Source organism: Microlunatus kandeliicorticis, from assembly GCF_014137855.1.
In the GTDB taxonomy this organism is placed as follows: Bacteria; Actinomycetota; Actinomycetes; order Propionibacteriales; family Propionibacteriaceae; genus Microlunatus; species Microlunatus kandeliicorticis.
On record NZ_JACGWT010000002.1, the window covers coordinates 630,027 to 685,067 of the forward strand.

Genomic DNA, 55,041 nt, shown 5'->3' on the forward strand with positions numbered 1-55,041 from the left:
ACGCCGTCCTCGACCTGGTGGAGGAGGCGCGGGCGCTCGAGCTGGGGGAGCGGGTCCGGTCCGGGCGTCGCGGCTGCTTCTCGCCGGCGGAGCTGCTCGCCGCGCTCACCCGGCACCAGGCCATCGGGTGGCCTGACGCCGGGCGGATCGCGGTCGGCGCGCGCGCCGACCTGGTGGCCGTGCGGACCGACACCGTGCGAACCGCGGGCGCCCGGCCCGAGCAGATCGTCTTCGCCGCCACCGCTGCCGACGTCGACACCGTGATCGTCGACGGGGAACCGGTCGTGCGCGACGGGCGGCACCGGCTCGGCGACGTCGGCGCCCTGCTCGCCGAGGTGATCGCCGCCTGTCAGGACGTCGCCGAGGGAGGTCCGCGATGAGTGCCGTGCTGGTCACCGGGATCGGTGAGCTGGTCACCAACGGCCCCGGGCAGGGCGACGGTCTGCTCGGGCTGCGGCACGGCGCCGCGGTGGTCTGCGAGGACGGCCGGGTGCGCTGGGTCGGGTCGGCCACCGAGGCCCCGGCGGCCGACCGGGTCGTCGACGTCGGTGGGCGCGCGGTGCTGCCGGGGTTCGTCGACGCGCACACCCACCTGGTCTTCGCCGGCGACCGGGCCGCCGAGTTCGCCGCCCGGATGGCCGGCGAGCGCTACGACGGCGGCGGGATCGCGAGCACCGTGGCCGCGACCCGGGCGAGCGACGACGACACCCTGCGCGCCCTGCTGGCCGACCGGATCGCCGAGCTGCGGAGCCAGGGGACGACTACGGTGGAGATCAAGTCCGGCTACGGGCTGACCACCGCCGACGAGCTGCGGGCGCTCCGGCTGGCCGCCGAGGTCACCACCGAGACCACCTTCCTCGGGGCGCACGTGGTGCCGCCCGACCATGATCACGACAGCTATCTGCGGCTGGTGCTCGGCGAGATGATCCCGGCCTGCGCGGGCGCGGCGCGGTGGCTCGACGTGTTCTGCGAGCCGGCCAGCGCGCACGCGTTCGACGGCGACCAGAGCCGGGCGGTGCTCGAGGCCGGCCGGGACGCCGGCTTCGCGCTCCGGGTGCACGGCAACCAGCTGGGTCCGGGCCCGGGCGTCCGGCTGGCCGTCGAGCTCGGCGCGGCCAGCGTCGACCACTGCACCTTCCTCGACGACGCGGACGTCGACGCGCTGGCCGCCGGCGACACGGTGGCCACGCTGCTGCCCGGCGTCGAGTTCGCCACCCGCTCGCCCTACCCGGACGCCCGACGGCTGCTCGACGCCGGCGTCACGGTCGCGCTCGCCACCGACTGCAACCCGGGAACCTGTTACACCACGTCGATGCCGCTGATCATCGCGCTGGCCGTCCGGGAGATGGGGATGACGCCGGCCGAGGCTGTCCGGGCCGCGACCGCCGGTGCGGCGCGGTCGTTGTGGCGCGACGACGTCGGGAGCATCACGGTCGGCTCGCGCGCCGACCTGGCGGTGCTCGACGCGCCCAGCCACCTGCACCTCGCCTACCGGCCCGGGGTCCCGCTGGCCCGCGCACTCGACGTCGGCTGAGCCCGTGCCGACGACCAAAATCATCCCGTGCTGACCGGCCGACCCCAGCCCGGCCTGTCGGTGGCGCGGCTGGTCGAGCACTACCCGCGGCTCTACCACGCCTCGGCGGCCGGGAGCTGGCCCAGCCTGCAGCGCCACGGTCTGCTGCCCACCACCCACCTGGTCGAGACCGCGGAGCTGCCCGCCGAGCGCCGGCACGAGCTGCTGACCCGACGCCGGACCGCGACGGTCGAGCTCGACCACCCGCGCTACGGACGGGTCGTGCTGCGCGACCAGCTGCCGCTCCGGCCCGAGCTGCTGAGCCCCAAGCTCGTCGGGGTGACCTTCGAGCAGTGGCTGGGGCTGCTCAACGAACGGGTGTTCTTCTGGCTGCACCCGCGCCGGCTGGCCGGCCTGCTGTCGGCCCGGATCTGCCGTGACCGCCCGTTCGACGTGCTGACCCTCGACACCGCCTCGCTGGTCGCCGCCCACCGGGAGCGGGTGCGGCTGTCGCCGATCAACTCGGGCTCGGCGCTGTACCCGAACGCCGCCGTCCGCGGCCCGGGGACCTTCGCCCGGATCGAGGACTATCCCTGGGCGGAACGCCGCCGGACCCGCCCGGTGGCCGACGCGGTCGCCGAGCTCGCGGTGATCGGGGGCGTCCCCGACCTGACCGAGCACGTGATCGCCGTCGACCGCTACCTCGGTCCGGCGCTGACCGGGCGGCTCTGGCCGGAGGGGTCCTTGCCCGCGGACCCGGCGATCGGTTGACTGCACGGGTGTCGAGCCCCGTCCCGCCGCCCGCGATCGACGTCCCCGAGTCGTTCCGGGCGATGCCGCGCTGGTGGCACGACACCCGCGGCCGGGCCTGGCTGGACGAGCTGCCGGCGTTGGTCGCCCGGCAGTGTGCGAGCTGGCGCCTCACCGTCGACGGTCCGGTGCTGCACGGCTCGAACGCGTTGGTGGTGCCGGTCCGGCGGGACGACGAGGTCTGCGTGCTGCGGCTGTCGCCGCCGGGTGACCGGGTCGACCGCGAGGCGGCGGCGCTGCGGTGGTGGGACGGCCGGGGCGCGGTCCGGCTGCTCGACGCCGACGAAGAGCGCCGGACGCTGCTGCTCGAACGACTCGACGTCACCCGCACCCTGCACGACGCCCCGCTCGACGAGGCGATGTCGGTGGTGGCGCAGCTGGTCAGCACGCTCGCCGTCCCGGCGCCGGTGGGGGCCCCGACCACGGCCGAGCTGGCCGCCGAGCAGCAGCACGCCATGGGCCGCGACTGGCTGGCGCTCGGCGCACCGACGTCGCGGGACCAGCTCGCGGTGGCCCAGCGGCTGGCCGGCGAGCGTGCCGCGGCACCGGTCGAGGACGTCTGCGTCGACGGTGATCTGCACTGTCGGCAGGTGTTGGCGGGGCAGCGGGCGCCCTGGCTGGTGGTCGATCCGGTGCTGCTCCGCGGCGACCGCGAGTACGACCTCGCCCGGGTGCTCTGGGAGCGGCTCGACGAGTTCGGCTCCGACGCCGCGGTGCGCGCCGCCTTCGACCGGTTCGTCCGCGAGGCCGACGTGCCCGAGGACCGGGCGCGGAGCTGGGTGGTGCTCCGCGCGATGTCCTATCTGCTCTGGGGCCTGGCCCGCGGCCTCACCCTCGACCCGCCGAAGTGCCGACGGCTGCTCGACGTCTTCGTCTGAGCTGCGTTCCTGTCAGTCCTCGTAGCCGACGAGCCAGCGCAGCCCGTACCGGTCGGTGACCTGGCCGTCGTGAGCGCCCCAGGGGCGCTGCTGGAGCGGGTCGACGTCCGTCCCGCCCTCGCAGAGCCGGTCGAACCAGGTCTGCAGGGTGGCCGGGTCGGCCGTGCCGAGCAGCGCGAACAGCACGCCCTCGACTCGTACCGTGGGTTCGTCCCCGGCGGCGTCGGACGCCGAGACGGCGACCGGGCCGCGCAGCTCACCGTGGGCGATCGCCTCGGCCGGTCCGTCCTCGCGGTTGAACTGGGCGTAGGTGAACAGGGCCAGCTCGCCGCCGAAGACGTCGCGATAGAAGGTCAGCGCCTCGCGCGCGGTGCCGGGGAGCTGCAGGTAGGGCGTGGGTCCGGGCATGCGGTTCAGGGTAGGGACACGCGCGTGACCTCGCGCACCCGGCTCAGTCGCGGTGCCGGACGATGTTGATCACGTTCCCGTCCGGTGCCCGGACGAAGAACCGACGGACACCCCAGTCCTCGTCCTGCGGTGGGTGCACGATCTCGTAGCCGCGGCGCTGCGCCTCGGCGTAGGCGGCGTCGACGTCGTCGACCTTGATCGACACCGCCGGCGCGACCGGGGCGCTCGCGTCGTGGGTGACGACCTGCACGCTCCGACCGGTCTCCGGCGAGGTGAACCGGGCCACCCAGCCGAGATTGAACTCCTCGGTCGCGAGGCCGAGGTAGGCGGCGTAGAAGGACCGTGCCGCGTCGATGTCGGGCACCGTCAGGTCGGTGATGATCTCGGTGATCCGCACCTGGACTCCTCTCCGTCGTCGGTGGCACGGGACCCAGCATCGCCGTTCTCAGGGTGTCCCGCCAGCGTCCCGGCCGGGTACCCGGAGCGGGAGTCCCGCGTGCCGGAGGATCGCGTCGACGACCTCGGTCACCGGCACCGAGGTGTCGATCACCACGCCGGTGCGCGGGGTGTCCTCACCGGTGCGGTGCAGACGGAGCACCAGCTCCCGGTCCTCGGGTTCGGCGCCGAACTCGCCGGCCGGCCGGCGTTCGAGCCGGCTCAGCAGCGCGGCATCGTCGACGTCGAGCACGAAGACGCCGTCGAACCGGTCGACGAAACGGTGGACGTTGCGCGACCCGCCGCAGAGGAAGGTGGCCTCGACGGTGCGGTCACGCAGCAGGGCCTCGACGAGGTCGAGCCGCCAGAGGTGGTTCTCGTGCCGCGCGGTGTCGGTCGGCTCGCCGGTGACCGGATCGCCCTGGTAGGCGAGGACGCGGTCGCCGTGGACGCCCTGATGGCCGCGCCGGAGCAGCTCGTCGCAGACGGTGGTCTTGCCGCTGCCCGAGACGCCCTCGACCAGGAAGTTGCGCCGCCCCATCAGCCGGACCCCGTCAGCTGCCCCGGACGCGGTCGAAGCGCTCGGGCTGGGCCACGAACCCGGCCGAACGGTAGGTGGCGACCGCGCCGGTCAGCCCGCTCGGCGTGCAGACCTCGGCGACCGTGCAGCCGCGACGACGCAACGCCTCCGCCGCGGCCAGGCAGAGGGCGCGGCCGTAGCCGTGGTGGCGGTGGTCGGCGTGCACGCCCAGCGGTTCGATCAGTCCGGTGCGGCCCGGTCCGGCCGACCAGGCGGTGATGGCCCCGACCACCGTGCATGCCGCGTCGTAGCCGATCAGGTGGTCGGCGGTGGTCGACGGCGACCCCGCGGCCAGGTCGCGCCAGCGCTCGAGGGTGAAGCGGGTCGAGCCGAAGGCGGACCGGATCACCTCCACGTAGCCGGCGGCGCCGACCTCGTCCACCGCGGCGATCCGCAGCCCCAGGCCCTCCTCGGTCACGACCTCCGGGCCCAGGTCGCGCCGCAGCGGCGTCCAGCCGTCGCCCGGAGACCAGCCGCGCCCGTCGAGCGCTGCCTGCAGCCGGATGCCGTTGGGGGTCTCGACGGTCACCGGGCCCGCGGGCAGGACCCCGCGGGCGGTCTCGGTGAGGTCGTCCGCGAGCCGATCGGCCAGGCCGGGGTCGTCGCGGAGCTCGGGCGCGACGGTGAGCCGCAGGACGTCGGGGCCGTCGAGGAGAGCGACCGCGCAGACCTTCTGCCCGTCACGCCAGACCCGGACCGCCGCGGCGGTCGCCTCGGCGCCGTTCCGGGCGAACCAGCCGAGGTCCCCGGGATGGAGCTGGAGGGTCAGGTCACCCGACTGCCAGCCGGCGAGCGTCTCGACGACCTCGCCCAGCCCGATCGCGTCCGGCGTGGTCACGGTGACGGTCACAGCGCGATCCAACCCCACCCGGTCGGCGCGTGCAGCCGCTTTTCCGCGAACCGCTAGCGTGCCGGGCGTGCCCGACGACCCGAACCAGCCCCGGACGGCCCTCGACCGGCGGGCGGCGCGTGTGCTGCCGGTCAACCACCGCGACGAGGTGCTGCTGCTCCGCGGGTTCGAGCCGGCCCATCCGGACGACCTGTTCTGGTTCAGCGTCGGCGGGGGTCTGGACGAGGGCGAGGACGACCGGCAGGCGGCGGTCCGCGAGCTGTGGGAGGAGACCCGGATCCGGGCGACGACCGCCGCGCTGGTCGGCCCGCTGCTCAGCGAGACGGTCGGATTCAGCTGGGGCCGTTACGACATCACCCAGCAGCAGACCTGGTGGGCGGTCCGGGTCGGGGACGTGCCGGTGAGCTTCGAGGGTCTCGACGAGGTGGAGCGGGCGACGACGGTCGAGCACCGTTGGTGGTCGGCGACCGACCTCGACGCCTCCGACCAGACCGCGGCGCCGGGACTGGTCGAGCAGATCCGGATGGCCGTCGCCGCCTGCTGACCGGTGAGCGCGGTCGGTCACCCACCGCTCGCACGGGAGACAAGCTCAGCGCACGGAAACCCCGACCAGCGCACAGGGCCCCACCACGGTGCCCTGAGCCTGTCGAAGGGCCGCAGCGCGCTTCGACAGACTCAGCGCACGATCTCGGCGTGCACCGCCGCGGTGGTCCTCAGGTGCCGGTCGAGCAGCTGGGAGCTCTCCGGATCGTCGCCGTCGGCCGCCAGGCTGACCAACCAGGGCACGGTCTCCAGCACCCCGACGAAACGGGTGACCCGGAGCTCGGCCTCCGCCTGAGGTGTCGTTCCCGGGTCGACGCCGAGCCGGTGCAGGCGGCCGAGGTAGTCGTCCAGCAGCGTCTGCTCGGACCGACCGGCGAGATCGGCGAGCACGCCGATGATCGCGGCGAGGTCGAAGAACCGCGGCCGCCGGCCGACGGTGGCCAGATCGAACACCACGAGTCTTCCCTGGTCGGTGCGGCCGAACTGGTGCGCGGCGAGCTCGCCGTGGCTGAGTGCGGTCGGCAGCGCCCGGTACTCGGGGAGCAGTCTCCGGTAGGTCGCCAGCCACCGGGTCGTCCCCGACCCCGGCTGTTCGCGGTCGATCCGAGCGAGCGCTGCGGCGAGCGAAACCTCGAACGTCGCCTGGTCGCTGCCGGCGGGCGGAGGTGCGAGCTCGGCCGGGGCGTCCTGCCGGGAGGCCAGCCGGGCGAGCAGCCCGAGCGCGGGATCGACGTCGTCGCGCTCGAGGCCGACCACCGGCAGCTCGTCGAGCACCAGCACCTCAGCACCGCCGCGGTCGACGGCGGCGTGAAGACGCGGGACCGGGACGCCCGCCTCAGCGAGCAGCCGATAGCGCGGCGCCTCCGGGCGGTCCGCGTTCTGCTTGACGAACAGCCTGACCTCGGCGACGCCAGACGCCGTCGGACAGCGCACCCGCACGCTGGCCGACGGGTGCCCGCCGTGGTGCCTGCCCTGGGGGCGGTGGATCACCTCGGCCGTGACGGGACCGCTCGTCCCGGGCAGGGCAGGGGCGAGGTCGGCCCAGGCGAGACCGAACGGAAGCGACGCCGAACCGGCGGCGACGGCTCGGCTCATCCGACGTCCGTGGTCGGCGGCTCGAGCACGCAGAGCTCGTTGCCGTCGGGGTCGGCGAGGACGTGCCAGCGCCAGCCGTCCTCGATCACCGGCTCGGCGGTCAGCAGCGTGGCGCCGAGGTCGACCAGCCGGGCCGTCTCCGTCTCGAGGTCGGGCGTGCGGAGATCGAGGTGCATCCAGTTCTTCTCGTGCTTGACGTCGGTCGTCCGCTGCAGCAGCACGTCCAGTCCGCCGTGCGCCCCAGGGACGAGCTGCAGATAGGGGTCCACGGCCGGGACCGGGGTGCGGTAGCCGAGCGCCGCACACCAGAACGCGGCGGCCCGCTCCAGATCCGCACAGTCGAGCACGAGGACGACGCTGCCGTGGTCGTAGGTCTGCACGCGACGAGCGTGCCACCTACCGTTCCCGTCGTCAGCCGGTCCCCGACCGCTCGAGGTGGTCGAGGTGATCGCGCAGCCGGTCGTAGGCCTGGTCGAAGTCGTCGACGCTGCGGTGTTCGGCCCACCAGGCGAGGTTGTTGTAGCCGACGGCGACCAGACAGGTGAGGAAGACCGCCGGGCCGGCGACCTCGACGGCGGCCCGGCGGAGCAGGTCGAGCGCGACGGGATCGGTGCCGGGCTGGACGACGCCCTGGCGGTGGAGGTCGGCGAGGTCGCGGACCCGCGTCCCGCGCCCGACGGTCTCGCAGTCGACGAAGGCGATCCCGGTGTCGGTGATGATCATGTTCGCGCTGCTGTAGTCGCCGTGCACCAGGTCGGTGACGGGTAACGCGACCGGTCCGAGCGTCCTGATCATCGCGCTGCCGCGTTCGACCAGCGCCGCACCTCGTGGCGACCGTGACGCCACGACCTCCCGCCAGGGATGATCGCCGCGGGTCACCGCGACGAGCTGGGCGGAGTCGTCGAACGCGTCCGGGTGGCCGAGCCCGGCCTGGGTGGCGTTGGCGGTGATCACCGCTCTCACGGTCCCCACGTTCAACCGCTCGACCGGAGAGCCCACCAGGTGCTGCTGCAGCACGAACGCGGTGCCGTCGTCGAGCACACCCCAGTGCCGCCAGGCGGCGGTCGGCCAACCGCCGCTCACCGCAGCCGTGATCACCGGACCGGCGCGCAGTACGGCCTGGGCCTTGACGGGGTCCGGTTGGACCTTGAGGACGAGGAACTCCCCGTCGGTGGACTGCACCAGCCAGGCGCCGCCCTGCTCGCCACCGGTGAGCGGGGCGACCCACGACAGCGCGATTCCGGTGCGCTCGGCCACCTCGGCGACGCAGGGATCCACGTGGGGGACTCTAGTGGCGCCGTCGCGCGGATCAGGAGTGGTCGGTCCCGAACCGGGCGCGGAGTTCGGCGAGCTCGGCGCGGAGGCGTTCGACTTCGCCGGGACGCTCGTCCTGGCTGGCGGTCTCCGCGCCGAGGCGGACGCGCTGCACCAGCCACGAGGCGAGCGAGGCGGTGACCACGCCGAGCAGGGCCACGCCGGCGATCATCAGGGCAGCAGCGACCAGTCGACCCTGAGTGGTGACCGGGTAGTGATCGCCGTAGCCGACGGTGGTGATCGTGGTGATCGCCCACCACAACGACGTCCCGAAGGTGTGGATGTTCGATCCGTGCGCGTGGCGTTCGGCCTCCAGCTCGGCCAGCGAGCCGGTGTAGAGCACGAGGGCGGTGGACAGGGCGACGTAGACCGCGACCCGGCCCTGCAACGAGTGCGCGACGCGGCGCTCGATGAAGCGCAGCAGCGTGATCAGCCGCAGCACCCGCAGCGGTCGCAGCAGCGGGAGCACGACGATGAGCAGGTCGACGAGGTGGTGCCGGACGTAGGACCAGCGGCGCTCGGCCAGCACGACCCGACCGACGTAGTCGACGGTGAAGACCAGCCAGGTGGCGTAGTCCACGAGCTCGAGGGCGAAGCGCAGCTCACGCGGCAGGTCGGGGACGAGGACGGTCCAGGAATAGCTGATCAGGAAGACGACGGCGGCAATGGCGAGCGGCAGCTCGGCACGTCGTTGCCAGGTGGCCAGGGTCATGCGGACACTATGGCTGCTGCCGTCGTCGCGCCTGGCGATCCCGCAGCGGCAGCGTAGATCGCGAGGCCAGCAATTCGTAAGATCTTCGCGCGCCGATCACCGCGAGACTGGGAGCCATGCGCCTCCCTTCCGCGGCCACGCGACCACGCCGGTGGCCGCACTTCGACAGCCCGGTGCGGTCGACCGCGCTGACCGCCCGGCTGGGTGCGGCGCTCGGGATCGCCATCGTGGTGCTGTTCGTCACCGGGCTGCTCAGTCATTACCAGTACCAACCGTGGCGCTGGCTGCCCGAACCGGCCTCGCCGGTCTGGGGCTACCGGGTGACCCAGGGGGTGCACGTGCTGACCGGGACCGCCTGCATCCCGCTGACCATGATCAAACTCTGGTCGGTCTATCCCAACCTGTTCCGCTGGCCACCGGCCCGGACGGTGCGCAAGGCGCTCGAGCGGTTGTCGATCTTCGTGCTGGTCGCCGCGACGCTGGTGCAGCTGGCCACCGGCTTCATGAACGTGCTCAACTGGTACGCCTTCCCCTGGTTCTTCACGAAGATGCACTACCGGCTGGCCTGGGTGGTGATCGGTGCCGTGCTGCTGCACGTCGCCGTCAAGCTCCCCGACATCGCCTACGGGCTCCGTGCCCGGCTGCGGACCGCGGACGTCCTGACCGAGGTGCCCTGGGAGGACAACCCGGACGCGCACAGCAACGCCGGCGAGGTGGAACCGCCGACGCCGGAGGCGATCGGCCGCCGCGGGGTGCTGGCGGCCGCCTCGGTGGGGATCGGCGTGGTCGTGCTGACCGCCGCGGGCCAGACCGTCACCGCCCTCGAACCGATCGGGCTGCTGGCCACCCGCCGCTACCCGGACGGCCCGCAGCGCGTCCCGGTCAATCGGACGGCCGAACAGGCCGACGTCAGGGCGCTGGCCACCGACCCCGACTGGACGCTCCGGGTGGACGGCCCACGACCCTTCACGGTCCCGTTGGACGCGCTCGAGGACGCCGGGCAGCTCCGGATCAGCGAGGCCCGGCTCCCGATCGCCTGCGTCGAGGGTTGGAGCGTCGGGGCGCTCTGGCGCGGGCCGACGCTGCTCGATCTCGTGCTCCGCGCCGGTGGGGCCGCCTCCTCGACCGTGCGGCTGCACTCGCTGGAGAAGGTGGGCTACAACGTGTCCGAGATCTTCGGGCCGCAGCTGTCCGCGGCGCTGCTGGCCACCCACCTGAACGGTGCCCGGCTCGACCTTGACCACGGCTACCCGTTGCGGTTGATCTCCCCGAACCGGGCCGGGGTGCTCAACACCAAGTGGTTGAGCCGGATCGAGGTGCTGTGAGCGCGGGGCCGCGAGGGCGGGTGGACCGGATGAGGCTGGCCAGGATCACCTCCGCGGTGATCGGCATCGCGCTCCTGGTCTGGGGCGTCCGGCTGCTGCTGAACTATCCGTGGCCGGTGCTGATCTCGCTGGGGACCTGGCTGGTCGCCGCGGTCCTCATCCAGGACGGGCTGCTCTCGCCCCTCGTGCTGCTGATCGCCGCCGGTCTGCGCCGACTGCCTGCCCGGCCCCGCCGGTTCGTGCAGTTCGGGCTGGTCGCCGCGTTCCCGGCGGTGGTGATCACGGTGCCGATGGCGCTGGTGCCGCACCTCGCCGACCCCCGGGACTTCCCGCGGGTCAAGGCGCTGCTGGTGCAGCCCTATCCGTGGCACCTGGTGCTGATCATCGGGCTGCTCGCCCTCGGCTGCCTGGTCGGTTGGGCCGTCCGGGTCGCGCGCGACCGGTCGACCGGACGCGAGCCGGTCGGTCCGCCGACGTCCTGACCGGCTATCGGCACGGCCAGCGGTCGGACGGTTCGAGCTCGGCCTGCCAGCGCGGGCCGGACGCCCCGGTGACCTGCCACAGCGCCCGCACCCCGAGACCGGCCGCGGCCGCCACGGAGGTCAGGGCGTCGGCCCCGAGCCAGGCCCAGGCGAACCAGGCGCTCGTCCGCTCCCCGTCGACCAACCGGACGCTTCCCGCACGCAGCCCGGTGCCCGGCGGTTCGACGTCGAGCAGGACCGACCCGCCCGGATCCAGCAGGTCGCGGCAGCGCCACAGCATCCGGATCGGGTCCCCGCCGATCCCGACGTTGCCGTCGGCGAGCAGCACGTGCCGCCAGCGGTGCTCGCCGAGCATCCGTCCGAAGACGTCACGCCGCAACGCCGTCCCTCCTCGGGCGCGGGTCAGCGCCACCGCGACCGCGGAGATGTCGACCCCGAGGGCCGGAGTCCCGCGGCGACCGAGATCGGCGGTCAGCCGGCCCGGGCCGCACCCGACGTCGAGGGTCGGGCCCAAGCAGCGGTCGAGCAGTCCCCGGTCACCGTCGTCGGGTTCCGAGCTCCACGCGCGGATCGGGAGGGCCCAGCGCGCTCCGGTCGCGGTCTCCATCGCCCCGGACCCGGTGCAGAGCCCGGTCTCGTAGAGCTCCAGCGGGTCGATCACGCCGGGGTCCCGCCGTCCGGGGCCACGAGCGGGTCGAGCACCCGGACGAGCTCGGCGAACCGGGTGGCGGGTGCGGTGGCGGCGACCGGGGCAAGATCGGTGACCTCGTCGACGTCGGTGAGCGTCTCGGTGAGCTCGATCCGCAGGCCGGCGCTCCGGAGCGCGGCCAGGGTCCGCGCACCGGTGTCGTCACGGGACATCGGCACCCCCACCAGGTGCTGCGCGTCGCGGGCCCGCCGCAGCCCGAGCAGCCACCAACCGCCGTCGACCGCCGGCCCGAGGACGGCGTCCGGTCCGAGGGGGTCGCTGAGCCGGAGGGCGACCGACCGCAGCACCGCCGGATCGACCTGCGGCGTGTCCATCCCGATCTGCACCACCGCGCCCTCGGGACCGGCCGCGTCGAGGTGCGCGTTCGCCAGCCGTTCTGCGAACTGGTCACCGCGCTGAGCGATGATCACCGTCGTCGCCAGCGCCGCGCGCAGCGCACCCGGGGCCGCCGCGCCGTCGACGTCGCCCGTCAACGCGATCACTGGCGCGGGGCCGCCCTCGGCGGCCGCCCGGACGGCATCCAGCGTGTCGAGCAGCGCCGCTGCCGCCAGGGCCGCGGCCTGGTGGTCACTGAGGGTCGGCGTCAGCCGGGTCTTCACCTGGCCCGGCACCGGCGCCTTGGCCACGACCAGGTGGACGACGTCGGGTGCGGGTCCGGTCACGGCCGCTCCGTCTGCTGCGCGGGCGGGCCGCTGGTGGCGGGACCGCGCCGGCGTGGTCGGCGCGCGGCGACCAGCACGGCGGCGAAGTCGCGCGCGACGGTCACGGTGCCCCGGACGGTCCCGCTGATCTTCGACCGGCTGCCGACCGCGCGAGCCCGGTAGCTGACGTCGACCTCAACGATCCGCCACCCGGCACGGGCGGCGGCCAGGATCGTCTCCAGCGGATAGCCGCAGCGCCGGTCGCGCAGGTCGAGGGCGAGCAGCGCCTCGCGGCGGGCGACCCGGACCGGGGCGATGTCGTGCACGGGAACGCCCGAACCGACCCGGATCAGCCCGGCCAGGAAGAGCGTGCCGAGCCGGGCGTGCCAGGGCCAGACGCGACGGGCGACGGGTCGCCGCCGTCCGCAGACCAGGTCCGCGCGGCCGTCGACGATCATCCGCACCGGCTCGACCAGCTCGGCCGGATCGAGCGAGCCGTCACCGTCGATCACGGCGACGATGTCGGCGGTGGCCGAGGCGATGCCCGCGTGGACCGCCGCGCCGTACCCCGCGCGGCCCTCGGCGATCACCCGCGCCCCGCCCCCGCGCGCCACCGCGGCGGTGTCGTCGGTCGAGTTGTTGTCGACCACCAGCACCCGCCAACCGGCCGGCACGTCCGCCAGCAGGCCGGGCAACGCGAGAGCCTCGTCCAGACAGGGCAGCACGACCTCGACCGAGCGGGCGGCGGGGTCGTCGACCACGGAGCGCGGGGACGGTGCCGGAGGGGGAGCGCCTGTGTCGGTCACTCCCCGAGCCTAGAGAGCCCGCGGACGTCCGGGCCCCATCGAGATCTTGCGAAACTCTTGCGGTTCGCCGCCGCGGGCTCCCCGGAACGGGATCCCGGCGCCGGATCGGCGATGCTCTACGGATCCGACGGCGACCGCCGATCGGGTCCCTGCCGCCGGGAGGTGTCGATGCCAGTCCGTGAGCCGTCCGCCACGGGAACCGACGAGCTCGCGCGGCCACCCGGCCGGCCCCCGGCCGATCACGGTCGACGCTGGTCGCCGTTCGGTCGCGCGGACCACATCGCCCTGGCGTCCGCGCTGGTTCTGATCGCGCTCGCCTCCGGGGTCGGCTTCTGGCTCGATGATCACGGCTTCGACCTGGTGCTGCCGACGCCGCCGCTGCTCGCGTTCTGGTCCCCCCACGTCGGCTGGGGCACGCCGCTGGCCCTGCTCGCGCTGCTGCTCGGTCTGCAGCTGCAACGGCGGGCGGCTGAGATCCGGTGGGGCCGACTGCTGCTGCTGGGATGGCTGCTCAACCTCGGCTGGTTGGTGTCCCTGACCCTGGTCGACGGGTTCCGCCGCGGCTGGGTCGACGTCCTGCTCGACCCCAACGAGTACCTGCACGACCTGCCCCGGATCACCGACGTGCACACATTCCTGTCCACGTTCAGCGAGCACATCCGCTACGGCGACCAACCGGCGCAGGCCTGGACCACCCATGTCGCCGGGCACCCGCCGCTGGCCACCCTGGCCTTCTGGGCCCTCGACCGGCTCGGGCTGTCCGGCGGCTTCTGGGCCGGCGCCCTCTGCATCCTGGTCGGCTCGGCGGCGGCGACCGCGCTGGTCGTGCTGGTCCGCGAGCTCGCCGGTGAGGAGCCGGCCCGTCGGCTGCTGCCGCTGGCGGCCCTGTTCCCCGGCGCGGTCTGGATCGGGGTGTCCGCCGACGGGCTGTTCGCTGGCGTGGCGCTGTCCGGGCTGGCCCTGACCGCAGTGGCCCTGACCCGGGGCGACGGTGAGCTGACCCGGCGCCCGCGGACCGCGCGGGCGTCGGCCGGCCTGGCCGGCGGCCTGCTGCTCGGCGCCACCGCCTACCTCTCCTACGGTCTGGTCCTGCTCGGCGTGGTGGTGCTGCTGATCGTGGCCTGTGGCTGGCGTCGCCGGGGAACGATCGCGCTGCGGGATCTCGGGGTGGTGACCGGTGGCGCGCTGCTGGTCGCCGCCGCCTTCACCCTGGCCGGGTTCGACTGGTTCACCGGGCTGGCCGAGCTGAGCGTCCGCTACCGGACGAGCGTCGCCAGCCAGCGGCCCTACGGCTACTTCGTCTGGGCGAACCTGGCCGCCTTCCTGATCAGCTGCTCCCCGCTGCTCGCCGTGGCGGTCGTGCGGTCGGTAGCTGTGCTTCGGAGCCGAGCGGACTCCACCCGAGCGGGCCGGCGGTGGTCAGCGGCACCGGAGGGTGACGTCGCGGTGGCGCTGCTCTGCCTGTCGGGCGTGACGGCCGCGCTGATCGCCGACATCTCGGGGATGAGCAAGGCGGAGACGGAACGCATCTGGTTGAGCTTCGGGGTGGTGGCCTTCTCCGGGCTCGCCCTGCTGCGGGGCCGTGCCGCCCGCTGGGCCCTCATCGGGTCCGCGGGCACGGCCCTATTGGTCAACCACCTGCTGGACACCGGCTGGTGAGCGCGGTGCGCGAGGGAGTGTTCCAGGTGCTGGTGGTCGACGACGACGCCAACGTCCGGGACGTCCTGCGCCGCTATCTGATCAAGGCCGGCCACCGGGTCCGGGAGGCCGCCGACGGACCGACCGCGATCGAGGTCCTCCGGACCGCCGACGTCGACCTGGTGGTCCTCGACCTGATGCTGCCGGGCCTCGGCGGTCTCGAGGTCTGCCGCACGCTGCGGGCCGAGTCCGACGTCGGCATCGTCATGCTCACCGCGCTCGGCTCCGAGGACGACCGGATCGCCGGGCTCGAGCTGGGCGCCGACGACTACGTGACCAAGCCGTTCTCCCCGCGCGAGGTCACCCTGCGGGTCGGCCGGCTGCTCGAACGGACGCGGTCGGCCGCCACCGGCCGCCGTGCCGACCCGGGGAGCGACCCGACCGCGTCACCGCTGGTCGACGGCGACCTGGTGGTCAGCCCGGCGGCCCGGACGGCCACCCGGGCCGGTCGACCACTGGCGCTGACCGGTCGCGAGTTCGACCTGCTCTGCTATCTGCTCCGCCATCCCGACCAGGCCCTCACCCGCCAGCAGCTGATGAAGGACGTCTGGGAGTGGGACTTCGGGGACGAGTCGACGGTCACCGTGCACGCGCGTCGGTTGCGGGAGAAGATCGAGAACGACCCGGCCCGTCCGGTCCGGCTGCTCACCGTGTGGGGGCGGGGCTACCGCTACCACCCCGTCGACGCCGATCCGGCCGACGGCCCTGCTCGACCGATCGCGCCCGCCGCGAGCGACGACGATGATCAGGAGGGCGGCCGGCGGTGACCGAGTTCTGGCACATCCTGCCGTGGGCGGTGCTGGCCTGCGCGCTGACGCTCGGGATCGAGGTCGTCCTGCTCCGGCTGATCGAGCACCGGTCGCCGCTGGTCTCGATCAGCGTGCTGGTCACCGTGCCGCTGGTCGCCGTGCTGCTCTTCGTGGTGGCGATCAGTGGTTTCATGTTCACCCCGCAGCTCCGCTGGACCTCGGTCACCTGCGCCCTGATCGGGATCACCCTGCTGCCGTTCGCCCTGCTGCTCGGGCGGCGGATCACGGCCCGGCAGCTGGCCGCCGAGACCCGCCGGGCCGACGAGCAGGCCCGGGACGCGGCCCGGCGCGAGCTGGTCGCCTGGCTCAGCCACGACCTGCGGACGCCGCTGGCCGGGATCGGGGCGATGAGCGAGGCGCTGGAGGACGGCCTGGTCGACGAACCGGCCGACGTGGTCGACTACGGCCGCCGGATCCGGGACGAGACCCGGCGGCTGACGGGGATGGTCGAGGACCTGTTCGAGCTGTCCCGGATCCACGCCGGCGCCCTCGACTTGCAGGTGCAGCGGATCCCGCTCGCCGAGCTGGTCCGCGACGTGGTCGAGAGCCTGACCCCGATCGCCGCCGGACGCGGGGTGCGGCTGACGGCCCCGGTCGGGAGCTGGCCGTCGGTCCGGGCTTCGGCGACCGAGCTGGACCGGGTGCTCCGCAACTTGGTGGGCAACGCCATCCGGCACACGCCGAGCGACGGCCAGGTCGAGGTGACCGCCGACGTCGTCGACGACCAGGTGCGGATCGGGGTCCGGGACGCCTGCGGAGGCATCCCCGACCACGACCTGCCACGGGTCTTCGAGGTGGCCTTCCGGGGGACCTCGTCACGCTCGCCGCAGGCCGGCGCGGACGGCGGCGCCGGGCTCGGACTGGCCATCGTCCGCGGGCTGGTCGAGGCCCAGCAGGGCGACGTGTCGGTGCGCAACGTCGACCAGGGCTGCCGCTTCGAGGTCCGGCTGCCGCTGGCCGCCTGAGCGCGCCTGCACGAGGACGGCGGGCAACGGTCGGCGCCTGTTCCTACGGTCAGGCGCCGTGCCGACGGTCAGGCGGTGGTCCGCCCGCCGGCGGCCGGTGCGCGCATCGGCGCCGCGACGAACGCAGCGACCCCGTCGTCGAAGCCCACCCGCGCGCTGAACCCCAGCTCGGTCCGGGCGCGCCCGGGGTCGGCGACGATGTGCCGGACGTCTCCGGGCCGTCCCCCGCCGACGACCTCGGGCCGTGGGCCGTCCATCACCTCGGCCATCCGGACCGCCAGGTCGAGGATGGACCGGGGCCGTCCGGACGCCACGTTGTAGGCCCGGTGGGGGCCTCCCGGCGCTGGCCCGTCGGCGTCGGTCAGCGCGTCCAGTGCGGCGAGGTTGGCCCGGGCCACGTCGGTCACCTCGACGAAGTCACGCTGCTGCGCGCCGTCCTCGAAGACCCGGGGCGGCCGGCCGGCCGCCAGCGACGACCGGAACATGCTGGCCACGCCGGCGTACGGGGTGTCGCGGGGCATCCGGGCGCCGTAGACGTTGTGGTAGCGCAGCGAGACCGCCCGACCACCGGTCTGCAGGCACCAGGCGGCGGCCAGGTGCTCCTGCGCCAGCTTGGTCGCCGCGTAGGTGGTGCGCGGGTCGAGCCCGGCGTCCTCGTCGATCGGGTGCCAGTCCACCGCGCGGCCGCAGTGCGGGCAGGGCGGGTCGAAGCGACCCGCGTCGAGGTCCTCCGGCCGCCGGGGAGCCGGGCGCACCTCGCCGTGCTCGGCACAGGTGTACCCGCCGTCGCCGTAGACGACCATCGAGGATGCCTGCACCACGCCGCTGACTCCGGCCCGGGTCATCGCCGACAGCAGGGTGGCGGTGCCGAGCACGTTCTGGCTGACGAAGGCGGGCGCGTCGTGGGCGTCCAGCCCGAGACCGACCATGGCTGCCTGGTGGCAGACCAGGTCGACCCCGGTCAGCAGCGGGGCGAGGGCCTGCTCGTCGCGGACGTCGACCTCGTGCAGCTCGCTCACCCAGTCGGGGCGGCCGGCGTGCGCGGCGGGCAAGAGGACGTCCACCGGCACCACCTCGTCGCCGCGCTCCCGCAGTTGGTCGACGATCGTCGAGCCGATGAAGCCGGCCGCACCGGTCACGAGTACGCGCATGCGCCCACTGCACCCGGTCCGGCGCCGGTGATCAAGTCGGCAGCGGGGTCGGCAGGGTGAGGCCGTCCAGCGAACGGCGGCAGCCGCAGACGGCCTCGTCGTCGGTCTCGGGTTCGGGGAGCTGAGCGACGACCCGCTCGAGCAGGCTCCGCAGCCGGCTGAGGTTCTGCTCGAACACGGCGAGCACGGCGGCGTGGGTGACCTCCTCGCCGGCCTCGACGCCGGCGTCGTGGTCGGTCACCATCGCCACCGCCGTGCAGCACATCGCCAGCTCGCGGGCGATCGAGGCCTCCGGCATCCCGGTCATCCCGACCACGGTGCCACCGGCCGCCGCGTGCCACTGCGACTCCGCCCGGGTGGAGAACCGGGGCCCGTTGATCACCACCAGCGTGCCGCCGTCGACCAGCGCCGGTGCGTCCGGCCCGTCGGCGGCCGCCTTCTGGGCGCTGGCCAGCACCGCCGCCCGCCCGCGGGGGCAGTACGGATCGGCGAAGGCGGTGTGCACGACCGGTCCGACGGCGTCCCAGACGGTGTGCTCGCGACCCCAGGTGCGGTCGATGATCTGGTCGGGCAGGACGAACGTCCCCGGGCCGAGGTCGGCCCGCAGCGATCCCACCGCGCACGGTGCGAGCACCTGCCGCACGCCGACCGCCCGCAGGGCCCAGAGGTTGGCCCGGTAGTTGACCCGGTGCGGGGGGTACTCGTGCCGCAACCCGTGACGGGGGAGAAAGGCGACCAGGCGGCCTCCGAGCCGGCCGACGGTCACCGGCGCGCTGGGGGCTCCGAAGGGGGTCTCGACCTCGTGCTTTTCGGCGTCCTCGAAGAGGCTGTAGAACCCGGAACCACCGATGATCCCGATGTCGGGCCGGGACAGTGTCGCCATGACGCGACAGTCAACCAGGCACAGTCGGACAGGCGCGCCGGCTTCGTGGCCGCGGACACCCCCGAGGTCGTGATGGCGGTGGAGGCCGAACGGCGCGGTCAGGGGGTGGGGAAGCGATTGTTGACCGCACTCCTCGACGTCGCGCGTGCCCAGGGTCACCGGGCGTTGAGTCTCCATGTCAGCAACGAGAACACGGCAGCGTCCGGCTTGTACGAGTCGATGGGCTTTCGACGGGTCGGAGAGGACGAGGGGCGAGGCGCGGTCATGCTCAGACAGCTCCGCCTGTGACGTCCCCAGCGATCGAAGGCTCCGGGCCTCGAAGCGAGCAATGGTCCAGCTCTGAAGAGGCGAGCCAGCCGACATTCGTACCGGTCACGCGGACGCGTGCGGTGGTCGGTGGTCACGCGTAGCCCGCGAGGAGGGTGCGGTCGAGCGGGCCTTGTGCCGGCCGGCGCCCGGACCTTCACCTTCTCCGCCCGAGTCAGGTGCGCCGCTGGCCATGATCGCGGTAACCGCTGTCACCGGCCTCACCACCGACCTCCACGACCTCGCGGTAGTACCGCGGCCAGTCTGGTCGGGTGCCGTCGCGGTCACTCAGGCCGTAGATGCCGGCGAGGTCGAAGCTGGACAGTGACCGACCGGCGAACCGGCCGGCAGCAGGATCAGCGGCCAGCGCAGCCACCCCCCCCCGCCCAGGAAATACGGCGACTCGGAGCAACAGAAGTGGGGTTCCCTCGCGGTCGCCTCTCGCCAGGTCGCCTCGGTGACGCCGTACCGGTCGAGCATCCGCTCCGACCTCAGCCATCCAGGACTCACCGACACCGCGGTCGACCCGAACCGAGCCAACTCGGCTGCCTGGGCCACCGCCAGCCTGATCACCGACGCCTTCACGAGGTCGTAGAAGAACGAGCCGCGGTACGCGCCTCCACCGTCGTGAGCGCCATCGGTCACCTCGACGACCAACCCACCCCGGCGGCGAGACAACAGACGAAGCGCCGCATGGCTCGTCACCAGATGCGTCTCCACGCCACGGCGCACCATCAACAGCCCGTCATCGAGGGACTGCTCCCACAACGGTCGCTCCCAATCGGTCAACCCATCGCCGCCCCAGACGTCGTTCACCAAGATGTCGAGTCGACCGACCTCGTCCTCGATCCGGGCGACCAGACGCGCGACCGCCACTGGGTCGCTGTGGTCCACCCGCACGGGCACACCGCGACCACCCACCGCGTCGACGAGATCGGCGGTCTCCTCGATCGTCTCCGGCCGATCGAGATCGGAACGTCCCAGGCGCGAACTGCGCCCGGTCGCGTACACCGTCGCACCGAGAGCCCCCAGCTCAACCGCGATGGCACGACCAGCGCTGCGGGTGGCGCCAGCGACGAGCGCGACCCGACCGGTGAGCACCCGTCGATGCTAGAGAGATGGGCCTCCTCGGTCCACCGGTGGGCGAGCGCGGTTCGCAATAGCCGGTCCTCCAGTGCGACAGGCTGTGACGCTCGCTGGACTACAACCGCAGACGGGTCACCGACCAGCCACTTCGTTGCGACGGCATGTCGATGAAGGGTCCCTCGTCGTCGAAGTCGACGTCTTGGGCGATCAGCCCCGCCGTTGCGGTCGGGCCGGCCGGAGCCCAAGCCGACGTCACGATGGACTCGTTTCCCCGCCGCGCCTCAAGCCGGACCCGACCGACCCCGTCCCACGTCTGTCGATACACTCGCCGCACCTGCCCCGACCCAACGGGATCGACCTCCCAATCCGACGGCATGACCAGATCCGCCGGGTCGGCGTCCAGACGGTCCGCGAGTTCTGCGATCACCGGGTCCACGTCGAAACCGTCCACCTCGGCACGCAAGCGCACGCTGCGCATCACGTCGTCGCACACCTGCCGACGCTGTTCGTTCTCCACGAGGCGGTCGAATCCTGCGCCGACCGTGACCACAGCCTCGGTCCCGTCATCGCTGAGCTCGACAGCCGGCTGCTCACCAAGCCGTGCCGTCACCAGCAGCTCAGGACTGATGCGAGACGTCAGGGCTGCTTCGGTGAGGATCTGGACCAGGTGGTCACACAAGAACCGGGCCTTGTGCAGCCATCGGTCAACCGCCGGATCGGCGTGCCATGTGGCGTGCTCCTGCCGGGCATAGCTGCCAACAGCATCGATCCGCAGAAACGGATAGCTCGCGGCGGTGACCTCGAACGCTGGCACGGCAGCAAGCTTGTGCCTGGTGGCGAAGTCCGCGAGTCCGCGATTCGCTAGGGACCGCAGCCAGGCCGTGGTCTGAGCCTGGTCCGATCGGTCGGCCACCCAGGTCTCACGCCAGGTCGTCAGCAGCAATTCCGGGAAGCCCTTCGTGATGCGCCGGCTCCGCCACGTCTTCCGCGCCCACGAATCGAACTCGAAGACCACCGTGAACCGCTCAACCTGAAGGTTCGGTCGCCACGACTCCAGCCAGACTGAGCGCCATCCGTCCCCGGACAGTTCTTGCGCCATGCCATCGACTGACTGAAACAGACGACGCTGGCTGGCCGCCGAACCGAACGGTGACGGCTCCAACAAAACCTGCCAAGCCCAGTCCGGCGGGATGGCCGACATCCCGGAATGGCCACTCATCTCGCGATCATGACATCGCCGAGGGCGAATCGTGCTTGCAGTAGCCGGTGGTCACGCGGACGCGTGCAGTTGCCGGTGGTCACGCGGACGCGTGCAGTTGCCGGTGGTCACGCGGACGCGTGCAGTTGCCGGTGGTCACGCGGACGCGTGCAGTTGCCGGTGGTCACGCGGACGCGTGCAGTTGCCGGTGGTCACGCGGACGCGTGCAGTTGCCGGTGGTCACGCGGACGCGTGCAGTTGTCGGTGGTCACGCGGACGCGTGCAGTTGTCGGTGGTCACGCGGACGCGTGCAGTTGCCGGTGGTCACGCGGACGCGTGCAGTTGCCGGTGGTCACGCGGACGCGTGCAGTTGCCGGTGGTCACGCGGACGCGTGCAGTTGCCGGTGGTCACGCGGACGCGTGCAGTTGCCGGTGGTCACGCGGACGCGTGCAGTTGCCGGTGGTCACGCGGACGCGTGCAGTTGCCGGTGGTCACGCGGACGCGTGCAGTTGCCGGTGGTCACGCGGACGCGTGCAGTTGCCGGTGGTCACGCGGACGCGTGCAGTTGCCGGTGGTCACGCGGACGCGTGCAGTTGCCGGTGGTCACGCGGACGCGTGCGGTGGTCGGTGGTCACGCGGATGCGTGCGGTGGTCGGTGGTCACGCGGATGCGTGCGGTAGCCACCGACCGACACATCCATGCAGATCAAACCCGCGCGAACACCGCGCGAGCGGTTTCGCAGAAATCGACAATATCGGCTCGATCCGCGACGACCCCACCTTCGAGCATCAGGGCCTGCAGCTGTTCTGAGCGAGCGCCGCCATACTCGCGCACCGTCTCGGCTGTCACAGGCTGCACCACGATGTGAAGGTGCTTGCGCCCATCGCTGCCATGAGCCCAAAGCGCCACGTAGGTCTGCTCAGGCTGCAGAATCTGCTCCACCGTCAGAGCAGACCGGCGCAGTAGCAGACCAAGCTCGAGTGAGGCGTCTTGCGAGAGGTCGGCTAGGGCGTCGATGTGTTCGGTTGGGCTGAGCACCAGAGTGCCGAGATTCATGGAGCCCACGACGTGGTTGATCACCCAAGTGTCCGACCTGAAGATGAAGCCGCCGGGGAGGTCTCGACGGCCCTGAATCAAATCACAGCCCAAACACCCCGGAACATCCACACCACAGATCCTGCCATTGCGGTTCCAGGCATCCCGGTAGAACAGCCGCTCGCAGTGGTCGGTGGTCACGCGGACGCGTGCAGTTGCCGGTGTCCACGCGGACGCCTGCAGTAGCCGCTGGTTCAAGGATCTCCCGCGCTTCCATGTAGGGCAGCTAGCTCCGATCCCAGCGAGGCGACTCGGGACTCGCGTTTCGGCTGTTCTCGGGCGACCGATGGTCGCGCTTCGCGACCCGACGGCGCTTGGCCGCAGTCAAAGTATTGAGCAAGCCACTCAGGCCAAGCAGAACCCAAAGGACGACGATAATCTTGGGCACCTCCGCTGTCGATAAGAGTGCGTAGCTCAGGATCACGATGGCTAACGCCACCATCACAAGGCCAACGACGAGCTGGACACGGGCAACTGGCGTCAACCGGAGTCGCGCCTGCTCCTGCTGCCGCGGAACGCCGTCGTCGTTGCTCTCAAAAAGCTCATCAAGTCGATTGGGACTGGCCACGGCGCATCCTGTCGCTGAGGGAACGGCCCACGCTCTAACTGTCGCGCCTGAGGCGGCGCCATGCAGACTTCCCGGGTCCCGCGCTGCCGAGTGGTCACGCGGACGCGTGCAGTTGTCGGTGGTCACGCGGACGCGTGCAGTTGTCGGTGGTCACGCGGACGCGTGCAGTTGTCGGTGGTCACGCGGACGCGTGCAGTTGTCGGTGGTCACGCGGACGCGTGCAGTTGTCGGTGGTCACGCGGACGCGTGCAGTTGTCGGTGGTCACGCGGACGCGTACGTAGCCGGTGACCTACTGTCCAGCGATGAACTTCGACTTGAGCCAGTCCGCACCCGGGTAGCGAACGGCGTCGATCGCGTCATGGACAGCTGAGACGTCGTAGGGCTCGATGCGGTGCTCGAGGCTGTAGCCGGCGGTGTCCGCCGAGAGCAGGGTCCAGGTGGCTCCGCGGTCTTGGCCGTGGGGGAGGCTCACGCTGCCGACGTTGACGACACGCACACCGGGCGGGCGCCGCTCGCACGGCCAGTGAGTGTGTCCGGTGAAGACCAGCCTCGCGCCGCAGTCCTGGAGCCCGCGTTCTTCGAGCAGCTCTTGCTCGGTCTGGTCGGTGGTGATGCCAGGGCCGTCGTCGCGGCCGGGCGAGGCGTGGACCAGCAGTACCGGTGTGTTGTCGGGCAGCACTGTTCGGGTCTCGAGCGGGAGCCCGGCCAGCCACGCTGCGTGGCCGGTGGCAGCGATGGCACCTCGGGTCCAGGCATGGCTGGCCGTGGAGTCGACCAGCAGCTGCACCTGCTGGAGCGACATGCTTGCGCTGGCTCGTGGAACGAGGTCGGAGTGGCTCCCGTCGAGGACGTAACGGTCGGTGTTGCCCCGGACAGCCGACACGTTTGGTAATGATCTGATGCGAGTGAGCGTTTCGGCAGGCTGGGGTCCGTGGGCGACATGGTCGCCGATGATCCAGAACTCCTCGACATCGTCGGCCGCTGCCGCGCGCAAGACGGCGTCGAGGGCAATGAGATTGCCGTGCACATCGGAGAAGACCGCCACCCGCATGTGACCGACACTAGGCCGATCGCCTCGCCAGACGAGCATCGGCTGACCGACCGAGCGTGTGGGACGCCTCCACTCAGTCGGATGCCGTGATCAGGGTGCCGATGTTCTCGCCGAGACAGATGCGGCGCATGAGCTGCTGTTGGGCAACGTCGAAGATGTGCATCGTGAGGCCCTGCTCGCCGGCCAGGACGAAGGCGCTGGTATCCATCACCTTGATGCCGCGAGCGACAGCCTCTTGATAGGTGAGTCGGTCGAAACGCACCGCATCGTCGTGCAAATTGGGGTCTTTGTCGTAGACGGCGTCGATGTCGCGTTTCGCGACGAGGAGTGCGTCAGCGTCCAGCTCGAGGGCGCGCTGGACCGAGGGGTAGTCGGTGGTGACGTAGGGCTGGCCGATGCCGCCGGCCAGGATGACGATGCGTCCCTGCTCGAGGTGGGAGATGGCGCGGAGGCGGATGAAGGGCTCGGCGACCGACTGGATCGGGACGGCCGTCATCACCCGGACGTCGGCGCCCGTGCGGCCGGTGAGGGCTCCGCGGAGCATGAGGGCGTTCATCACGGTGCCGAGCATGCCGATGTTGTCGGCCTCAGCCCGGCCGATGCCCCAGCCCTCGGCCATCCGCCCGCGGAAGTAGTTGCCCCCACCGACCACCACCGCCACCTGAATGCCGAGGTCGTGGACCGCGAGGACCTCCTCGCTGAGGTGCGCTAGCCGATCCGGTTCAACACCCCATCCGCTTGATCCCGCCAGCGCCTCGCCACTGAGCTTCAAGACGACACGCTGATATCGGGACACGAGCGACTCCTTCATCCGGACGAGGTCATCGACCAGTACAGCAGCTCCGGTGATCGAGCGAGGGGCGGCTGGTAGAACGGCTCCGTGCCGCACCCACGCCACCTGGTCGCTGCCGGCGTCATCATTCGCGATCCACGTGATCGGATCCTCATGGTCCAGACCTTCAACCGGCTCGGACAAGGGTTGATCCTTCCGGGCGGACTGGTGGAGGAGGGCGAACCCCCTCACCAGGCCGCAGTGCGCGAAGCGGAAGAGGAACTCGGTCTCAGGGTCGAGGTTGACCGACTGCTGGCCATCGAACACCACTCCGCATTCAACGGCCGACCCTCGAGCCTCCAATTCGTCTTCGCCGCCGCAGATGTGATCTCCAACGACTTCGCGCCGAGGTTGCAGCCCGACGAGATCGCCGAAGCGAGATGGGTGAAGGAGTCAGAAGCTGTCGAGCTCCACGGTGCCGCGGGCCGAGCGCGCATGGCGGCAGCTCTAGAGGCATCACGAACCGGAATACCTGCCTACTTGGCCACCTGACGAATTGCGCAAGCTGGTCGCAGTTGCAGTAGCCGGTGATCACACGGAGTGTGCGATAGCCGGTGGTCACGCGGACGCGCGCGGTTGACCGGGACCCGCTTAACACCACAACGGCCTAAAATTGCCCATGGCCAAGCGGAGACAACCCATGAGCCCCGCTGACCAATACCTCTTCGACCTAGCAGACGAGATCAGCCCAAACCGACCCCAGCTCGTCCCTGATCTCGACTCAGCTGGCCCGGCGAATCTTCACTGGAACCCGGCCAGCAGCATCCAAGCGGCAGACGATGCCGATATGGAGGTCGACCTTCAACAGTTTGACCACGCCTGCCAGCACGCCGACCCCGAACTCGTGGCACGTCTGGCCTGGACACCTGGCCTGCCCGAAGAGTTGCGTGGACGTCTGGCTCACCACGCCGCCGACGAGGTCCGCGCCTGGGTAGCCGCCGGCACCCGCAAGCCCGAGCTACACCAACTTCTCCGTGAGGATGAGTCCCCCCGAGTCCGAGCGTTCGCCCTATGGTCGGCCTTCACCACCAGCGATCAGCTGGTCCAGGCGGCAGACGACCGGCGACTCGAAGTACGAGCAGTCGTCGCCGACCACGCTTTGACCCCCATCGACACGCTGCTGAAGTTGGCGCACGACTCCTCCGCGCGCGTCCGCTGGTCTCTGGCCACCGGGCCCCACGCAGCAGAACCACGCATCCTGCAGGTACTCCAATCAGACCCCGATAGGTCCGTCGCCATGCAGGCTCGATCGACACTGGAGAACATCGCGAGCGGCGACCGGGCAGAGCGAACGCTCGGTGAGCCCAGCCAATAGCGACACACCGGACCTACTGCGACTGAGCGGTGCAGTAGCCGGTGGTCACAAGGAGCGTGCGATAGCCGGTGGTCACGCGGACGCGTGCAGTTGGCCGGTCCCCATCTGACATGGCCACCCTGACGACGCAGGTGGCCCGACTCCACTCAGTACCGAGCTTCGAGACGCAGGGATTGCGACTGTTGCGCCTGGTCAAGGTCGAGGTGTCGCATATAGCCCGCCCGCCTGGATTCTCAGTGAGGGGGCCTCAACTGGTACACTGCCTGGCCATCGTGAGGACCTCGCCACAGGTCCACCCCACAGCGGGACGACAGTCACCGAGATGGTCTACCGCCACCAGCCTCGGCCGGTGATCCAGACGGGTGCCCTCGTCATGGACCAGCTGTTCAGGCCGACCGATCCGAGCGGATTGACGGCCAGTGGACAAGCGCTGGTCTGCCGGTGAGAAGCGACCAGGGCGAAAGCCCTGGTCACAGCGGTCGGGGTGACAGGATTCGAACCTGCGACCTCTTCGTCCCGAACGAAGCGCGCTACCAAGCTGCGCCACACCCCGTGGGCTCCGGAACGCCGTCCGGCGTCGAAGCCTCGGCGAGTTTAGCCCATCGGGGCCGTTGCGATCACATCCGTCCGTGACCGGCCGGCGAACCGCTCAGCCGCGCGGCACCAGCGTCATCAGGGTGGCCTCGGGCGGGCAGGCGAACCGGACCGGCGCGTACGGCGAGGTGCCGAGACCGGCGGAGACGTGCAGCGCCGCGGTGTGCCCGTCGATCCGGTGGCTGCTCAGCCCCTTGACCCGCGCGGTGTCGAGGTCGCAGTTGGTGACCAGCGCCCCGTAGAAGGGCACGCAGACCTGTCCGCCGTGGGTGTGGCCGGCGACGATCAGGTCGAGCCCGTCGCGCGCCATCCCGTCGAGCACCCGCAGGTAGGGGGCATGGGTGACCCCGATGCTCAGCGCGGCCTCGGGGTCGGGCGCCCCGGCGACCTTCGCGTAGCGGTCGCGGTTGAGGTGGGCGTCGTCGGTGCCGCGCAGCTCGACCCGGGTGCCGTTGAGCTCCAGCACCACCCGCCGCTCGGTCAGGTCGTGCCAGCCGGAGGCGGTGAACGCATCACCGAGCTCGCGCCAGGGCAGCTCCACCGGGTTGGGCGTCCCGCGCCGCGACGGCCGGGTCAGATAGCTGAACGGGTTCTTGAACCCCGGGCCGTAGTAGTCGTTCGAGCCCCAGACGAACACCCCGGGCTTGTCGAGCAGCCGGCCGAGGCTGCGGGTCACGAAGGGCACCGACCGCGGGTCGGCGAGGTTGTCGCCGGTGTCGATCACCAGGTCCGGCTCCAGGCCGGACAGCCAGGTCAGCCACTCCTGCTTGGCGCGCTGGCCCGGCGTCAGGTGCAGGTCGGAGATCTGGAGCACCCGGATCGGCCGCGCCCCCGCGGGGAGCACCGGCACCTCGACCCGGCGCAGCCGGAACGACCGCACCTCGATCCCGGCTCCCCACACCAGGCAGCCGAGGCCGACCCCGGTCAACGCACCCAGGGCGGTCAGCGTGCGGGACACCGCGGGCGACGACATGGCGGCAAGGGTAACCGGCGGTCGCTGTGCTCCCGGCCGGTCGGGAAACCCCGGTGCCCGCCCGCGGGGCGGCTGGGAGACTGGACCCATGACGCAGACTCCGACCGGACTCAAGGACCGGCTGCGGACCGACCTCACCCAGGCGCTCCGCGACCGCGACAAGGTGCGCGCCGGCACCATCCGGATGGTGCTCTCGGCCATCACCGAGGCCGAGGTGGCCGGCCGGACGGCGATCGAGCTCACCGAGGAGCAGGTGACCGACGTCGTGGTCCGCGAGGCCAAGAAGCGCCGGGAGGCCACCGAGGCGTTCAGCGCCGCCGGTCGCGACGACCTCGCGCAGAAGGAGCAGGCCGAGGCCGCCGTGCTCGCCGACTACCTGCCCCAGCAGCTCAGCACCGAGGAGATCAGCGCGCTGGTCACCCAGGCGATCGCGGACAGCGGCGCCGCCGAGCTCGGCCCCCGCGGGATGGGCAAGGTGATGGGGCTGCTCACCCCGCAGACCAAGGGCCGTGCCGACGGCCGGGCGGTGGCCGACGAGGTGAAGCGCCAGCTCGCGGGTTGACCACCTCGCAGGCACGGCCACGAATCCGAGCCCCCCGAGACGACGACGGCCGGCGACCCCTGAGGGGGCGCCGGCCGTCGTGTGTGCCTCGCGGGATCAGCCGCCGGGTTTGCCGGTCGGCGAGCTGCTCGGTGACGGGCTCGAGTTCTGCTGCTCCTGCTGCTTCTGCTTCTCCTCGGCCGCCTTCTTCTTGGCCGCCGCCGCCCGTTGCTCGGCCGCCACCTGCGACGGGCTCTTCCCGGCGCTGTAGACGGCGTAGACCGAACCGAACTGCGCCACGGTGCCGCTGCTCGGGGTGTAGTACATGAAGCTCCCGGCCGGGACCGAGCTGCTGTAGCTGTACGTCCGGGTCAGGTTGACCCCGATCGCGTCCAGCGCCGACTGGGCCTCAGAGAAGGACATCCCGCTCAGGTTCGGGATCGGGACCTGCTTGCCCTCGCGGATGTCCTTCGACGGGTTGACGAAGTCGGTGGCCGGCAGGTCCTGGAGCGCGGCGGTCATCGCCGGCTTCCAGATGTTGCGGCCCGCGTCACCACCACCGGTGCCGCCGAGCACCCCGCCGTTCTCGAGGTAGACCCCCTTGACCCCGCGCGTCGGGTTGTTGCGGAACCGCTTGGCCTGCTTGTCCTTGGCGATCATCGCGACGCCGGTGAGGTTCGGGGTGTAGCCCGCGAACCAGACCGCCGCGTTGTCCTCGATGGTGCCGGTCTTGCCCGCCTGCGGGTGACCGTCGGGGACGAGCGCCGGCAGGCCGGTGCCGCGGGTGATGACGCTCTGCAGCAGGTCGTTGACGCCGTCGGCCACGTCCTGGTCGATCACCCGGCGGCAGTTGGCCGACGGGGCCGCGATGCTCTTGCCGTCGCCGCTGGTGATCTTGCTGATGATGATCGGGTCGCAGCGGATGCCGCGGGCCGCGAACGTCGCGTAGGCGGTGGCCAGCGAGATCGGGGCGATCTCGGAGATGCCCAGGGTGAAGGCCAGCGAGTTCGAGTCGTCGGTGATCGGACGCCCGTCGGCCCGCTGGATGCCGAGCCGCTGAGCCATCTTCGTCACGTTGCAGACGCCGACGTCCTGCTCGAGCTGCAGGAAGTAGGTGTTGACCGAGTACTCGGCGGCGGTCCGCATGTCGATGTTGGTGCTGTGCCCGACGTCGTTGCTGGCCACGTACTTGCCGCTGTTGGCGTTCTGGCCCGAGCAGGTCTTGAAGCTGTAATTGCTGAAGTCCATCGGCGAGCGGGCGTTGTACCGCTTGCTGATCGGGATGCCCTGCTCGAGCGCGGCGGCCATGGTGACCGCCTTCATCGTCGACCCGGACTGGTAGCCCTCGGCCCCGCCGTACTGGGCGGTCGCCGCGTAGTTGAAGTAGGTCTCGCCCTTCTTCGCGTCGTTGCCCATCACCGGCCGGTTCTGCGCCATCGCCTTGATCAGCCCGGTGCCCGGCTCGATCTCGACCATGGTCGAGATCAGCGGGTCCTTGGCGTTGATGAACGCGCTGAGCGCCTTCTGCGCCTTGTCCTGGCTGTCCGGGTCGATCTTGGTCTGCACGGTCAGGCCGCCGCGGAGGATCGCGTTCTCGCGGTCCTGCTTGGTCTTGCCCAGCGCCGGGTCGTTCTCGAGCGCGGTGCGGACGTAGCTGCAGAGGAACGGGTAGCGGCTGTCGAGGCAGCCGTTCGGGGTGGTGCTGATCTTGCTCTTGTCGAACTTGACCTTCTTGGCGCTGGTGGCCTGCGCGGTGGTGATGACCCCCAGCTCGGCCATCCGGTTGAGCACCACGTCGCGGCGGTTGATCGCCGCCTCGGTGTACTTGGCCGGGTTGGTGCCCTCCGGGTTCTGCACCAGGCCCGCGAGCATCGCCGCCTCCGGCAACGTGAGCTTGGCCGCACTGGTGTCGAAGTAGTGCCGGGCCGCCGCCTCGACGCCGTAGGCGCCGTCGCCGTAGTAGGCGATGTTGAGGTAGCGCTCGAGGATCTGCTCCTTGGTCAGCTGCTTCTCCAGCGCGATCGCGTAGCGCAGCTCCTGGATCTTGCGCGCGTAGGTCTCGTCGGTGGCCGCCTTGACGCCGGCGTCGTCACCGCTCAGCTGGGCCTGCTCGATCCGGACCATCTTCACGTACTGCTGGGTGATGCTCGAACCGCCCTGGGTGGAGCCGCCGGCGGTGTTGCGGACCAGCGCCCGCACCGTGCCCTTGACGTCCAGCGCGCCGTGCTCGAAGAACCGGTGGTCCTCGATCGCCACCTGGGCCTTCTGCATGATGGGGGCGATCTTGCTGAGCGGCTCGTAGACCCGGTCCTGCTCGTAGAAGGTCGCCAGCTTCTCGCCGTTGGCCATGTAGACGGTGCTGCGCTCCGGCTGCGGCGGGGTGGTGAACTCGGCGGGGATCTTCTCCATCTCGGCCGCGGTCGCCCGGCTGCCGACGCCGGCCAGACCGGCGAACGGCACCACCAGACCCGCCACGAGCAGCCCGGCGAGCATGCTCACGACCACGAACATGGTCAGTGAGTACGCCACGCTGCCGGCGCGTTTGGGACTCAGAGGCATTGCCTCAGGGTACGCGAGGCCCCCGACAGAGCCGGAATCCTCGCTGGGCGACACCTCAGGGGTCGCCCGGGGCTCATTTCGTAACGAAAAGGAGTCGTACGCAGAGAGGGCTGGTCAGGGTCGAGGTAAATCCCTAGGATCCTGCCATCCGGCTCCGTGGGGACGAGATGTTGGGGGATATCTCGCCGGGCCGGTACGGGGATGAAAGGCCAATTGAATGGCTATGCAATACAACGATGACTGGGCCCTGCGCGGAAAGTGCCGAGGGATGGCTGACGCCCTCTTCCCGGAGGCTTCGGAGCAGAAGCGGGCCCGCCTGCTGTGCTCGGGGTGCCCGGTGCAGCGCGAGTGCCTCGCCGAGGCCCTCGACAACCGGATCGAGTGGGGCGTCTGGGGTGGCATGACCGAGCGCGAGCGCCGGCAGCTGCTGCGGCAGCGCTCCGACGTCACTTCGTGGGCGTCAGTCCTGTTCGGCAAGAAGGTCGCCAAGCTCGCGTAGCGAGACCAGGTCGCACACGTCGCTGGGGAGCGCCTCGACCTGGGTCAGGCGCACCCCGCGACGCGACCGGGAGAACCGACGGAGCAACGTCTGCTCGCGCTCGATCAGCCGCATCCGACTGGCGTGGCGCTGCAGCGCGGCGACCTCCGCGCGGTGATCACCCGACCCGGACAGCTCCTCGGCCACGGTCAGCGACCGTTCCGCCGAGACCGCCAGCGCACTGCGGTGCACGCGGTTGACCACCACGCCGGCCAGCGGCATGCGTTCCTCGCTCAGCCGGTCGACGAAGAACGACGCCTCGCGGAGCGCGTCGCGCTCGGCGGTGGCCACCACGACGAAGGTGGTGTCGTCCGACGACAGGATCTCCAGCGTGCGCTGGGCCCGGTTGCGGAAGCCGCCGAACAGCGCCTCGAACGCGGTGACGAAGGTCTTGACGTCGGTGATGATCTGCGCGCCGAGCACCTTGTTCATCGCCGAGTACACCAGGTTGAAGCCGACGCTCATGATCTTGAACGGGCCGCGGGCCGGGGCCAGCAGCATCCGCAGGAACCGGCCGTCGAGCAGCGAGCTCAGGTGCTCGGGCGCGTCGAGGAAGTCGAGCGCCGAGCGCGCCGGCGGGGTGTCGACGACGATCAGGTCCCACCGCCCGTCGGCCTGCGCCTGGGTGTGCAGCTGACCCAGCTTCTCCATCGCCATGTACTCCTGCGTCCCCGAGAAGGACGTGGAAAGGGCTTGGTAGAAGGGGTTGTTGAGGATCTGGTCGGCCTTGGCCGGCGGGGCGTTGCGGATCACCACGTCGTCGAAGGTCCGCTTCATGTCGAGCATCATCGCGTCGAGCGAGCCGCCGGCCGACCGGCCGACCTCGGCGACCGGGCGCGGGGTGTTGTCGAGCTCGCCGAGCCCGAGCGACTGGGCCAGTCGGCGCGCCGGGTCGATGGTGAGCACCACGACCTTGCGCCCGGCCTCGGCGGCCCGGACGGCCAGCGCGGCCGAGGTGGTGGTCTTGCCGACCCCGCCCGAGCCGCAGCAGATGATGATCTTGCGGTCGCGGTCGGCGATCATCGCGTCGACGTCGAGCCAGGCGCTCACGCGGCCACCTCGTGCGGGAGCTGCTCGGCCAGTGCCTCGGCGATCCCGAGGAGGGCAGCGTCGTCCACCCCGGCCGGGTCGAGGGCGATGTCGACCACCGGCAGCCCGAGCTCGGTGAGCCGGCGGCGGCAGTCGGCCTCGGCCAGCACCCGCTCGGCGTCCAGCGCGAACTCGGCGGCCAGCGCCTTGTTCTCGGCGGGGTCGAAGCCCGGCACCTCGAGCGGCAGGTCGTGTCGGGCCGCCCGCCGGAGCTGGGTCAGCGGCAGCGGCCGCGGCGTGATCATGTTGGTGATGACGTCGGCCACCTCGATCTTGGTGGGCGCGAGCTCGCGGACCGCGTCACCGGTCTCGGTCACCGGCATGTCCTCGAGCAGGGTGACCAGGTGCACCACGGTCCGGTCGGAGCGGAGCACCCGCATGATCGAGTCCGCCTGGTTGCGGATCGGGCCGACCCGGGCCAGCCCGGCCACTGCCTCGTGGACGTTGAGGAACTGCGCGATCCGCCCGGTCGGCGGAGCGTCGAGCACCACGGCGTCGTAGGCGTTCGGCAGGTTCTTCACCTCGCGCCGGACCGCTTCGTAGACCTTTCCGGTCAGCAGCACGTCGCGCAGTCCGGGGGCGATCGACGTGGCGAAATCGATGACGCCGAATCGGTCAAGCGCTTTCCCGGCAATTCCCAGGTGATAGAACGTCTCGAGGTATTCCAGTAATGCGTCCTCGGCGTCGATGGCCAGGCCATGGACGGTGCCGCCGGCGGGGGTCGACCGCAGCTTCTTCTCCTCCGCGCCCTCCCAGGCCGGGACGCCGAAGAGCTCGCTGAGCGCGTGCCGCCCCTCGACCTCACAGACCAGCACCCGGCGGCCGGCGGTCGCCAACGCGCAGGCCAGCGCCCCGGCGATCGTGGTCTTGCCGGTGCCGCCCTTGCCGCTGACGATGTGCAGGTTGTGCGGCGGAGCGCCCGGCCGGACCGGGCCGGACTCAGTCGACATCGGTGATGCGCAGCCCCGCGTGCGCCTTGTAGCGACGGTTGACGGCGATCAGGTTGGCGGTGAACGCCTCCACCTGGCCGGCGTTGCGGAGCCGTCCGCCGTAGATGCCGCGGGCGCCGGGGATCGTGGCGGCCAGCTCGCAGACCGTGCCGATCGCGTCGCGGTCCTCGCCGAGCACCAGCACGTCGAGGTCGATCCGGTCGACCTCCGGGTCGTCGAGCAGGGCCGAGCTGACGTGGTGGAACGCGGCGACGACGGTCGAGTCGGGCAGCAGCTCCGCTGCCTCCTGCGCTGCGGAGCCGGCCTCGACCCGCACCGGGAAGGGCCCGTGCTGGTCGAACCCGAGCGGGTTGACGCAGTCGACCACGATCTTCCCGGCCAGGGCGTCGCGGTGCCGGGTCAGCAGCTCGGCGTGACCGTCGTAGGGGACGGCGACGACCACCAGGTCGCAGCCCGCAGCCTCGGCGTTGTCGCCACCGCTGACCCCGTCGGGGTACTCGGCGGCGACCGCCTGCGCCCGGGACGCGTCCCGCGACCCGAGGGTCACCGGGTGCCCGGCGGCGGCGAACCGGCGGGCCAGGCCACGGCCCTGCGGGCCGGTGCCGCCCAGGATGCCGATCGACAGCACGGTGTCCGGCCGGGAGCCCTCGTCAGCCGGGGCGGTCGCAGTCACGGTTTCGATGGTAGTGGCGGCTCCGCAGCGGCCGGCGCCCGCGCGGACCTGCCAGGCTGACCGGGTGGACGACTCCGGACCGTTGACCCTGACCCGGGCGCTGGTGGTGCTCGACGTGCCCGACCTGCAGGTGGCGGCCGACTTCTGGTGCCGACTGCTCGCGACCACCGTGGTCGACACCGACCACGACTGGATCGCCCTGGCGCCGGTGGCCGGTCTGCGACTGGCCTTCCAGTGGGCTCCCGACGTCCCGGCCCCGACCTGGCCGGACCCGGCCGTCCCGCAGCAGGCGCACCTGGACCTGCACGTCGCCGACCTCGACGCCGCCGAGGCGACGGTGCTGGCCGCCGGCGGCCGCCCGGTCGAGGGACCGGGGGACGACCCGAGCTTTCGGGTCTACCGCGACCCGTCCGGGCACCCGTTCTGTCTGTGTCGAGAATCAGGTCCAGGACCTGGCCAGGAAGCCGGTCGGTGACCCGACCGGGGTCTCGGCCTGCGGCGTCCCGCCGGCGACCGGGGCGGACCGGACCGGCCGGCCCGCTCAGTAGGGTGAGGCATGACCAAGTGGGAGTACGTCACCGTTCCCGTGCTGGTGCACGCGACCAAGCAGATCCTCGACAACTGGGGCAGCGACGGCTGGGAGCTGGTCCAGGTGGTCCCGGGGATGAACCCGGAGAACCTGGTGGCCTATCTCAAGCGGCCGATCCCGGCCACCGGGACCGAGGGCTGACCGGCCGATGAGCACCCCCAGCGAACGTCTGGCCGAGCTCGGGATCGAGCTGCCGCCGGTGCCGCCGCCCGCCGCGATCTACGTGCCCGCGGTCCGGACCGGCAACCTCGTCTACTCCTCGGGCCAGATCCCCAGCGTCGACGGTGCCCCCGCCTACACCGGCAAGGTCGGCGCGGGGGTCTCCCTCGAGGACGCCCAGCGCGCGGCCCGGATCTGTGCGCTGAACGCCGTCGCCGCCGTGGCCGCGGAGGCCGGCGGGGTCGACGAGATCGAGCAGATCGTCAAGGTGCTGGTGTTCGTGGCCAGCGACCCCGGGTTCACCGCCCAGGCCCAGGTCGGCAACGGAGCGAGCGAGGTGCTGGGCGACATCTTCGGCGCGGCCGGGGCGCACGCCCGGAGCGCGGTCGGGATGGCCGTGCTGCCGCTCGACGTCCCGGTCGAGGTCGAGCTGATTGCGCGGGTCCGCACCCGGCCGTCGGTCCAGCCGGTCTGACGAAGGCCCTCCCACCGGTGGTCGGCCGCAGCTCGCGCGACGTCCTGCGCCGGCTGCCCACCCGGGTGCCCGACGCGCTCGCCGCCCGGCTGGCCGAGGGCGGGGTGACCGTCCCGGCGGCCGACTCGGTCCCCGCGGCGACCGTGGTGCTGCTGCGCGACCACGCCGGCCGGTTGGAGACCTACCTGCTCCACCGCCACTCCCGGATGCCGTTCGCCGCCGGGATGGTGGTCTTCCCCGGCGGCCGGGTCGACCCGACCGATCCCGTCGACCCTGAGGCGTTCGACGGCCGCGGGGACCACGGCTGGCGGTCAGGTGCGGTCCGCGAGACGTTCGAGGAGACGGGCGTCCGGCTGGACCCGGCCGCCCTCGTCGACTGGGCCCACTGGATCACCCCGGTCTGCGAGCCGCGCCGTTACGACACCCGCTTCTATCTCGCGGCGCTGCCGGCCGGCCAGACCGCGGCCGACGTCTCCGGCGAGACCGTCTCGGCCGGGTGGCAGACGCCTGCCGAGGCCCTCGCCGACGCCGAGGCCGCTCGCGCCCGGCTGATGCCGCCCACCCGGTCGGTGCTGCTCGAGCTGGCCGAGGAGCTGTCGGTGGCCGGCGCGCTGGCGGCCGGCTCCGACCGCCGGATCGAGGTGGTGCTCCCCGAGCCGGTGCTCCGCGAGGACGGCTGGCACTTCGCCTATCCCCTTGCCTCTGCGGCCCCGGCCGGGGAGGGCTCCGCATGAGCGCCACCCGGCTCGCGTCCGACGTCGTCCGGCTGCTGGCACCCAATCCCGGTCCGATGACCCTCGACGGGACCAACACCTGGGTGATCGGTGATCCCCACGGAGGCGACGGGCGGGTGGTCGTCGACCCGGGCCCCGACGACGCGGGCCATCTCGATCGGGTCGCGGAGGTCGTCGGGACGGACGGGCCGGGCGTCGAGATCTGGGTCAGCCACCGCCACCACGACCACACCGACGGTGCGCAGCGGCTGGCCCGGCGACTCGGCTGCCCGGTCCGCGCCGCCGACCCGGCGCACCGGTGGTCGCCCCGCGGCGCCGCCGTGGAGACTGCCGGGCTCGACCTCGCGCCCGGACACCGGCACGCCCTCGGCGCGCTCGGACTCACCGTGGTCGGCAGCCCCGGCCACACCAGCGACTCCGTCTCCTTCCTGCTCGACCGTCCGGACGACTCGGCGTGGCTGCTCACCGGCGACACCGTGCTGGGCCGCGGCACCACCGTGATCACCCACCCGGACGGTGACCTCGGTGCCTACCTCGACACCCTCGACCGGCTCCGCCGGCTGGTCGACGAGCGTCGGGTCGGCCGGATCCTCCCCGGACACGGTCCGGTGGTGGACGACCCGGCGGCCGTTCTGGACCAGTACGCCCGGCACCGACGGGAGCGGCTCGACCAGGTGCGGGCGGCGCTCGCAGCGGGCGACCGCGACGCCGCCGACGTGGTCCGCCGGGTGTACGCCGACGTCGACCCGGCGGTGGCCGCGGCCGCCGAGCAGTCCGTCCGCGCGCAGCTGGACTACCTGGTGCGGACCGGCGACGGCCCGACCTGAGCGTTCCCTGGCAGTGCCCCGTGCCCTGCTCGTGAGTCACGGGGACGACCCAGCGCGTCCATAGCGAACGCACAGCGTCCGTGGGGATGGTGGTGGACATGACCAACCAGGACCCGCAGGACCAGGACCGCACCCGCGCCGACCAGGCCGGGTCGGCGGACCGCGCCGACGACTGGTTCTGGGCGCAGCGCCACCAGGAGCGCACCCCCGACGCTGAGCCCGGCCAGGCACCCGCCGAGCAGCCGGAGACCACCCAGGCCCCGGCCTCGAGCACCTCGGCCACCCCGGCCGACCCCTACCCCCGCGACCCCGGCTACGCGCACGACGCCGGCCAGGGCGGTGGCTACTGGACCGGCCCGCACGACAGCTGGACCGGCGCCGGAACCGGACCGGGCGCGGGCGGATCGGGCGGGTACGGCGGCTGGGGCGGCTCCGCCGGGTACGGCGGGGCGCAGCCGACCGGCCAGCCCTACGGCACCGGCTTGGCCACCCAGCAGCTGTCGGCCCCGACGCGGACCAAGCGCCGCGGGCGTGGGGGTCTGCTGGTCGCCTCGCTCGCCCTCGCCGCCCTGGTGGGAGCCGGCGCCGGCGTCGGGTCCTACGCCTACGTGGCCGACCGCAACGGCGTCACCGCCGGCGGGTCCCCGATCTCCACCAGCTCGTCCACCGCGCCGCAGGCGCCCGCGCTCAACGGCAGCATCGAGGCCGCGGCGGCCAAGATCCAGCCGTCGGTGGTGACCATCACCGTCCAGAGCGGGCAGAGCGGGGACATCGGCAGCGGGGTGGTGCTCAACAAGCAGGGTTACATCCTGACCAACAACCACGTGGTCGCCGCGCAGACCGCGCAGGGCTACGGCCGCGCCACCACCGGGTCGCCCAAGATCACCGTGACCTTCAACAACGGTCGGACCGCGAGCGCGACGGTGGTGGGCACCGCCGAGACCGAGGACCTCGCGGTGATCAAGGTCGACGGGGTCGACGACCTCACCCCGGCCACCTTCGCCAGCTCCGGCTCGCTCCGGGTGGGGCAGAGCGTGATCGCGGCGGGCGCCCCGCTGGGCCTGTCGGAGACGATCACCAGCGGCATCGTGTCGAGCACGGCCCGGCCGGTCCGCTCCGGCGACAACAACGATGCCGTCTACCTCGCGGTGCAGACCGACGCGGCGATCAACCCGGGCAACTCTGGTGGCGCGCTGGTCGACCTGAACGGGGCAGTGGTCGGGATCAACTCCTCGATCGCCACCACCGGCAGCGACAGCGCCGACGGCGGCCAGTCCGGCAACATCGGTATCGGGTTCGCGATCCCGTCCGACGTGGCCACCCGGGTGGCCCAGCAGCTGATCGAGAGCGGGAAGTCCCCCGACGCGGCGCTGGGTGTGACCGTCTCGAACACCCAGGACTCGGCGCTCGGCACCACCAGCACCGGCGTCGCGCTCGACTCGGTCAACACCGGCGGAGCGGCGGCCAAGGCGGGGCTGCGGGCCGGCGACAAGGTCACCAAGATCAACGACTTCGAGACCACCACGCCCGACGGGCTGATCGCCGCCACCCGCTACTACGCGCCGGGCACCACGGTGACCGTCACGTACGTGCGGGACGGGCAGACCCAGACCGCACGGGTCACCCTCGGCTCGCTCTGAGCCGGGACCGGGCCGCCCGACGGGCAGGCCCGGCGGCAGAACCTCTCGACGGGTCGGGAGCCGGGCCTAGCGGGCCCGGCGCTCGACCCGTTCGACGTCGAGCAGGGTGACCGAACGGGGCTCCAGCCGGATCCAGCCGCGGGCGGCGAAGTCGGCGAGCGCCTTGTTGACGGTCTCGCGGGAGGCGCCGACCAGCTGGGCCAGCTCCTCCTGGGTCAGGTCGTGGTGGACGTGCACGCCGTCGTCGCGCCGGTCGCCGAACCGGCTGGCCAGGTCGAGCAGGGCCTTGGCCACACGGCCGGGGACGTCGGAGAAGACCAGGTCGGCGACCACGTCGTTCGCCCGGCGGAGCCGGCCGGCGAGCTGGCCGAGCAGACCCTGGGCGACCTCGGGGTTCCCGGTCAGCCAGCCGTTGAGCTCGTCGTGCTCGAGCACCCGCAGCTCGCTCGGGGTGACCGCCGTGGCGGTGGTCGACCGCGGGCCGGGATCGAAGACCGAGAGCTCGCCGAACATCTGGCCGGGGCCGAGCACGGCGAGCAAATTCTCGCGACCGGCCGACCCGCTGCGGCCGAGCTTGATCTTGCCGCTGACCACCACGTACAGCCGGTCCTCGGAGTCACCCTCGTGGAACAGCACCTCGCCGCGGGCCAGCTTGACCGTGCCCATCGCGGCGGACAACGCGGCGACGGCGTCGTCCTCGAGCCCTCGGAAGAGAGGAGCCTGCTTCAAGACCTCGGGGTCCACACGTCCTCCATCCAGGTCGTCACGTCCTGCACCGCACCGGCAGGCCCGTCGCCGCGGACCAGGCTACCCTCCGCGTGTCGGGATCGCCGTGGTCCGCCCGCGCCTCCGGTCGCGATCGCCACCCTCGACGTCACCGGACCGGCCCTGCGAACGACTCCGGGCGGTCCCAGCCCGGGCTCCTATGCTGAGCCCCATGAGTCCGGCCCGACGGCGCGCAGCCGCGATCATCGCGCCCGAGGGGTCCAGCGGGCAAGCCGACGGGGTCGAGCCGAACCCCGCGACGCCCGCCCCGGACGTCTCGCGGACCGCTCTGGTCCGCCGGGCCCGGACGATCAACCGCACGCTGGCCGCGACCTATCCCGACGCGCACTGCGAGCTCGACTTCACCACGCCGCTCGAGCTGCTGGTGGCCACCATCCTGTCCGCGCAGAGCACCGACAAGCGGGTCAACCTGGTCACCCCCGAGTTGTTCCGGCGCTACCCGGACGCGGCCGCCTACGCCGCCGCCGACCGGGCCGAGCTCGAGACGCTGATCACGCCGACCGGCTTCTTCCGGGCCAAGACCAACACCCTGCTCCAGCTCGGCGCGCAGCTGGTCGAACGGTTCGAGGGCCGGGTGCCCGGCACGCTCGACGAGCTGATCACCCTGCCCGGGGTCGGGCGCAAGACCGCCAACGTGGTGCTCGGGAACGCGTTCGACGTCCCCGGGATCACCGTGGACACCCACTTCGGACGGCTGGTCCGAAGGTTCGGCTGGACCACGGCCACCGACCCGGACACCGTCGAGGCCGAGGTGGGCGCGCTGTTCCCGCGCAAGGACTGGACGATGCTGTCCCACCACGTCATCTGGCACGGCCGACGGCGCTGTCATGCGCGCAACCCGGCTTGCGGGGCCTGCCCGGTGGCGCGCTGGTGCCCGGCGTTCGGCGAGGGCGAGACCGACGCGACCAAGGCGGCGAAGCTGGTCCGCGAGCCGCGCGGATGAGCCGGGCCACCGGGCCCGGGCGGTGGCGCGCGCTGGTCGCCGCGGTCGCCCTGGTGCTGCTCGCCGGCTGCTCGGGACCGTCGGACACCTACAGCCCGCCGACCGCGCCGCCCACCGGCGAGCCGTCGATCGACCTGCCGAGTGCCAAGGCCGCGGCCGGGATCGCCGACTGCCCGGTCTCGGGCGACCAGCCGGTGGTGGCGGGCGGGCTGCCCGACCTCACCCTGCCCTGTCTCGGCGGCGGACGCCCGGTCCGGCTGGCCGGGCTGCGCGGCACCCCGATGGTGATCAACATCTGGGCGCAGTGGTGCGGACCCTGCCGGGGCGAGGCGCCGCACCTGGCCGAGGTGCAGAAGCTGGCCGGGAACCGGATCCGGATGATCGGCATCGACTTCGCCGACCCGCAGCCGGGCTACGCGATCGAGTTCGCCCAGCTGGCCGGTTGGCGCTATCCGCAGCTGGTCGACGAGGACCGCCGGATCAACGCGTCGATCCCGTTCGCCGGGCCGCCGCAGACCCTGCTGGTCGACGCCGAGGGCAAGATCGTCTACCGGCAGAACGGCGAGCTCGCCTCGACCGCGCAGCTCACCGGGCTGATCCGCGACCACCTCGGCGTCCGGCTGTGAACGGCTTCGCCGAGGACGGCGCGGACCAGGCCGCGTCCGGGCCGCTGCCCGGCTGGCTGCGTCCGCTGGCCGACGCGGTCGCCGACCGCGCCGGGGCCGAGCGGGCCGCCGTCGAGGCGAACCGTCCGGACCGTCGCTCGACCGGGGCCGGCCGGGCCGCCGCGGTGCTGGTGGCCATCGGCAGCGACGTCCACGGCCCCGAGCTGATCCTGATCGAGCGCGCGGCCACCCTCCGCTCGCACCCCGGCCAGGTCGCCTTCCCTGGCGGCAGCCGCGACCCGGGCGACGACTTCCCGGCCGGCACCGCGGTCCGCGAGGCCACCGAGGAGGTCGGGCTCGACCCAGCGTCGGTCCGGGTGTTCGGGACGCTGCCGGCCAACTACGTCGCGGTCAGCGGGTTCGACGTCACCCCGGTGCTGGCCTGGTGGCACACCCCCGGACTGGTCCGGGTCGTCGACCGCGCCGAGGTGGCCGCCGTGCACCGGGTCCCGGTCGCCTGGCTGACCGATCCGGCCCGCCGCGGCCGGGTGCGGCACCCGTCCGGTTACGTCGGACCGGCGTTCGAGATCGGTCCGGCCGACCGCCCCGCGGAGCCGCTGGTCTGGGGCCTGACCGCCCACATGGTCGACGCGGTCCTCGACCTGGCCGGGTGGACGCGGCCGTGGGACCGGGACAGGATGCTCCCGATCCCCGACCGGCACCTCTCCGACGGACGAGCCGCCGCAGCACGCGGGACCGGGACAGTGAGCGCGGCGCCGCCGCGGGAGGAGCGTCGATGACCGAGCGGGCCGAGCTGGTGGCCGCCTTCGCGCAGGTGCTGCCGGGTCACGACGACCTGGCCGAGGACCTGCTCGACCGGTACGCCGAGCCGCACCGGAGCTACCACACCGCCGAGCACCTGGCCGCGGTGCTGACCCGGATCGACGAGTTCGCGGTCCGGGACAACGACCTCTACACGGTGCGGTTGGCCGCCTGGTTCCACGACGCCGTCTACCAGCTCAAGGGGCTGGAGATCAGCAACGAGGAGGCCTCGGCCCGGCTGGCCACCCGCGAGCTCGGCCGGCGCGGGTTCGACCAGGAGGACATCAACGAGGTCGGCCGGCTGGTCCGGCTGACCGAGACCCACCAGCCCGGTCCGTCGGACCGGGACGGCACGCTGCTCTGCGACGCCGACCTGGCCGTCCTCGGCAGTGACCCCGACGGCTACGCCCGCTACCGCGAGGCGGTCCGCGCCGAGTACCCGCAGCTCGACGACGCCACCTTCGCCGCCGGCCGGCTCGCCGTGCTGCAGCGGTTCGGCGGACGCCAGGTGTTCCGCACCACCGCGGGGCGGCGGCTCGAGCGGGCCGCCCAAACCAACCTCGAGGCCGAGGCCCGAGAGCTGATCGACCGCTTCGGGCTGCAGACCGACGGCTGGCCGCTCGACCAGGATCCCGACCACCCGTCCCCGAGCGAGGAGTGATCATGACCGAGAGCGCCACCCGTGCCGACCGTCCTGCCGACGCACCGGACAGCAGTCCCTGGTGGCGTTCGGCGGTGGTCTACCAGGTGTACCCGCGGTCGTTCTGCGACTCCAACACCGACGGGATGGGCGACATCCCCGGGATCACCAGCAAGCTCGACTACCTGCACCGGCTCGGCGTCGACGTGGTCTGGCTGTCGCCGGTCTACCGGTCGCCGCAGGACGACAACGGCTACGACATCAGCGACTACACCGACATCGAGCCGGCCTTCGGCACCCTGGCCGACCTGGACGCGCTGATCGCCGGGCTGCACGACCGCGGGATGAAGCTGGTGATGGACCTGGTGGTCAACCACACCTCCGACGAGCACCCGTGGTTCGTGGAGTCGCGGTCGAGCACCGACAACCCGAAGCGCGACTGGTACGTCTGGCGGCCGCCGCGGGAGGGGTTCACCGGCGGGGAACCGGGCGCCGAGCCGACCAACTGGGAGTCGGCGTTCTCCACGTCGGCCTGGGAGTGGGACGAGACCACCGGCGCCTACTACCTGCACCTGTTCACCCGGAAGCAGCCCGACCTCAACTGGGAGAACCCGGAGGTCCGGCAGGAGGTCTACCGGATGATGAACTGGTGGGTCGACCGCGGGATCGATGGGTTCCGGATGGACGTGATCAACCTGATCTCCAAGCCCGGGGAGCTGACCGACCTGCCGGTGCCGCCCGGCCGTCGTCGGGCGCCGTCGCTCGGGGTGGTGGCCAACGGCCACCGGATGCACGAGTTCCTGGCCGAGATGCACGAGGCGGTGCTGAGCCGGCGACCGATGATCACCGTCGGGGAGATGCCCGGCGCCACGGTGGAGGACGCCCGGCTGGTCACCGACCCGCGCCGGCGCGAGCTCGACATGGTCTTCACCTTCGAGCACGTCAATCTCGACTCGGCGCCCGGCGGCACCAAGTTCGACCTGCAGGACCTGCCGCTGCCGGTGCTCAAGCAGAACCTGGCGCACTGGCAGGAGGGCCTGGCCGGCGTGGGCTGGAACAGCCTCTACTGGGACAACCACGACCAGCCTCGGGCGGTCAGCCGGTTCGGTGACGACAGCGCCGAGCACCGGGTGGCCTCGGCGAAGACGTTGGCCAGCGTGCTGCACCTGCACCAGGGGACGCCGTACGTCTACCAGGGCGAGGAGCTCGGGATGACGAACGCCAACTTCAGCGAGATCGCCCAGTACCAGGACGTCGAGACGCTCAACTACCACGCCGACGCGCTCAGCCTCGGGCTCGAGGCCGAGCGGGTGATGGCCTCGCTGGCCGCCCGCAGCCGCGACAACGCCCGCACCCCGATGCAGTGGGACGACAGCTCGCAGGCCGGGTTCACCGGCGGGGTGCCGTGGCTCACCGTCAACCCGAACTACACCGAGATCAACGCCGCCGCGCAGGTCGACGACCCGCACTCGGTGTTCAGCCACTACCGGGCGCTGATCGCGCTCCGGCACGAGAACCCGGTGCTGGTCGACGGCACCTTCGCGTTGCTGCTGCCCGACCACGCGCAGCTGTGGGCCTTCACCCGGACGCTGGCGACCGACGGCGGCACCCGGACGGTGCTGCTGCTGGCCAACTGCTCGTCGGCGCCCGTCGAGCTGCCCTCCGACGGTCTTCCCGACCTCGCCGGCGCGACGCTGCTGCTCGGCACCCACGGCGACGGCGGCGGTCAGACCCTGGCCGCCTGGGAGTCCCGGATCCTCGCGCTCGCCTGAGCCGGACCTGCGCTAAGCCCGTTCGAACGTGCGCTGAGCCTGTCGAAGCGCCGAGTCAGAACGTGCGCTGAGCCTGTCGAGGCGCTGGGGGAGTTCGTGTGCTGAGTCTGTCGAAGCGCTGGGGGAGTTCGTGTGCTGAGCTTGTCGAAGCGCCGGGGAGTTCGTGCGCTGAGCTTGTCGAAGCGCGTCAGCGGAGCCGCTCGGCCGACCCGTCCGGGCGGTGCCGCCAGGCCTCGTCCACGGCGTCGAGCTCGGCGTCGGTCGGTGGCTCGAAGACCGATCGCGCGCTATCGAGGTCGGCGCGGGTCAGCGGGTAGGCCCCGCTCGCGGCGGTGGCGTTCCGCTGCTCGAGCCGGTGCCACAGGGTGTCCGGGTCGGTGTCGAGCAGGTGCCACGCCAGCCGGGCGCCGTGCTCGCGCCCGGCGGCGAACATCGCGGTGCGCTCGGCGGCCAGCCACAGCCCGTCCTCGAGGATCACGTCGACACCACTGTCGAGCAGCGCGAAGGCGTGCTCGCGGAGCACGACCTGGAGCCGTTCGTGCCCGTCCGGGTCGTCCCAGCCGATGCCGATCGCGTGCTGCCAGTCGTCGGTGCAGAGCCGCAGCCCCGCCCCGTCCGCCTCGAGCCGCCGGGCCAGCGTGGTCTTGCCCGAGCCGGGCAGGCCGCAGAACAGGGTCAGGGTCGGTCGTCCGGGCATCGGACCGCCGACGGGACCGTGATCAGCGGGCGCGACGAGCCGGCGTGGTCCGACCGCCGAGCGCACGCGGGCCCGAGCCCTCCGGCAGCGGGCCCTTGGCCGCCGCGGTGCCGGACTTGATCGCGGTCGTCACCGTCTCGACCGACGCCTTGGCCTGCGCGATGGTCCGGGCCGGACCCTTGACCTTCTTGATCGAGACGAAGCCGATCCCGCCGAGGATCGCGGCCACCACCAGCAGCACGGCGGCCATGATCACGAAGCCGAGCGCCACCGGGAGGTTCAGCCAGGCGCCGATGGCCAGCGCCCCGGCGATGAAGAGCAGAGCGGCTGCGCAGAGCCCGAAGTAGCCGGCCCCGCCGAGCAGCCCGGCGCCGACCCCGGCCTTCTTGGCCGACGGCACGAGCTCGGCCTTGGCGAGGGCGACCTCGTTCTGGACGAGCTGCTTGATGTCGGCCTGGATGTCCTTGACCAGCTCACCCACACCGGGGGTCTGATCGCTCGATCGCGTAGTGGCCATCGGTGCGGTCTCCTCTCGTGCCGCCCACGGGGGCGACGGGGCTCCGGTGCCGGTCCGGTCCGGGTGCGTCCGATGCTAGTGGTTGCCACCGGCTCCCGGGTCGGCCCGGGTCGCGGTGATCACCGGACGTGCGGTGGCGTTTCGGCGCGGCCGGTCCGCACGGATGCGGACCACGCCCCGCTCAGCGGTCCGCCGTCCGGCCCGGGAGCGCCGCGGGCGGCACCTCCCCGCTGCCGCGCGCGATCAACGACACCGGTTCGATCTCGCGGCGGTACGGCTCGCGCGAGCCGGCGATGCGTTCGAGCAGCAGCCGGATCGACCGGCGGCCGAGTTGCTCGCTGTCGGCGGCGACCACCGAGACCGGGGTCGGGAGCAGGCCGGCGAAGCTGAAGTCGTCGAAGCCGATCAGGGCCGTCCGCCCGTAGTCCGGCCCGAGCGCGGACAGCACTCCCTCGGTGAGGAAGTTCGTGGTGGCGAAGATCGCGGTGGGCGGGTCGGGGAGCGCGGCGAGCCGGCGGGCGGCGTCGGCGGCCTCGGCCACCGAACCGTGCGGCAACCGGATCTCCAGCGCCTCGTCGACCGGGAGCCCCGCGGCGCGGAGAGCGCGCCGGTAACCGCGCAGCCGCAGCCCGGTCGTGTAGTAGGACGCGGCGACCACGATGGCGATCCGTCGGTGGCCGTGGGCGATCAGGTGCGCGGTGGCCAGCCGACCGCCCCGTTCGTTGTCGACCGCGACCACGTCGGCCTCGAGCCCGCGGGCCGGCCGGTCGACGAAGACCACCGGCGTCCGCGGACCGTGCCGCTCGGGCGCCAGGTAACGGTGGTCGCCCGGACCGGGCGCGACGATCAGGCCCGCCACCCGTCGGCTCACCAGGTCCTCGATGGTCCGCCGCTCGCCGGCCGGGTCCTCGTCAGCGGTACCGACCAGCACGGCGTAGCCGGCGCTCCTCGCCTCCTCCACCGCGCCCTTGGCCAGGTGCGACCAGAACGGGTTGGTGAGGTCGCCCAGGGTCAGCCCGAGGGTCAGCGAGTTCTGTCCGGGACGCAGCGAGCGGGCGATCTCGTCGCGTCGGAAGCCGAGCCGGGCGATCGCCTGGCGCACCTGGGTCGCGGTGTCCTCGCGCACCGGACCGCCGTTCACCACCCGGGAGACCGTGGCCAGCCCCACGCCCGCCGCGTCGGCCACGTCGCGCATGGTCGGTCGCCGGCCCAGCGGTCCGCGCCCGTCCGGTTCCTCCGGGGAGCCGTCGGCCGCGGCGGTCAGGTCGGGCGGCCCGGGCGGGGCCGGCGTCGGCGGACGCGGCATCCGGACCTCCCTTCCGACCGTTCGATCGTCCGATTATCGGGGACCGGGCTCTGACGGCCGCGGACGTCCGTCCGCCGGGTGGGCCTTGACGTCGTCGGGCCGCCGGTGCCTAGGGTGATCGAGGCGTTCGGGAAACGTTTCCACGGGCGCCGGTCGACGAGGACCACGACGAGGAGCGGTGATGACGGAAGAACAGCGACGACTGGGACGACGGGGCTTCTGCGGCCTGATGGGCGGTGCGGCGGCGGTGGTCGGCGGAGTCGGCGGGGTCGGGCTGGGGGCCGGGTCGGCGGCGGCCGCCCCGTCGGACGGCGGCACGGGATCGCGCTGGGTGCGGCGCGCGGAGGCCACCTGGGAGGCCCTGCAGCGGTGGTTCGCCACCCACGACGGGTCCGACCTCTACCGCGAGCAGTACCCGGTGGCCGCGGGCGACAACGCCTACAGCTACGAGTGGCCGTTCTCCCAGGCGCACGCCGCCGCGCTCGATCTGACCGGGATCCCCGCGGTCGGTCGCCGCTACCGGGCCGAGCTCGACCGGCACGACCGGGCCCAGCAGCACTACTGGAGCGCGAAGGGCAGCACCGGGCTGCCCGGCTTCGCCTCCTACCCGACGGCGCCGTGGGGCGGGGGCGGTGACTTCTTCTACGACGACAACGAGTGGGTCGGGTTGATCGACCTGCAGCGCTACCTGCGGTTCGGCGACCGGTCGGTGGTCGCCCAGGCCGAGCAGATCTTCGACCTGGTCGTCTCCGGTTGGGACGACGACGCCTCGCACGCCGCCCCGGGCGGGGTGTTCTGGACCCAGGCGTCCTGGAGCCAGGACCGCAACACGGTCTCGAACATGCCCGGTGCGCTGGTCGGGCTGTCGCTCTACCAGCTGGACCGCAACCGGCGCCGGTTCGACTGGTCGATGCGGATGTACGACTGGACCAACCAGCACCTGGTCGACCCGAAGGACGGGCTCTACTGGGACCACCTCGGGCTCGACGGCAAGCCGGAGAAGACCAAGTGGAGCTACAACCAGGGCGTGCCGGTGGGGGTGAACGTGCTGCTGCACCGGATCACCGGCCGGCGCCACTACCTCGACGAGGCGGTCCGGATCGCCGACGCGGCCACGTCGTTCTACGGCACGGACGCGCTCGACGGCCAGCCGGTGTTCTTCAACTCGATCTGGTTCCGCAACCTGCTGCTGCTCCAGTCGGTGACCGGCGGCAGCGAGCGGCGCCGCCAGCTCGAGAGCTACGCCGAGCGGCTGTGGACCGACAAGCGCGACCCGGACACCGGGCTGTTCCACTTCGCCGACGACGGTAGCACGCAGATGATCGAGCAGGCGGGCGCCACCCAGGTCTTCGCGCTGGCCGCCCTGCCGCCCTCGGCCTACCGCACGCTGCTCTGAGCGGACGGCTCCGGCAGTAGGCCCGGGCACCCTGGTCGGTGCCCGGGCCCACTCCGGGGTCAGTCCTCGCTCTTGGCGCCCGCCATGTTGTCCTTGATCAGCTCCATCACGGTCGAGTCGGTGAGCGTCGTGACGTCGCCGAGCTCGCGGTTTTCGGCGATGTCGCGGAGCAGCCGCCGCATGATCTTGCCCGAGCGAGTCTTCGGGAGCTCCTCGACCACCATGATCTGACGCGGCCGGGCGATCGCCCCGATCTCCTTGGCGACGTGCTGGCGCAGCTCCTGCACCACGTCGGGCCCGCCGTCGCCGGCCTCGCTGCGCAGGATCACGAAAGCGACGATCGCCTGACCGGTGGTCGCGTCGGTGGCGCCGACCACCGCCGCCTCGGCCACCTTCGGGTGCGAGACCAGGGCCGACTCGATCTCGGTGGTCGACATCCGGTGCCCGGACACGTTCATCACGTCGTCGACCCGGCCGAGGAACCAGATGTCGCCGTCCTCGTCCTTCTTCGCGCCGTCGCCGGCGAAGTACATCCCCGGGAAGCGCGACCAGTAGGTCTCGACGAACCGCTCGTCGTCGCCCCACAGCGTCCGCAGCATCGACGGCCACGGCTTGGTGATCGTCAGGTAGCCGCCTTCGCCGTTGCCGACCGGCTGCGCCTCGTCGTTGACCACCTCGACGCTGATCCCGGGCACCGGGGTCATCGCCGCGCCCGGCTTGCCTGCGGTGACGCCCGGCATCGGGGTGATCATGTGCATCCCGGTCTCGGTCTGCCACCAGGTGTCGACCACCGGCGTCCGGTCGCCGCCGATGTGCGTGCGGTACCAGACGTAGGCCTCGGGGTTGATCGGCTCGCCGACCGACCCGAGGATCCGCAGCGAGGAGAGGTCGAACTTCGCCGGGATCTCCGCGCCCCACTTCATGAAGGTGCGGATCGCGGTCGGCGCGCAGTACAGGATGCTGATCTTGTACTTCTCGATGATCTCCCACCACCGGCCCTGGTGCGGCGTCTCCGGCGTGCCCTCGTACATCACCGAGGTGGTGCCGTTGGTCAGCGGGCCGTAGACCAGGTAGGAGTGGCCGGTCACCCAGCCGATGTCGGCGGCGGTCCAGAAGACGTCGGTCTCCGGCTTGAGGTCGAAGGTCGCCCAGTGGGTCCAGGAGGTGCCGACCAGGTAGCCGCCGGTGGTGTGCAGGATGCCCTTCGGCTTCCCGGTGCTGCCCGAGGTGTACATGATGTAGAGCGGGTGCTCGGCGTTGAACATCTGTGCCTCGTGCTCGCTGCTCTGCCGCCCGACGAACTCGTGCCACCACAGGTCGCGGCCCTCGGTCATCGCCGTCTCCTGCTCGGTCCGGCGGACCACCAGCACGTTGCGGACGCCGGGGCAGCGGGTCAGGGCCTCGTCGACGGCCGGCTTGAGCGCCGACGGCTTGCCCTTGCGGTAGCCGCCGTCGGCGGTGATCACCACCTGGCAGTCGCAGTCGGCGATCCGGCTGGCCAGCGCGTCGGCCGAGAACCCGCCGAAGACCACGGTGTGCGGGGCGCCGATCCGGGCGCAGGCGAGCATCGCCACCGCGGCCTCGGGGATCATCGGCATGTAGATGGCCACCCGGTCGCCGGCCCGGACCCCGAGCTCGGTGAGGGCGTTGGCGGCCCGGCAGACCTCGTCGGTCAGCTCGGCGTAGGTGATGGTCCGGGTGTCGCCCGGCTCGCCCTCCCAGTGGAAGGCCACCCGGTCGCCGTGGCCGGCCTCGACGTGACGGTCGCAGCAGTTGACCGCGGCGTTGAGCTCGCCGTCGGCGAACCACTTCGCGAACGGCGGGTTGCTCCAGTCCAGGGTCTGGGTCGGCGTGGTCCCCCAGGTGAGCCGCTCGGCCTGCTTCGCCCAGAACGCCTCGGGGTCGGCGGCCGCCTCGGCGTAGGTGTCGGTGGTGACGTTCGCCTGGGCGCTCAGCTCGGGCGGCGGCGGGAACCGACGCTCCTCGTGGCTCAGGTTGGACAGCGTCTCTTCGCTCACCGCAGCGCCTCCTCGTCGTCGACGGATCTCCGCCGGCAGGTCCAGACCACAGCCGACGGCGGGGTCAGCCTAACGACGCGGCGACCGGTCCGGCAGCTTGGGTGCATCCGTCAGACTGTGTCGGGCGCGCGGAGAAGCGGCGGCCGGGACGGAGCAGGAGCGGTATGGGCAGGCTGGCTCAGCTGAGCATGCGGAACAGGGCGCTGATCGCCCTGATCACCGTGTTCGTGATGATCTTCGGGGTCATCACGACGACCCAGCTCAAGCAGGAGCTCATCCCGTCGATCGACATCCCGACGGCGTTCATCTCGACCAGCTATCCGGGCGCCTCGCCCGAGGTGGTCGAGCAGACCGTGACCATCCCGATCGAGCAGGCCGTGCTGGGGGTCCAGGGCCTGGATTCGACCAGCTCGACCTCGAGCACCGGCCAGTCCCAGGTCACCGTCAACCTCACCTACGGTACGAACATCACCACCGCCCAGCAGGACCTGCAGGCGGCGGTCAGCCGGATCAAGTCCGCGCTCCCCGACGACGTCGACCCGCAGGTGATCACCGGCAGCGTCGACGACCTCCCGGTGCTCCAGCTGAGCGTCACCGGTGGCAGGAACCGGGTCGACCTGGCGCAGCGGCTCAACGACATCGCCGTCCCCGACCTGCAGAAGCTCGACGGCGTCCGCGCGGTCACGGTGGCGGGCGCGCCCGAGCGACGGGTCGAGATCGACCTCGACACCACCAAGCTCGAGGACCGCGGCTATTCGGTCAGCGCCGTCACCGCGGCGCTCCAGGCCAACGGCGCGGTCAGCTCGGCCGGCTCGATCACCGACGGCCAGCAGTCGTTGTCGGTCAACGTCGGCGAGCGGCTGACCAGCGCCAAGCAGATCGCCGCGCTGTCGCTGGTGCCGCCGACCACCACGGTGTCGCAGCAGGCCTCGTCCGGCGCCCAGTCCGGTGCCGGATCGGCCGGCGCGGGGTCGGGTGCCTCGGCCGGCGGGGCATCGAGTGGAGCCGCCTCGGGTGGCACCGCCGCGGGGAGCCAGACCGGGACTCAGACCGGGACTCAGACCGGGACTCAGACCGGGACTCAGACCGGGACTCAGACCGGGACTCAGACCGGGACTCAGACCGGGACTCAGACCGGGACTCAGACGGGGACCCAGACGGGGCAAGCGGGGCAGGCCGGCGCTCAGGCCGGCCAGGCCGGCGCGCAGGTGCAGACCGTCCCGCCGACCCCGACCGGCGCGCTGCCCGCGCAGGTGCGGACCAAGCGGGCGCGTCCGACGACGATCGGCGACGTGGCGACCGTCCGCGACACCACCGCGCCGGCGACCTCGATCTCGCGGACCAACGGCAAGGACAGCCTGTCGCTGTCGATCACGAAGACCCCCGACGGCAACACCGTCGCGGTGAGCAAGGCGGTCACCGCGGCGCTGCCCGCGCTCTCGCAGAAGCTCGGCGGCGACGTCGCCTTCACCACGGTCTTCGACCAGGCGCCGTTCATCACCCAGTCGATCGACGACCTGCTCAGCGAGGGCGGGCTCGGCCTGGCCATGGCCATCGTGGTGATCCTGATCTTCCTGCTGTCGGTCCGCTCGACGCTGGTCACCGCGATCTCGATCCCGGTCTCGGTCCTGGTGACCATGATCGGCCTGCGCGCCGCCGACTACTCGCTCAACGTGCTCACCCTGGGCGCCCTGACCATCGCCATCGGTCGGGTGGTCGACGACTCGATCGTGGTGATCGAGAACATCAAACGCCACCTCTCCTACGGCGAGGACAAGCGCATCGCGATCCTCACCGCGGTGCGTGAGGTCGCCACCGCGATCACCGCCGCCACGCTGACCACGGTCGCGGTGTTCGCCCCGATCGCGCTGGTCGGTGGCCAGACCGGGCAGCTGTTCCGGCCGTTCGCGATCACCGCCACCCTGGCCCTGCTCAGCTCGCTGATCGTGGCGCTGACCATCGTCCCGGTGCTGGCCTACTGGTTCCTGCGGTCGCCGCGCGGCCAGGTCGACCCCGAGCAGGTCCGCGCGGAGGCCGAGCAGAAGGAACGGCGCAGCATCCTGCAGCGCGTCTACGTCCCGCTCGTCACTCGGGCTGTCCGGCACCCGGTGATCGTGCTGCTGATCGCGGTGGCGATCATGGGCGGGACGGCCGCGCTGGCCCCGCAGCTCAAGTTCGACTATCTCGGCAACAGCGGCCAGAACACCCTCAGCGTCACCGAGCAGTTCGCCCCGTCGCTCAGCCTCGACACCAAGTCGGCGCAGGCGGCCAGGGTGGAGAAGGCGATCCGCGGCGTCGAGGGCGTCCAGACCGTGCAGACCACCGTCGGCGGGTCGGGCGGGGCGCAGGCAGCGTTCACCGGGTCGGGCGCCGACAACGCGACCTTCTCGGTCACCACCGACGCCCAGGCCGACCAGGCCGCGATCGAGGGCCGGCTGCGGTCGGCGGTCAGCGCGCTCGACGGCGTCGGCGAGATCACGGTCAGTGCGCAGAACTCCGGGTTCGGCAGCCAGGCGGTCGAGGTGATCGTCAACGCGCCCGACGCCGGCTCGCTGCAGCGGGGGGCCGACCTGGTGCTGGCCCGGATGAAGCAGGTGCCCGGGGTCTCCGACGTCACCTCCTCGCTCGCCGCCGACCAGCCGCTGGTGCAGATCACCGTCGACCAGGAGAAGGCGGCCGAGAAGGCGGTCACGGACACCCAGATCAACCAGGCGCTCACCGGCATCCTCGCGCCCGCCAAGGTCGGCACCGTGGAGATCGACGGGCAGGACCGCGACATCGTGCTCAAGACCAAGAGCGCACCCGACGGCCTGACCGCGCTGCGCAACGTCAAGATCACCAGCCAGACGGGCAAGGAGGTCAAGCTCTCCGACGTCGCGGAGGTGAAGCTGACCAAGGTGGCCACCCAGATCTCGCGCCAGGACAGCCAGCGCAGCGCGACGATCTCACTGACCCCGGACGGCGACAACCTCCGCGCGGTCAACGCCGACGTGACCGCCGGGCTGGCCGAGCTCAAGCTGCCGACCGGGGTGGAGACCTCACTGGGCGGGGTCAGCTCCGACCAGTCGGACGCGTTCCGCCAGCTCGGCCTGGCCCTCCTGGTGGCCATCGCCATCGTCTACGTGGTCATGGTGGCGACGTTCAAGAGCCTGATCCAGCCGCTGATCCTGCTGGTCTCGATCCCGTTCGCCGCGGTCGGCGCCCTGATCGCGCTGGTGATCACCGGCACCGCGCTGAGCGTGCCCTCGCTGATCGGTGTGCTGATGCTGGTCGGCATCGTGGTCACCAACGCGATCGTGCTGATCGACCTGGTCAACAAGTACCGGGAACGCGGGGAATCGGTGAACGACGCCCTGATCGACGGGTCCCGACAGCGGCTCCGGCCCATCCTGATGACCGCGCTGGCCACGATCTTCGCGCTGATCCCGATGGCGGCGGGGCTGACCGGGGGAGGGGTGTTCATCTCCCAACCGCTCGCGGTGGTGGTGATCGGCGGCCTGCTCTCGTCCACCGTCCTCACCCTGGTCCTGGTGCCGGTGCTCTACCGGTTGGTGGAGGGACGCAAGGAGCGGCGGGCGCTGCGCCGGGCCGAGCGGGACGGCGAGCCCGGCGGCGGCACCCCGACCCCGACGACGACCGACGAGGGGCCGGACGGACCACAGGCGCGGCACGCCGCGCCGGCCGGCTCCTGAGCTCAGAAACCGAGCCGGATCTCCAGCGCCTCGTCGGCGCCGTGGTCGAGCCTGAGCTCGCGGTGGTCGACCTCCGCCCGCCAGCACGAGGTCTGGAACGGCAGCAACAGCGGCTCGGGCGGTCGCGCGACCCCGGCGTAGAGATCGGCGACGTCGGCCAGCAGATCCTCGCGCTGGGCCTGCGACAGCGTGGCGGTGGCCGGGCGGCGCTCGACCATGGCCAGCAGGCCGGCGCGGTCGATCGGGACCCAGTTGCGGAAGTTGCGCCGGCTGACCTGGCGGAAGTAGACGCTGTCCTCGAGGTGGTCGACCGCGGCGACGCCGTAGTCCCCGGCCATCGCGGTGGGGTCTACCTGCTGCAGCCGGGCGGCCAGCCGGCGCACCCACGGCACGGTGTCGTCGCGGGTGTTGTAGGCCACGGCGAGGTGGCCACCGGGTCGGAGCACCCGGGCGATCTCGGGCAGCGCGAGCCCCGGCGCGAACCGGTGCAGCGTCTGGGCGGCCGTGACGACGTCGAACCGGGCGGCGCTGAACGGCAGCGCCTCCGCCTGTCCGACCACCACCCGCGCGCGACCGAGCCGTTCGACGGTGCGGGCCAGCTCGGCGGCCGAGCGGTCCAGACAGCGCACCCGGTGGCCGTCGTCGGCCAGCATGGCGGCGAAGCCGCCGGCGCCCGACCCGAGGTCGAGCACGTCGAGCCGGTGACCACCGATCATCCAGCCGGTGGCGGCAGCGGGATACGGGGTTCGGCGCTGCGGACTCATGATCGAATCCTATGGTTGGTGACCGTGCTGCTCCTGAAGGCGGGCGCGCCGCGGGAGGTCCTGCGGCGTGGCTGACCCGCTCGCTGACCTGGCCCGGATGGAGGGCGTCCCGTCGGCCGTCCAGGCTGCCCGCGACGCCGTCGACGCCGTCCTCCGCGACCGTGGGTTGCGTCGGTTCGACGACGAGACCCGGGCCCGCGCCCGCTGGGCGTCGGCGGTGGCCAGCGCCGATCTCGAGGAGCTGAGCGCGCCGGGGCCGGGAGGGGAGGTCGGCGCGGACGAGGCTGCGGACGGGCGGGCGGACGGGCGGGCGGACGAGCAGGCGGACGAGCGACGCGAACAGCGCCGGGCGGCCGTCCTGCGGCTCTACGCCGAGCTGCCAGAGCTGGCCGGCGCGGTCCGCCACCGACCGCCCCAGGTGCTGGCCCGGGCGCACGCCCTGCTCGGGCGCGGTTCCCTCGACGACGACGCGCTCGGGCGGCTCCGGGCCGGCGTCGATCGCTTGCGGTTCGACGGCCTGACCACGCTGCTGACGTCCACGACGGTGGCGCCCGTCCCGGTCCTGGCCGCGGTGGCCCACGCGGAGGTCGCGACGCTGCGGCCGTTCGGGACGGGGGACGGGGTACTCGCCCGGGCGCTCGAGCGGATGGTGCTGGTCGACGGCGGCGTCGACCCGCCGTCC

The 55,041-nt window shown here is 72.2% G+C and carries 59 protein-coding genes and 1 tRNA gene (2 of these 60 running past the window's edge); 29 read left to right on the plus strand and 31 right to left on the minus strand.

What is annotated here, in order from left to right:
* The 4 genes in view from FHX74_RS07695 to FHX74_RS07710 are tightly spaced (at most 27 nt apart) and all read left to right on the plus strand, a layout consistent with a single transcriptional unit that may run on beyond the window.
* A protein-coding gene (locus tag FHX74_RS07695; RefSeq protein ID WP_328823696.1) for a formimidoylglutamate deiminase crosses the window boundary here: on the plus strand, positions 1-380 show its final stretch. 982 nt of this gene lie to the left of the window's left edge; only the last 380 of its 1,362 coding nucleotides appear in the window; its start codon lies off the left edge, out of view; it ends in the stop codon at positions 378-380.
* The gene (gene hutI / locus FHX74_RS07700) at positions 377-1,534 is read left to right on the plus strand and encodes an imidazolonepropionase (protein WP_182559479.1); all 1,158 of its coding nucleotides are present in this window, start codon (positions 377-379) and stop codon (positions 1,532-1,534) included. Before FHX74_RS07695 ends, hutI begins: the two co-directional genes overlap by 4 nt.
* A 27-nt stretch (positions 1,535-1,561) precedes the next feature.
* Positions 1,562-2,284: a DUF7002 family protein gene (locus tag FHX74_RS07705; protein ID WP_182559480.1), complete on the plus strand. Its 723-nt coding sequence runs from the start codon at positions 1,562-1,564 to the stop codon at positions 2,282-2,284.
* Positions 2,285-2,292: 8 nt separating this feature from the next.
* Complete coding sequence (locus FHX74_RS07710; protein ID WP_328823697.1) at positions 2,293-3,201, plus strand: aminoglycoside phosphotransferase family protein; 909 nt, start codon at positions 2,293-2,295, stop codon at positions 3,199-3,201.
* A gap of 12 nt (positions 3,202-3,213) precedes the next feature.
* On the opposite strand, the gene FHX74_RS07715 is transcribed toward FHX74_RS07710, so the two are convergent.
* From FHX74_RS07715 to FHX74_RS07730, 4 genes are read right to left on the minus strand one after another with little or no spacing between them, the layout of a single operon-like run.
* On the minus strand, positions 3,214-3,609 hold the full coding sequence (locus FHX74_RS07715) for a VOC family protein (RefSeq protein ID WP_182559481.1): 396 nt from the start codon (positions 3,607-3,609) through the stop codon (positions 3,214-3,216).
* 43 nt (positions 3,610-3,652) lie between these two features.
* A complete protein-coding gene (locus FHX74_RS07720; protein WP_182559482.1) occupies positions 3,653-4,006 on the minus strand; it encodes a VOC family protein in 354 nt (117 codons plus the stop codon).
* 48 nt (positions 4,007-4,054) lie between these two features.
* A complete protein-coding gene (locus FHX74_RS07725) occupies positions 4,055-4,585 on the minus strand; it encodes an AAA family ATPase (RefSeq protein WP_182559483.1) in 531 nt (176 codons plus the stop codon).
* A gap of 13 nt (positions 4,586-4,598) precedes the next feature.
* Positions 4,599-5,474, minus strand: a complete 876-nt coding sequence (locus FHX74_RS07730) for a GNAT family N-acetyltransferase (RefSeq protein WP_182559484.1) — start codon at positions 5,472-5,474, stop codon at positions 4,599-4,601.
* Positions 5,475-5,541: 67 nt separating this feature from the next.
* Between FHX74_RS07730 and FHX74_RS07735 the strand changes: the two genes are divergently transcribed.
* On the plus strand, positions 5,542-6,018 hold the full coding sequence (locus FHX74_RS07735) for an NUDIX hydrolase (RefSeq protein WP_182559485.1): 477 nt from the start codon (positions 5,542-5,544) through the stop codon (positions 6,016-6,018).
* 131 nt (positions 6,019-6,149) lie between these two features.
* On the opposite strand, the gene FHX74_RS07740 is transcribed toward FHX74_RS07735, so the two are convergent.
* From FHX74_RS07740 to FHX74_RS07755, 4 genes are read right to left on the minus strand one after another with little or no spacing between them, the layout of a single operon-like run.
* On the minus strand, positions 6,150-7,112 hold the full coding sequence (locus tag FHX74_RS07740) for a phosphotransferase family protein (protein ID WP_182559486.1): 963 nt from the start codon (positions 7,110-7,112) through the stop codon (positions 6,150-6,152).
* On the minus strand, positions 7,109-7,492 hold the full coding sequence (locus FHX74_RS07745) for a VOC family protein (protein ID WP_182559487.1): 384 nt from the start codon (positions 7,490-7,492) through the stop codon (positions 7,109-7,111). The genes FHX74_RS07740 and FHX74_RS07745 overlap by 4 nt, the downstream gene beginning before the upstream one ends.
* A 31-nt stretch (positions 7,493-7,523) precedes the next feature.
* Entirely contained in the window at positions 7,524-8,390 is an 867-nt protein-coding gene (locus FHX74_RS07750; protein ID WP_182559488.1) for a phosphotransferase, read from the minus strand.
* Positions 8,391-8,421: 31 nt separating this feature from the next.
* Positions 8,422-9,138 (minus strand): potassium channel family protein, encoded by a 717-nt coding sequence (locus FHX74_RS07755; protein ID WP_182559489.1) that lies wholly within the window; start codon positions 9,136-9,138, stop codon positions 8,422-8,424.
* A gap of 116 nt (positions 9,139-9,254) precedes the next feature.
* Here FHX74_RS07755 and FHX74_RS07760 point away from each other — a divergent pair, with 116 nt between their 5' ends.
* Together FHX74_RS07760 and FHX74_RS07765 are read left to right on the plus strand one after the other, a co-directional pair.
* On the plus strand, positions 9,255-10,463 hold the full coding sequence (locus tag FHX74_RS07760) for a molybdopterin-dependent oxidoreductase (RefSeq protein WP_182559490.1): 1,209 nt from the start codon (positions 9,255-9,257) through the stop codon (positions 10,461-10,463).
* Positions 10,464-10,492: 29 nt separating this feature from the next.
* Positions 10,493-10,945 (plus strand): hypothetical protein, encoded by a 453-nt coding sequence (locus tag FHX74_RS07765; RefSeq protein WP_182559491.1) that lies wholly within the window; start codon positions 10,493-10,495, stop codon positions 10,943-10,945.
* Positions 10,946-10,949: 4 nt separating this feature from the next.
* Here FHX74_RS07765 and FHX74_RS07770 read toward each other — a convergent pair whose 3' ends face one another.
* The 3 genes from FHX74_RS07770 to FHX74_RS07780 are packed head-to-tail and all read right to left on the minus strand — an operon-like array spanning position 10,950 to position 13,101.
* A complete protein-coding gene (locus FHX74_RS07770) occupies positions 10,950-11,606 on the minus strand; it encodes a methyltransferase domain-containing protein (protein ID WP_220483593.1) in 657 nt (218 codons plus the stop codon).
* The gene (locus FHX74_RS07775; protein ID WP_182559492.1) at positions 11,603-12,316 is read right to left on the minus strand and encodes a TIGR04282 family arsenosugar biosynthesis glycosyltransferase; all 714 of its coding nucleotides are present in this window, start codon (positions 12,314-12,316) and stop codon (positions 11,603-11,605) included. Before FHX74_RS07775 ends, FHX74_RS07770 begins: the two co-directional genes overlap by 4 nt.
* A complete protein-coding gene (locus FHX74_RS07780; protein ID WP_328823698.1) occupies positions 12,313-13,101 on the minus strand; it encodes a glycosyltransferase family 2 protein in 789 nt (262 codons plus the stop codon). The genes FHX74_RS07775 and FHX74_RS07780 overlap by 4 nt, the downstream gene beginning before the upstream one ends.
* 168 nt (positions 13,102-13,269) lie before the next feature.
* Between FHX74_RS07780 and FHX74_RS07785 the strand changes: the two genes are divergently transcribed.
* Genes FHX74_RS07785 through FHX74_RS07795 form a run of 3 tightly spaced genes read left to right on the plus strand, consistent with a single transcriptional unit; the run spans position 13,270 to position 16,573 of the window.
* Positions 13,270-14,760, plus strand: a complete 1,491-nt coding sequence (locus FHX74_RS07785) for a hypothetical protein (protein ID WP_182559493.1) — start codon at positions 13,270-13,272, stop codon at positions 14,758-14,760.
* A gap of 5 nt (positions 14,761-14,765) precedes the next feature.
* Entirely contained in the window at positions 14,766-15,566 is an 801-nt protein-coding gene (locus tag FHX74_RS07790) for a response regulator transcription factor (protein ID WP_182559494.1), read from the plus strand.
* A complete protein-coding gene (locus tag FHX74_RS07795; protein ID WP_182559495.1) occupies positions 15,563-16,573 on the plus strand; it encodes a sensor histidine kinase in 1,011 nt (336 codons plus the stop codon). Before FHX74_RS07790 ends, FHX74_RS07795 begins: the two co-directional genes overlap by 4 nt.
* Before the next feature lie 68 nt (positions 16,574-16,641).
* On the opposite strand, the gene FHX74_RS07800 is transcribed toward FHX74_RS07795, so the two are convergent.
* Together FHX74_RS07800 and FHX74_RS07805 are read right to left on the minus strand one after the other, a co-directional pair.
* Positions 16,642-17,724, minus strand: a complete 1,083-nt coding sequence (locus FHX74_RS07800; protein ID WP_182559496.1) for an NAD-dependent epimerase/dehydratase family protein — start codon at positions 17,722-17,724, stop codon at positions 16,642-16,644.
* 31 nt (positions 17,725-17,755) lie between these two features.
* Positions 17,756-18,607 (minus strand): S-methyl-5'-thioadenosine phosphorylase, encoded by an 852-nt coding sequence (locus tag FHX74_RS07805; RefSeq protein WP_182559497.1) that lies wholly within the window; start codon positions 18,605-18,607, stop codon positions 17,756-17,758.
* A 45-nt stretch (positions 18,608-18,652) separates the two neighbouring features.
* On the opposite strand from FHX74_RS07805, the gene FHX74_RS21300 reads away from it, so the two are divergent.
* The gene (locus FHX74_RS21300; protein ID WP_182559498.1) at positions 18,653-18,895 is read left to right on the plus strand and encodes a GNAT family N-acetyltransferase; all 243 of its coding nucleotides are present in this window, start codon (positions 18,653-18,655) and stop codon (positions 18,893-18,895) included.
* Positions 18,896-19,201: 306 nt separating this feature from the next.
* On the opposite strand, the gene FHX74_RS07815 is transcribed toward FHX74_RS21300, so the two are convergent.
* The 6 genes from FHX74_RS07815 to pyrH form a co-directional block, all read right to left on the minus strand.
* Positions 19,202-20,014 carry an SDR family oxidoreductase gene (locus FHX74_RS07815; protein WP_328823699.1) on the minus strand — a complete coding sequence of 271 codons (813 nt, stop codon included), beginning with the start codon at positions 20,012-20,014 and terminating at the stop codon, positions 19,202-19,204.
* A 100-nt stretch (positions 20,015-20,114) separates the two neighbouring features.
* Complete coding sequence (locus FHX74_RS07820; RefSeq protein ID WP_182559499.1) at positions 20,115-21,218, minus strand: hypothetical protein; 1,104 nt, start codon at positions 21,216-21,218, stop codon at positions 20,115-20,117.
* 685 nt (positions 21,219-21,903) lie between these two features.
* Positions 21,904-22,434 carry an HIT family protein gene (locus tag FHX74_RS07825; protein WP_220483594.1) on the minus strand — a complete coding sequence of 177 codons (531 nt, stop codon included), beginning with the start codon at positions 22,432-22,434 and terminating at the stop codon, positions 21,904-21,906.
* 85 nt (positions 22,435-22,519) lie between these two features.
* Positions 22,520-22,861, minus strand: coding sequence for a cation diffusion facilitator family transporter (locus tag FHX74_RS07830; protein ID WP_182559500.1), 342 nt, complete (start codon positions 22,859-22,861; stop codon positions 22,520-22,522).
* A gap of 290 nt (positions 22,862-23,151) precedes the next feature.
* Positions 23,152-23,913: a metallophosphoesterase family protein gene (locus FHX74_RS07835; protein ID WP_182559501.1), complete on the minus strand. Its 762-nt coding sequence runs from the start codon at positions 23,911-23,913 to the stop codon at positions 23,152-23,154.
* Between the two features lie 73 nt (positions 23,914-23,986).
* Positions 23,987-24,724 carry a UMP kinase gene (gene pyrH / locus FHX74_RS07840; protein ID WP_182559502.1) on the minus strand — a complete coding sequence of 246 codons (738 nt, stop codon included), beginning with the start codon at positions 24,722-24,724 and terminating at the stop codon, positions 23,987-23,989.
* A gap of 135 nt (positions 24,725-24,859) precedes the next feature.
* Between pyrH and FHX74_RS21305 the strand changes: the two genes are divergently transcribed.
* Together FHX74_RS21305 and FHX74_RS07850 are read left to right on the plus strand one after the other, a co-directional pair.
* Positions 24,860-25,237, plus strand: coding sequence for an NUDIX domain-containing protein (locus tag FHX74_RS21305; protein ID WP_407941468.1), 378 nt, complete (start codon positions 24,860-24,862; stop codon positions 25,235-25,237).
* Positions 25,238-25,385: 148 nt separating this feature from the next.
* Complete coding sequence (locus FHX74_RS07850; protein WP_182559504.1) at positions 25,386-26,060, plus strand: HEAT repeat domain-containing protein; 675 nt, start codon at positions 25,386-25,388, stop codon at positions 26,058-26,060.
* Positions 26,061-26,539: 479 nt separating this feature from the next.
* On the opposite strand, the gene FHX74_RS07855 is transcribed toward FHX74_RS07850, so the two are convergent.
* Positions 26,540-26,613 (minus strand) — tRNA-Pro (locus tag FHX74_RS07855).
* Positions 26,614-26,709: 96 nt separating this feature from the next.
* Entirely contained in the window at positions 26,710-27,627 is a 918-nt protein-coding gene (locus FHX74_RS07860) for a metallophosphoesterase (RefSeq protein ID WP_182559505.1), read from the minus strand.
* Positions 27,628-27,715: 88 nt separating this feature from the next.
* Here FHX74_RS07860 and FHX74_RS07865 point away from each other — a divergent pair, with 88 nt between their 5' ends.
* On the plus strand, positions 27,716-28,189 hold the full coding sequence (locus tag FHX74_RS07865) for a GatB/YqeY domain-containing protein (protein WP_182559506.1): 474 nt from the start codon (positions 27,716-27,718) through the stop codon (positions 28,187-28,189).
* Between the two features lie 96 nt (positions 28,190-28,285).
* Here FHX74_RS07865 and FHX74_RS07870 read toward each other — a convergent pair whose 3' ends face one another.
* Positions 28,286-30,679, minus strand: coding sequence for a transglycosylase domain-containing protein (locus FHX74_RS07870; RefSeq protein WP_235970347.1), 2,394 nt, complete (start codon positions 30,677-30,679; stop codon positions 28,286-28,288).
* 265 nt (positions 30,680-30,944) lie between these two features.
* Here FHX74_RS07870 and FHX74_RS07875 point away from each other — a divergent pair, with 265 nt between their 5' ends.
* Positions 30,945-31,226, plus strand: a complete 282-nt coding sequence (locus FHX74_RS07875; protein ID WP_235970348.1) for a WhiB family transcriptional regulator — start codon at positions 30,945-30,947, stop codon at positions 31,224-31,226.
* On the opposite strand, the gene FHX74_RS07880 is transcribed toward FHX74_RS07875, so the two are convergent.
* From FHX74_RS07880 to npdG, 3 genes are read right to left on the minus strand one after another with little or no spacing between them, the layout of a single operon-like run.
* Complete coding sequence (locus FHX74_RS07880; RefSeq protein ID WP_456238300.1) at positions 31,188-32,315, minus strand: ArsA family ATPase; 1,128 nt, start codon at positions 32,313-32,315, stop codon at positions 31,188-31,190. The genes FHX74_RS07875 and FHX74_RS07880 overlap by 39 nt on opposite strands.
* Entirely contained in the window at positions 32,312-33,304 is a 993-nt protein-coding gene (locus FHX74_RS07885; RefSeq protein WP_182559509.1) for an ArsA family ATPase, read from the minus strand. Before FHX74_RS07885 ends, FHX74_RS07880 begins: the two co-directional genes overlap by 4 nt.
* The gene (npdG, locus tag FHX74_RS07890; RefSeq protein WP_182559510.1) at positions 33,294-33,977 is read right to left on the minus strand and encodes an NADPH-dependent F420 reductase; all 684 of its coding nucleotides are present in this window, start codon (positions 33,975-33,977) and stop codon (positions 33,294-33,296) included. The genes FHX74_RS07885 and npdG overlap by 11 nt, the downstream gene beginning before the upstream one ends.
* A 64-nt stretch (positions 33,978-34,041) precedes the next feature.
* Between npdG and FHX74_RS07895 the strand changes: the two genes are divergently transcribed.
* From FHX74_RS07895 to FHX74_RS07920, 6 genes are all read left to right on the plus strand, one after another.
* The gene (locus FHX74_RS07895; RefSeq protein WP_328823701.1) at positions 34,042-34,452 is read left to right on the plus strand and encodes a VOC family protein; all 411 of its coding nucleotides are present in this window, start codon (positions 34,042-34,044) and stop codon (positions 34,450-34,452) included.
* Positions 34,453-34,533: 81 nt separating this feature from the next.
* On the plus strand, positions 34,534-34,707 hold the full coding sequence (locus FHX74_RS07900) for a DUF4177 domain-containing protein (RefSeq protein WP_182559512.1): 174 nt from the start codon (positions 34,534-34,536) through the stop codon (positions 34,705-34,707).
* Positions 34,708-34,714: 7 nt separating this feature from the next.
* Positions 34,715-35,200, plus strand: coding sequence for a RidA family protein (locus FHX74_RS07905; RefSeq protein WP_182559513.1), 486 nt, complete (start codon positions 34,715-34,717; stop codon positions 35,198-35,200).
* Positions 35,201-35,217: 17 nt separating this feature from the next.
* Positions 35,218-35,934, plus strand: a complete 717-nt coding sequence (locus FHX74_RS07910; protein ID WP_220483595.1) for an NUDIX hydrolase — start codon at positions 35,218-35,220, stop codon at positions 35,932-35,934.
* Positions 35,931-36,761 (plus strand): MBL fold metallo-hydrolase, encoded by an 831-nt coding sequence (locus FHX74_RS07915; protein ID WP_182559514.1) that lies wholly within the window; start codon positions 35,931-35,933, stop codon positions 36,759-36,761. Before FHX74_RS07910 ends, FHX74_RS07915 begins: the two co-directional genes overlap by 4 nt.
* A 98-nt stretch (positions 36,762-36,859) precedes the next feature.
* Entirely contained in the window at positions 36,860-38,401 is a 1,542-nt protein-coding gene (locus FHX74_RS07920; protein ID WP_182559515.1) for a S1C family serine protease, read from the plus strand.
* Between the two features lie 66 nt (positions 38,402-38,467).
* On the opposite strand, the gene FHX74_RS07925 is transcribed toward FHX74_RS07920, so the two are convergent.
* On the minus strand, positions 38,468-39,145 hold the full coding sequence (locus FHX74_RS07925; RefSeq protein ID WP_182559516.1) for a Crp/Fnr family transcriptional regulator: 678 nt from the start codon (positions 39,143-39,145) through the stop codon (positions 38,468-38,470).
* A 193-nt stretch (positions 39,146-39,338) separates the two neighbouring features.
* Here FHX74_RS07925 and nth point away from each other — a divergent pair, with 193 nt between their 5' ends.
* From nth to FHX74_RS07950, 5 genes are read left to right on the plus strand one after another with little or no spacing between them, the layout of a single operon-like run.
* Positions 39,339-40,130, plus strand: coding sequence for an endonuclease III (gene nth / locus FHX74_RS07930; RefSeq protein ID WP_182559517.1), 792 nt, complete (start codon positions 39,339-39,341; stop codon positions 40,128-40,130).
* On the plus strand, positions 40,127-40,756 hold the full coding sequence (locus FHX74_RS07935; RefSeq protein ID WP_182559518.1) for a TlpA family protein disulfide reductase: 630 nt from the start codon (positions 40,127-40,129) through the stop codon (positions 40,754-40,756). Before nth ends, FHX74_RS07935 begins: the two co-directional genes overlap by 4 nt.
* A complete protein-coding gene (locus FHX74_RS07940; RefSeq protein WP_182559519.1) occupies positions 40,753-41,535 on the plus strand; it encodes an NUDIX hydrolase in 783 nt (260 codons plus the stop codon). Before FHX74_RS07935 ends, FHX74_RS07940 begins: the two co-directional genes overlap by 4 nt.
* Positions 41,532-42,218 carry an HD domain-containing protein gene (locus FHX74_RS07945; protein WP_182559520.1) on the plus strand — a complete coding sequence of 229 codons (687 nt, stop codon included), beginning with the start codon at positions 41,532-41,534 and terminating at the stop codon, positions 42,216-42,218. The genes FHX74_RS07940 and FHX74_RS07945 overlap by 4 nt, the downstream gene beginning before the upstream one ends.
* Before the next feature lie 2 nt (positions 42,219-42,220).
* On the plus strand, positions 42,221-43,969 hold the full coding sequence (locus FHX74_RS07950; protein WP_182559521.1) for an alpha-glucosidase: 1,749 nt from the start codon (positions 42,221-42,223) through the stop codon (positions 43,967-43,969).
* A 187-nt stretch (positions 43,970-44,156) separates the two neighbouring features.
* On the opposite strand, the gene FHX74_RS07955 is transcribed toward FHX74_RS07950, so the two are convergent.
* The 3 genes from FHX74_RS07955 to FHX74_RS07965 all read right to left on the minus strand — a co-directional run bounded on the left by FHX74_RS07955 (position 44,157) and on the right by FHX74_RS07965 (position 46,489).
* Positions 44,157-44,666, minus strand: a complete 510-nt coding sequence (locus FHX74_RS07955) for an AAA family ATPase (RefSeq protein ID WP_182559522.1) — start codon at positions 44,664-44,666, stop codon at positions 44,157-44,159.
* Positions 44,667-44,688: 22 nt separating this feature from the next.
* On the minus strand, positions 44,689-45,183 hold the full coding sequence (locus FHX74_RS07960) for a phage holin family protein (RefSeq protein ID WP_182559523.1): 495 nt from the start codon (positions 45,181-45,183) through the stop codon (positions 44,689-44,691).
* 181 nt (positions 45,184-45,364) lie between these two features.
* Entirely contained in the window at positions 45,365-46,489 is a 1,125-nt protein-coding gene (locus tag FHX74_RS07965; protein ID WP_235970349.1) for a LacI family DNA-binding transcriptional regulator, read from the minus strand.
* A gap of 181 nt (positions 46,490-46,670) precedes the next feature.
* Between FHX74_RS07965 and FHX74_RS07970 the strand changes: the two genes are divergently transcribed.
* On the plus strand, positions 46,671-47,885 hold the full coding sequence (locus FHX74_RS07970; RefSeq protein ID WP_220483596.1) for a glycoside hydrolase family 76 protein: 1,215 nt from the start codon (positions 46,671-46,673) through the stop codon (positions 47,883-47,885).
* A gap of 59 nt (positions 47,886-47,944) precedes the next feature.
* Here the strand turns inward: FHX74_RS07970 and acs are convergent, their stop codons facing one another.
* A complete protein-coding gene (acs, locus tag FHX74_RS07975) occupies positions 47,945-49,903 on the minus strand; it encodes an acetate--CoA ligase (protein ID WP_182559524.1) in 1,959 nt (652 codons plus the stop codon).
* Positions 49,904-50,067: 164 nt separating this feature from the next.
* On the opposite strand from acs, the gene FHX74_RS07980 reads away from it, so the two are divergent.
* Positions 50,068-53,595, plus strand: coding sequence for an efflux RND transporter permease subunit (locus FHX74_RS07980; RefSeq protein WP_182559525.1), 3,528 nt, complete (start codon positions 50,068-50,070; stop codon positions 53,593-53,595).
* A gap of 2 nt (positions 53,596-53,597) precedes the next feature.
* Here FHX74_RS07980 and FHX74_RS07985 read toward each other — a convergent pair whose 3' ends face one another.
* On the minus strand, positions 53,598-54,359 hold the full coding sequence (locus tag FHX74_RS07985; protein WP_182559526.1) for a class I SAM-dependent methyltransferase: 762 nt from the start codon (positions 54,357-54,359) through the stop codon (positions 53,598-53,600).
* A gap of 67 nt (positions 54,360-54,426) precedes the next feature.
* On the opposite strand from FHX74_RS07985, the gene FHX74_RS07990 reads away from it, so the two are divergent.
* On the plus strand, positions 54,427-55,041 hold the 5' portion of the coding sequence (locus tag FHX74_RS07990) for a Fic family protein (RefSeq protein WP_182559527.1). 165 nt of this gene lie beyond the right edge of the window; the window shows 615 of its 780 coding nt (coding positions 1-615); its start codon is at positions 54,427-54,429; the stop codon falls past the right edge of the window.

What these genes read in the sequence shown, in the direction of transcription:
- hutI (WP_182559479.1), top strand. Translation starts at nt 377, where the DNA reads ATGAGTGCCGTGCTGGTCACCGGGATCGGTGAGCTGGTCACCAACGGC.
- FHX74_RS07715 (WP_182559481.1), bottom strand. Translation starts at nt 3,609, where the DNA reads ATGCCCGGACCCACGCCCTACCTGCAGCTCCCCGGCACCGCGCGCGAG.
- FHX74_RS07725 (WP_182559483.1), bottom strand. Translation starts at nt 4,585, where the DNA reads ATGGGGCGGCGCAACTTCCTGGTCGAGGGCGTCTCGGGCAGCGGCAAG.
- FHX74_RS07740 (WP_182559486.1), bottom strand. Translation starts at nt 7,112, where the DNA reads ATGAGCCGAGCCGTCGCCGCCGGTTCGGCGTCGCTTCCGTTCGGTCTC.
- FHX74_RS07755 (WP_182559489.1), bottom strand. Translation starts at nt 9,138, where the DNA reads ATGACCCTGGCCACCTGGCAACGACGTGCCGAGCTGCCGCTCGCCATT.
- FHX74_RS07760 (WP_182559490.1), top strand. Translation starts at nt 9,255, where the DNA reads ATGCGCCTCCCTTCCGCGGCCACGCGACCACGCCGGTGGCCGCACTTC.
- FHX74_RS07765 (WP_182559491.1), top strand. Translation starts at nt 10,493, where the DNA reads ATGAGGCTGGCCAGGATCACCTCCGCGGTGATCGGCATCGCGCTCCTG.
- FHX74_RS07785 (WP_182559493.1), top strand. Translation starts at nt 13,270, where the DNA reads ATGCCAGTCCGTGAGCCGTCCGCCACGGGAACCGACGAGCTCGCGCGG.
- FHX74_RS07800 (WP_182559496.1), bottom strand. Translation starts at nt 17,724, where the DNA reads ATGCGCGTACTCGTGACCGGTGCGGCCGGCTTCATCGGCTCGACGATC.
- FHX74_RS07805 (WP_182559497.1), bottom strand. Translation starts at nt 18,607, where the DNA reads ATGGCGACACTGTCCCGGCCCGACATCGGGATCATCGGTGGTTCCGGG.
- FHX74_RS07820 (WP_182559499.1), bottom strand. Translation starts at nt 21,218, where the DNA reads ATGAGTGGCCATTCCGGGATGTCGGCCATCCCGCCGGACTGGGCTTGG.
- FHX74_RS07835 (WP_182559501.1), bottom strand. Translation starts at nt 23,913, where the DNA reads ATGCGGGTGGCGGTCTTCTCCGATGTGCACGGCAATCTCATTGCCCTC.
- pyrH (WP_182559502.1), bottom strand. Translation starts at nt 24,724, where the DNA reads ATGAAGGAGTCGCTCGTGTCCCGATATCAGCGTGTCGTCTTGAAGCTC.
- FHX74_RS21305 (WP_407941468.1), top strand. Translation starts at nt 24,860, where the DNA reads ATGGTCCAGACCTTCAACCGGCTCGGACAAGGGTTGATCCTTCCGGGC.
- FHX74_RS07850 (WP_182559504.1), top strand. Translation starts at nt 25,386, where the DNA reads ATGAGCCCCGCTGACCAATACCTCTTCGACCTAGCAGACGAGATCAGC.
- FHX74_RS07860 (WP_182559505.1), bottom strand. Translation starts at nt 27,627, where the DNA reads ATGTCGTCGCCCGCGGTGTCCCGCACGCTGACCGCCCTGGGTGCGTTG.
- FHX74_RS07865 (WP_182559506.1), top strand. Translation starts at nt 27,716, where the DNA reads ATGACGCAGACTCCGACCGGACTCAAGGACCGGCTGCGGACCGACCTC.
- FHX74_RS07870 (WP_235970347.1), bottom strand. Translation starts at nt 30,679, where the DNA reads ATGTTCGTGGTCGTGAGCATGCTCGCCGGGCTGCTCGTGGCGGGTCTG.
- FHX74_RS07875 (WP_235970348.1), top strand. Translation starts at nt 30,945, where the DNA reads ATGGCTATGCAATACAACGATGACTGGGCCCTGCGCGGAAAGTGCCGA.
- FHX74_RS07885 (WP_182559509.1), bottom strand. Translation starts at nt 33,304, where the DNA reads ATGTCGACTGAGTCCGGCCCGGTCCGGCCGGGCGCTCCGCCGCACAAC.
- FHX74_RS07900 (WP_182559512.1), top strand. Translation starts at nt 34,534, where the DNA reads ATGACCAAGTGGGAGTACGTCACCGTTCCCGTGCTGGTGCACGCGACC.
- FHX74_RS07905 (WP_182559513.1), top strand. Translation starts at nt 34,715, where the DNA reads ATGAGCACCCCCAGCGAACGTCTGGCCGAGCTCGGGATCGAGCTGCCG.
- FHX74_RS07915 (WP_182559514.1), top strand. Translation starts at nt 35,931, where the DNA reads ATGAGCGCCACCCGGCTCGCGTCCGACGTCGTCCGGCTGCTGGCACCC.
- FHX74_RS07920 (WP_182559515.1), top strand. Translation starts at nt 36,860, where the DNA reads ATGACCAACCAGGACCCGCAGGACCAGGACCGCACCCGCGCCGACCAG.
- nth (WP_182559517.1), top strand. Translation starts at nt 39,339, where the DNA reads ATGAGTCCGGCCCGACGGCGCGCAGCCGCGATCATCGCGCCCGAGGGG.
- FHX74_RS07935 (WP_182559518.1), top strand. Translation starts at nt 40,127, where the DNA reads ATGAGCCGGGCCACCGGGCCCGGGCGGTGGCGCGCGCTGGTCGCCGCG.
- FHX74_RS07945 (WP_182559520.1), top strand. Translation starts at nt 41,532, where the DNA reads ATGACCGAGCGGGCCGAGCTGGTGGCCGCCTTCGCGCAGGTGCTGCCG.
- FHX74_RS07950 (WP_182559521.1), top strand. Translation starts at nt 42,221, where the DNA reads ATGACCGAGAGCGCCACCCGTGCCGACCGTCCTGCCGACGCACCGGAC.
- FHX74_RS07955 (WP_182559522.1), bottom strand. Translation starts at nt 44,666, where the DNA reads ATGCCCGGACGACCGACCCTGACCCTGTTCTGCGGCCTGCCCGGCTCG.
- FHX74_RS07960 (WP_182559523.1), bottom strand. Translation starts at nt 45,183, where the DNA reads ATGGCCACTACGCGATCGAGCGATCAGACCCCCGGTGTGGGTGAGCTG.
- FHX74_RS07965 (WP_235970349.1), bottom strand. Translation starts at nt 46,489, where the DNA reads ATGCCGCGTCCGCCGACGCCGGCCCCGCCCGGGCCGCCCGACCTGACC.
- FHX74_RS07970 (WP_220483596.1), top strand. Translation starts at nt 46,671, where the DNA reads ATGACGGAAGAACAGCGACGACTGGGACGACGGGGCTTCTGCGGCCTG.
- FHX74_RS07980 (WP_182559525.1), top strand. Translation starts at nt 50,068, where the DNA reads ATGGGCAGGCTGGCTCAGCTGAGCATGCGGAACAGGGCGCTGATCGCC.
- FHX74_RS07985 (WP_182559526.1), bottom strand. Translation starts at nt 54,359, where the DNA reads ATGAGTCCGCAGCGCCGAACCCCGTATCCCGCTGCCGCCACCGGCTGG.